The sequence below is a fragment of the Pseudomonas sp. NPDC087029 genome, from assembly GCF_044745345.1.
Classification (GTDB): domain Bacteria; phylum Pseudomonadota; class Gammaproteobacteria; order Pseudomonadales; family Pseudomonadaceae; genus Aquipseudomonas; species Aquipseudomonas faucium.
Window position 1 is genome coordinate 1 of the sequence record NZ_JBIVAB010000019.1, and the last position, 55,526, is coordinate 55,526.

52 protein-coding genes (1 of these 52 running past the window's edge) are annotated in these 55,526 nt (G+C 65.6%); 27 read left to right on the forward strand and 25 right to left on the reverse strand.

The window, feature by feature from the left end:
* Positions 1-267: 267 nt before the first annotated feature.
* Positions 268-1,080, reverse strand: a complete 813-nt coding sequence (gene xthA / locus ACIPG5_RS22630; protein ID WP_236236475.1) for an exodeoxyribonuclease III — start codon at positions 1,078-1,080, stop codon at positions 268-270.
* A gap of 162 nt (positions 1,081-1,242) precedes the next feature.
* Here xthA and ACIPG5_RS22635 point away from each other — a divergent pair, with 162 nt between their 5' ends.
* Genes ACIPG5_RS22635 through ACIPG5_RS22645 form a run of 3 tightly spaced genes read left to right on the forward strand, consistent with a single transcriptional unit; the run spans position 1,243 to position 7,357 of the window.
* Positions 1,243-1,893 carry an N-acetyltransferase gene (locus ACIPG5_RS22635; protein WP_176517978.1) on the forward strand — a complete coding sequence of 217 codons (651 nt, stop codon included), beginning with the start codon at positions 1,243-1,245 and terminating at the stop codon, positions 1,891-1,893.
* 50 nt (positions 1,894-1,943) lie between these two features.
* Positions 1,944-3,686, forward strand: coding sequence for an autotransporter assembly complex family protein (locus tag ACIPG5_RS22640; RefSeq protein WP_314616930.1), 1,743 nt, complete (start codon positions 1,944-1,946; stop codon positions 3,684-3,686).
* Positions 3,683-7,357 (forward strand): translocation/assembly module TamB domain-containing protein, encoded by a 3,675-nt coding sequence (locus ACIPG5_RS22645; protein WP_401378319.1) that lies wholly within the window; start codon positions 3,683-3,685, stop codon positions 7,355-7,357. Before ACIPG5_RS22640 ends, ACIPG5_RS22645 begins: the two co-directional genes overlap by 4 nt.
* Before the next feature lie 6 nt (positions 7,358-7,363).
* On the opposite strand, the gene ACIPG5_RS22650 is transcribed toward ACIPG5_RS22645, so the two are convergent.
* From ACIPG5_RS22650 to ACIPG5_RS22665, 4 genes are all read right to left on the reverse strand, one after another.
* On the reverse strand, positions 7,364-7,897 hold the full coding sequence (locus tag ACIPG5_RS22650; protein WP_401378322.1) for a DUF2589 domain-containing protein: 534 nt from the start codon (positions 7,895-7,897) through the stop codon (positions 7,364-7,366).
* Between the two features lie 84 nt (positions 7,898-7,981).
* Positions 7,982-8,656: a DUF2589 domain-containing protein gene (locus ACIPG5_RS22655; RefSeq protein WP_176518277.1), complete on the reverse strand. Its 675-nt coding sequence runs from the start codon at positions 8,654-8,656 to the stop codon at positions 7,982-7,984.
* 59 nt (positions 8,657-8,715) lie between these two features.
* Positions 8,716-9,096 carry a Mor transcription activator family protein gene (locus ACIPG5_RS22660; protein ID WP_314616924.1) on the reverse strand — a complete coding sequence of 127 codons (381 nt, stop codon included), beginning with the start codon at positions 9,094-9,096 and terminating at the stop codon, positions 8,716-8,718.
* A gap of 281 nt (positions 9,097-9,377) precedes the next feature.
* A complete protein-coding gene (locus ACIPG5_RS22665) occupies positions 9,378-9,836 on the reverse strand; it encodes a hypothetical protein (RefSeq protein ID WP_401378325.1) in 459 nt (152 codons plus the stop codon).
* Between the two features lie 150 nt (positions 9,837-9,986).
* Between ACIPG5_RS22665 and ACIPG5_RS22670 the strand changes: the two genes are divergently transcribed.
* Positions 9,987-10,175 (forward strand): hypothetical protein, encoded by a 189-nt coding sequence (locus tag ACIPG5_RS22670; RefSeq protein ID WP_172229109.1) that lies wholly within the window; start codon positions 9,987-9,989, stop codon positions 10,173-10,175.
* 36 nt (positions 10,176-10,211) lie between these two features.
* On the opposite strand, the gene ACIPG5_RS22675 is transcribed toward ACIPG5_RS22670, so the two are convergent.
* On the reverse strand, positions 10,212-10,586 hold the full coding sequence (locus ACIPG5_RS22675) for a fe2+ zn2+ uptake regulation protein (RefSeq protein WP_176518360.1): 375 nt from the start codon (positions 10,584-10,586) through the stop codon (positions 10,212-10,214).
* A 195-nt stretch (positions 10,587-10,781) separates the two neighbouring features.
* On the opposite strand from ACIPG5_RS22675, the gene ACIPG5_RS22680 reads away from it, so the two are divergent.
* Positions 10,782-13,100, forward strand: coding sequence for an acylase (locus tag ACIPG5_RS22680; protein ID WP_401378328.1), 2,319 nt, complete (start codon positions 10,782-10,784; stop codon positions 13,098-13,100).
* A 108-nt stretch (positions 13,101-13,208) separates the two neighbouring features.
* Here ACIPG5_RS22680 and lpxH read toward each other — a convergent pair whose 3' ends face one another.
* Together lpxH and ACIPG5_RS22690 are read right to left on the reverse strand one after the other, a co-directional pair.
* Positions 13,209-13,931: a UDP-2,3-diacylglucosamine diphosphatase gene (lpxH, locus tag ACIPG5_RS22685; RefSeq protein ID WP_401378330.1), complete on the reverse strand. Its 723-nt coding sequence runs from the start codon at positions 13,929-13,931 to the stop codon at positions 13,209-13,211.
* Positions 13,928-14,428: a peptidylprolyl isomerase gene (locus ACIPG5_RS22690; protein WP_286913972.1), complete on the reverse strand. Its 501-nt coding sequence runs from the start codon at positions 14,426-14,428 to the stop codon at positions 13,928-13,930. The genes lpxH and ACIPG5_RS22690 overlap by 4 nt, the downstream gene beginning before the upstream one ends.
* Before the next feature lie 234 nt (positions 14,429-14,662).
* Between ACIPG5_RS22690 and ACIPG5_RS22695 the strand changes: the two genes are divergently transcribed.
* A complete protein-coding gene (locus ACIPG5_RS22695; protein ID WP_236235803.1) occupies positions 14,663-16,366 on the forward strand; it encodes a glutamine--tRNA ligase/YqeY domain fusion protein in 1,704 nt (567 codons plus the stop codon).
* Between the two features lie 9 nt (positions 16,367-16,375).
* Complete coding sequence (cysS, locus tag ACIPG5_RS22700; protein ID WP_236193276.1) at positions 16,376-17,758, forward strand: cysteine--tRNA ligase; 1,383 nt, start codon at positions 16,376-16,378, stop codon at positions 17,756-17,758.
* A gap of 200 nt (positions 17,759-17,958) precedes the next feature.
* On the opposite strand, the gene ACIPG5_RS22705 is transcribed toward cysS, so the two are convergent.
* The 5 genes from ACIPG5_RS22705 to ACIPG5_RS22725 form a co-directional block, all read right to left on the reverse strand.
* A complete protein-coding gene (locus ACIPG5_RS22705; RefSeq protein WP_236193277.1) occupies positions 17,959-19,350 on the reverse strand; it encodes a HAMP domain-containing sensor histidine kinase in 1,392 nt (463 codons plus the stop codon).
* Positions 19,328-20,008: a response regulator transcription factor gene (locus ACIPG5_RS22710; protein WP_236193278.1), complete on the reverse strand. Its 681-nt coding sequence runs from the start codon at positions 20,006-20,008 to the stop codon at positions 19,328-19,330. Before ACIPG5_RS22710 ends, ACIPG5_RS22705 begins: the two co-directional genes overlap by 23 nt.
* Before the next feature lie 157 nt (positions 20,009-20,165).
* Positions 20,166-21,185 (reverse strand): branched-chain amino acid aminotransferase, encoded by a 1,020-nt coding sequence (locus ACIPG5_RS22715; protein ID WP_110747584.1) that lies wholly within the window; start codon positions 21,183-21,185, stop codon positions 20,166-20,168.
* A gap of 158 nt (positions 21,186-21,343) precedes the next feature.
* A complete protein-coding gene (locus ACIPG5_RS22720) occupies positions 21,344-21,706 on the reverse strand; it encodes a hypothetical protein (protein ID WP_314615488.1) in 363 nt (120 codons plus the stop codon).
* Positions 21,703-22,080: a glyoxalase superfamily protein gene (locus tag ACIPG5_RS22725; protein ID WP_176518163.1), complete on the reverse strand. Its 378-nt coding sequence runs from the start codon at positions 22,078-22,080 to the stop codon at positions 21,703-21,705. The genes ACIPG5_RS22720 and ACIPG5_RS22725 overlap by 4 nt, the downstream gene beginning before the upstream one ends.
* Positions 22,081-22,351: 271 nt before the next feature.
* Between ACIPG5_RS22725 and ACIPG5_RS22730 the strand changes: the two genes are divergently transcribed.
* From ACIPG5_RS22730 to ureG, 8 genes are read left to right on the forward strand one after another with little or no spacing between them, the layout of a single operon-like run.
* Complete coding sequence (locus ACIPG5_RS22730; RefSeq protein WP_401378334.1) at positions 22,352-23,185, forward strand: urease accessory protein UreD; 834 nt, start codon at positions 22,352-22,354, stop codon at positions 23,183-23,185.
* Between the two features lie 9 nt (positions 23,186-23,194).
* Complete coding sequence (locus tag ACIPG5_RS22735; protein WP_286913977.1) at positions 23,195-23,497, forward strand: urease subunit gamma; 303 nt, start codon at positions 23,195-23,197, stop codon at positions 23,495-23,497.
* Between the two features lie 19 nt (positions 23,498-23,516).
* On the forward strand, positions 23,517-23,834 hold the full coding sequence (locus ACIPG5_RS22740) for an urease subunit beta (protein ID WP_286913990.1): 318 nt from the start codon (positions 23,517-23,519) through the stop codon (positions 23,832-23,834).
* The gene (gene ureC, locus ACIPG5_RS22745; RefSeq protein WP_236193284.1) at positions 23,831-25,534 is read left to right on the forward strand and encodes an urease subunit alpha; all 1,704 of its coding nucleotides are present in this window, start codon (positions 23,831-23,833) and stop codon (positions 25,532-25,534) included. Before ACIPG5_RS22740 ends, ureC begins: the two co-directional genes overlap by 4 nt.
* Positions 25,535-25,544: 10 nt before the next feature.
* On the forward strand, positions 25,545-26,042 hold the full coding sequence (gene ureE / locus ACIPG5_RS22750; protein WP_176517960.1) for an urease accessory protein UreE: 498 nt from the start codon (positions 25,545-25,547) through the stop codon (positions 26,040-26,042).
* 20 nt (positions 26,043-26,062) lie between these two features.
* Entirely contained in the window at positions 26,063-26,608 is a 546-nt protein-coding gene (locus ACIPG5_RS22755) for a HupE/UreJ family protein (RefSeq protein ID WP_176517961.1), read from the forward strand.
* Positions 26,608-27,282 carry an urease accessory protein UreF gene (locus ACIPG5_RS22760; protein ID WP_401378338.1) on the forward strand — a complete coding sequence of 225 codons (675 nt, stop codon included), beginning with the start codon at positions 26,608-26,610 and terminating at the stop codon, positions 27,280-27,282. Before ACIPG5_RS22755 ends, ACIPG5_RS22760 begins: the two co-directional genes overlap by 1 nt.
* Before the next feature lie 11 nt (positions 27,283-27,293).
* Positions 27,294-27,917 carry an urease accessory protein UreG gene (gene ureG, locus ACIPG5_RS22765; protein WP_236193286.1) on the forward strand — a complete coding sequence of 208 codons (624 nt, stop codon included), beginning with the start codon at positions 27,294-27,296 and terminating at the stop codon, positions 27,915-27,917.
* Between the two features lie 3 nt (positions 27,918-27,920).
* Here ureG and ACIPG5_RS22770 read toward each other — a convergent pair whose 3' ends face one another.
* On the reverse strand, positions 27,921-28,649 hold the full coding sequence (locus tag ACIPG5_RS22770; protein WP_236193288.1) for a thioredoxin family protein: 729 nt from the start codon (positions 28,647-28,649) through the stop codon (positions 27,921-27,923).
* Between the two features lie 263 nt (positions 28,650-28,912).
* Positions 28,913-29,572: an HAD family hydrolase gene (locus ACIPG5_RS22775; protein ID WP_401378340.1), complete on the reverse strand. Its 660-nt coding sequence runs from the start codon at positions 29,570-29,572 to the stop codon at positions 28,913-28,915.
* A 93-nt stretch (positions 29,573-29,665) separates the two neighbouring features.
* Between ACIPG5_RS22775 and lexA the strand changes: the two genes are divergently transcribed.
* The 4 genes from lexA to ACIPG5_RS22795 are packed head-to-tail and all read left to right on the forward strand — an operon-like array spanning position 29,666 to position 35,396.
* Entirely contained in the window at positions 29,666-30,283 is a 618-nt protein-coding gene (lexA, locus tag ACIPG5_RS22780) for a transcriptional repressor LexA (RefSeq protein ID WP_236193293.1), read from the forward strand.
* Complete coding sequence (gene imuA, locus ACIPG5_RS22785; protein WP_176518357.1) at positions 30,283-30,894, forward strand: translesion DNA synthesis-associated protein ImuA; 612 nt, start codon at positions 30,283-30,285, stop codon at positions 30,892-30,894. Before lexA ends, imuA begins: the two co-directional genes overlap by 1 nt.
* Positions 30,895-30,900: 6 nt before the next feature.
* Positions 30,901-32,319, forward strand: coding sequence for a DNA polymerase Y family protein (locus ACIPG5_RS22790; protein WP_236193295.1), 1,419 nt, complete (start codon positions 30,901-30,903; stop codon positions 32,317-32,319).
* The gene (locus ACIPG5_RS22795; RefSeq protein WP_401378343.1) at positions 32,316-35,396 is read left to right on the forward strand and encodes an error-prone DNA polymerase; all 3,081 of its coding nucleotides are present in this window, start codon (positions 32,316-32,318) and stop codon (positions 35,394-35,396) included. The genes ACIPG5_RS22790 and ACIPG5_RS22795 overlap by 4 nt, the downstream gene beginning before the upstream one ends.
* A 112-nt stretch (positions 35,397-35,508) precedes the next feature.
* On the opposite strand, the gene ACIPG5_RS22800 is transcribed toward ACIPG5_RS22795, so the two are convergent.
* Positions 35,509-36,330 carry an aldo/keto reductase gene (locus tag ACIPG5_RS22800; RefSeq protein ID WP_401378344.1) on the reverse strand — a complete coding sequence of 274 codons (822 nt, stop codon included), beginning with the start codon at positions 36,328-36,330 and terminating at the stop codon, positions 35,509-35,511.
* Positions 36,318-37,223, reverse strand: coding sequence for a LysR family transcriptional regulator (locus ACIPG5_RS22805; RefSeq protein ID WP_401378346.1), 906 nt, complete (start codon positions 37,221-37,223; stop codon positions 36,318-36,320). Before ACIPG5_RS22805 ends, ACIPG5_RS22800 begins: the two co-directional genes overlap by 13 nt.
* Positions 37,224-37,362: 139 nt before the next feature.
* Between ACIPG5_RS22805 and ACIPG5_RS22810 the strand changes: the two genes are divergently transcribed.
* From ACIPG5_RS22810 to ACIPG5_RS22820, 3 genes are all read left to right on the forward strand, one after another.
* Positions 37,363-38,061, forward strand: a complete 699-nt coding sequence (locus tag ACIPG5_RS22810; protein WP_176518303.1) for a CoA transferase subunit A — start codon at positions 37,363-37,365, stop codon at positions 38,059-38,061.
* Between the two features lie 35 nt (positions 38,062-38,096).
* Positions 38,097-38,753: a CoA transferase subunit B gene (locus ACIPG5_RS22815; RefSeq protein ID WP_236193303.1), complete on the forward strand. Its 657-nt coding sequence runs from the start codon at positions 38,097-38,099 to the stop codon at positions 38,751-38,753.
* A gap of 144 nt (positions 38,754-38,897) precedes the next feature.
* Positions 38,898-40,316, forward strand: a complete 1,419-nt coding sequence (locus ACIPG5_RS22820) for a short-chain fatty acid transporter (RefSeq protein ID WP_401378348.1) — start codon at positions 38,898-38,900, stop codon at positions 40,314-40,316.
* A gap of 124 nt (positions 40,317-40,440) precedes the next feature.
* Here ACIPG5_RS22820 and ACIPG5_RS22825 read toward each other — a convergent pair whose 3' ends face one another.
* Complete coding sequence (locus ACIPG5_RS22825) at positions 40,441-41,325, reverse strand: dihydrodipicolinate synthase family protein (RefSeq protein ID WP_286912327.1); 885 nt, start codon at positions 41,323-41,325, stop codon at positions 40,441-40,443.
* Positions 41,326-41,358: 33 nt separating this feature from the next.
* Positions 41,359-42,141, reverse strand: coding sequence for an aldolase (locus ACIPG5_RS22830; RefSeq protein WP_401378350.1), 783 nt, complete (start codon positions 42,139-42,141; stop codon positions 41,359-41,361).
* Positions 42,142-42,295: 154 nt separating this feature from the next.
* Between ACIPG5_RS22830 and ACIPG5_RS22835 the strand changes: the two genes are divergently transcribed.
* Together ACIPG5_RS22835 and ACIPG5_RS22840 are read left to right on the forward strand one after the other, a co-directional pair.
* Complete coding sequence (locus ACIPG5_RS22835) at positions 42,296-42,838, forward strand: helix-turn-helix domain-containing protein (protein WP_401378352.1); 543 nt, start codon at positions 42,296-42,298, stop codon at positions 42,836-42,838.
* Between the two features lie 10 nt (positions 42,839-42,848).
* Positions 42,849-43,631 carry an AraC family transcriptional regulator gene (locus tag ACIPG5_RS22840; RefSeq protein ID WP_401378354.1) on the forward strand — a complete coding sequence of 261 codons (783 nt, stop codon included), beginning with the start codon at positions 42,849-42,851 and terminating at the stop codon, positions 43,629-43,631.
* 136 nt (positions 43,632-43,767) lie between these two features.
* Here ACIPG5_RS22840 and ACIPG5_RS22845 read toward each other — a convergent pair whose 3' ends face one another.
* Positions 43,768-44,349, reverse strand: a complete 582-nt coding sequence (locus tag ACIPG5_RS22845; protein ID WP_401378356.1) for a LysE family translocator — start codon at positions 44,347-44,349, stop codon at positions 43,768-43,770.
* A 260-nt stretch (positions 44,350-44,609) separates the two neighbouring features.
* On the opposite strand from ACIPG5_RS22845, the gene ACIPG5_RS22850 reads away from it, so the two are divergent.
* Positions 44,610-46,181 carry a TerC family protein gene (locus tag ACIPG5_RS22850; RefSeq protein ID WP_236235780.1) on the forward strand — a complete coding sequence of 524 codons (1,572 nt, stop codon included), beginning with the start codon at positions 44,610-44,612 and terminating at the stop codon, positions 46,179-46,181.
* Here the strand turns inward: ACIPG5_RS22850 and rarD are convergent.
* Positions 46,144-47,031, reverse strand: coding sequence for an EamA family transporter RarD (gene rarD, locus ACIPG5_RS22855; RefSeq protein WP_176517859.1), 888 nt, complete (start codon positions 47,029-47,031; stop codon positions 46,144-46,146). The genes ACIPG5_RS22850 and rarD overlap by 38 nt on opposite strands.
* A 34-nt stretch (positions 47,032-47,065) precedes the next feature.
* Entirely contained in the window at positions 47,066-48,652 is a 1,587-nt protein-coding gene (locus tag ACIPG5_RS22860) for an EAL domain-containing protein (RefSeq protein ID WP_236193315.1), read from the reverse strand.
* A 302-nt stretch (positions 48,653-48,954) separates the two neighbouring features.
* On the opposite strand from ACIPG5_RS22860, the gene hppD reads away from it, so the two are divergent.
* Positions 48,955-50,031 (forward strand): 4-hydroxyphenylpyruvate dioxygenase, encoded by a 1,077-nt coding sequence (hppD, locus tag ACIPG5_RS22865; RefSeq protein ID WP_401378359.1) that lies wholly within the window; start codon positions 48,955-48,957, stop codon positions 50,029-50,031.
* 27 nt (positions 50,032-50,058) lie between these two features.
* Here hppD and ACIPG5_RS22870 read toward each other — a convergent pair whose 3' ends face one another.
* Positions 50,059-50,862, reverse strand: a complete 804-nt coding sequence (locus tag ACIPG5_RS22870) for a CSS-motif domain-containing protein (RefSeq protein WP_176518237.1) — start codon at positions 50,860-50,862, stop codon at positions 50,059-50,061.
* Positions 50,863-50,998: 136 nt separating this feature from the next.
* A complete protein-coding gene (locus ACIPG5_RS22875) occupies positions 50,999-51,682 on the reverse strand; it encodes a type 1 glutamine amidotransferase domain-containing protein (protein WP_401378360.1) in 684 nt (227 codons plus the stop codon).
* Positions 51,683-51,967: 285 nt separating this feature from the next.
* Here ACIPG5_RS22875 and ACIPG5_RS22880 point away from each other — a divergent pair, with 285 nt between their 5' ends.
* Positions 51,968-53,956 (forward strand): response regulator, encoded by a 1,989-nt coding sequence (locus tag ACIPG5_RS22880; RefSeq protein WP_401378362.1) that lies wholly within the window; start codon positions 51,968-51,970, stop codon positions 53,954-53,956.
* Between the two features lie 6 nt (positions 53,957-53,962).
* Here the strand turns inward: ACIPG5_RS22880 and ACIPG5_RS22885 are convergent, their stop codons facing one another.
* Positions 53,963-55,526 carry the 3' portion of a response regulator gene (locus ACIPG5_RS22885; RefSeq protein WP_401378364.1) on the reverse strand. It continues 41 nt past the right edge of the window, so the window shows 1,564 of its 1,605 coding nt (coding positions 42-1,605); its start codon lies off the right edge, out of view; its stop codon occupies positions 53,963-53,965.

The following is a 55,526-nucleotide window of genomic DNA, read 5'->3' on the forward strand; positions in this document are numbered from 1 at the left end:
CGAGCGCCGCCCGCGCGGCGCATCGCGGATAAATCCGCTCCCACATTTGTTGCAACGTACCTATGCCTGATAGGCCATGGTTGTCAGCCTTGGTGACACGACGCGATATCTCGGCGAGCGCTAAAAGCGGACGACCATGGCCTGACAGACCGTGGCACGTTGCAACAAATGTAGGAGCGGATTTATCCGCGATGCGCCGCGCGGGCGGCGCTCGATCTCAAAGGCGACATCTACCCAAAGGCAAGCACCCAGCAGCCTCACGCAACCTCAGCTCAACTCCAGCCAGATGGGTGCATGGTCCGAAGGCTTCTCCATCCCCCGCAGTTCATAGTCCACGCCCGCCGCCTTGATCCGCGGCACCAGGTGCTGCGAGGCCATGATCAGGTCGATGCGCAGCCCACGCTTGGGCTCATCCTCAAAACCGCGGCTACGGTAGTCGAACCAGCTGAAGCGGTCGTTCACCTCGGGATACAGATGGCGGAAGCTGTCCACCAGCCCCCAGCCCTTCAGGCGCTCCATCCACTCGCGCTCCTCGGGCAGGAAGCTGCACTTGCCGGTCTTCAGCCAGCGCTTGGCGTTGTCCGGGCCGATGCCGATGTCGCAGTCCTGGGGCGAGATGTTCATGTCGCCCATCACCAGCACTGGCTGGTCCTGCTTGAACTGGCCTTCCAGCAACGCCTGCAGGTCGCTGTAGAAGCGCTGCTTGGCCGGGAACTTGGTGGGGTGGTCGCGGCTTTCGCCCTGGGGGAAGTAGCCGTTCATGATGGTGATCGGGTTGCCGTCGGCGTCGGCGAACGTGCCCCAGATGAAGCGGCGCTGGGCATCTTCCTCATCCGTGGCAAAGCCCTTGTGCAGGCTCAGGGGGGCCTGGCGCGAGAGCAGGGCGACGCCGTAGTGGCCCTTTTGCCCGTGGTAATGCACGTGGTAGCCCAGGGCCTGCACGTCGGCCAGGGGGAACTGATCGTCGCTGACCTTGGTTTCCTGCAGGCCGATCACGTCCGGCTGGTGCTTTTCGATCAGCGCCGCCAGCTGGTGCGGGCGGGCCCGCAGGCCGTTGATGTTGAAACAGACGATCTTCATGGAAAGACAATCCCGGTAAAAGGCCGGATGCTAGCCGACATCGGCCACGATCACCAGCATGGCGGCTTTGCCGAGGCGCTGCTAACGTGCTGTCAGGGGTGAACGAAGCGCCGTGGGGCACCTCCAAGGCACTGTATGCCCATTCCAGGAGGACATCCCGCAATGCCCGAAGCCACAGTTGCCCAGGCCCGCATCTGCACGCTCGACGATGGCTACAGCCGCGAGGCCCGCTCGCTGCTGTATCACGCCTACCGCCACGAACCTACCTTTGCCTACATCTTCGAAGCCCAGCGCCCAGGCTACGAGCGGCGCTTGCGGGTGATGGTGCGCGAGTGGGTGCGCCAGCATTTCTACCTGCAATTGCCCGCCATCGGCCTGCTGCTGGATGACCGCCTGATCGCCCTGGCCCTGATCGTGCCGCCGCAACGGCGCCTGGGCGTGGCCGACAGCTGGGCCTGGCGCCTGCGCATGCTGCTGGGCACCGGCCAGCGCTGTACCCGCCGCTACATGGACTACCAGGCGGCATTGGCCAGCTGCCTGCCCACAGGCCAGGTGCACATGTTGCCGCTGCTGGGCGTGCACCCGCAGTTTCGCGGCGGCCACTACGGCGAGCAATTGTTACAGGCTGTGCACGACTGGTGCGCCGAAGACCCCAACACCCAAGGCGTGGTGCTGGATTCCGGCAACGAGCATTACCTGGCCTTCTACGAGCGCCAGGGCTACGAAGAAATTGGCGAGGTGGCGGTAGGGCCGATCCGCGAGCGGGTGTTCTTCCATCCCAACCCATTGCCTTCCATGCCCACTTCTGCCTGATGCGCGCCAGACGGCTCCCTTGAGCGGCTGGCTCTGGTAGCATGCGCGGCATGACGTATTCAGGAAGACTGACCTGGGGCCTGGTTATCTGGGCCGCCAGTTTCGCAGCATGGGGCCAGAGCGAGTTGCTGGTGCAGGTAAAACCGGCCAACAAGGCGCTCAAGGCCAATGTCGAGGGCTATATCGGCAGCCTTGGAGACCGCGATGAGGAAGCGCTGCTGCGCTTCAGTCGCGGGGCACAGGAGCAGGCGCGCAAGGCCGCGCAGGCACTTGGCTACTATCAGGCGCAGATCGACACCGAGGTCAAGCCGCCGACCAAGGCCGACCAGCCCGCAAAGCTCATCATCCACATCGACCCGGGCGAGCCGGTGCGCCTGCGCAACGTGACCGTGCGCATCGAAGGCCCGGCCAGCGAGATGAAGGCCTTTCGCGTTCCCGACAGCAAGGCCTTGCGCCCAGGCGAGCCGCTCAACCATGGCTTGTACGAGGACGCCAAGCGGCTGATCCAGAACCAGGCATCACGTTACGGCTTCTTCAGCGGGCGTTTCAGCCGCCAGCGCCTTGCGGTCGACCCGCAAGCGGGCGTGGCCGACATCGAACTGGTCTACCAGAGCGGCCCGCGCTATCGCCTGGGCGCGGTCCAGTTCAGCGGCGATTCACCGCTGGACCAGGACCTGCTGCAACGCATGGTTTCCTTCAAGCCCGGCACGCCCTATGACTCGGAGCTGATCGCCGAACTCAACAACGACCTGCAGTCCAGCGGCTATTTCGAAGGCGTGCGGGTAGATGCCGCGCCCACCGCCGCTGTGGACGAACAAATCCCCGTGGATGTGCGCCTGGACATCCGCAAGCCACGGACCATGGGCCTGGGCCTGGGCTTTTCGACCGACGTCGGCCCGCGCGCCAAAGCCAACTGGACGCGCCACTGGGTCAATGCCCAGGGCCACAGCTACGGCTGGGAAACAGAGCTGTCGGCACCCCGGCAGAACGTCGGGCTGTGGTACGACGTGCCGCTGGATCCGCCGTTGACCGACAAGCTGCGCTTCGCCGGCGGCTACCAGAACGAAGAAATTGCCGGCACCGACACCCTCAGCAAGCTGCTCACCGTCGGCCCGGAATGGCACAGCAAGTTGCCCAGCGGCTGGCAGCGGGTCATTTCCCTGAAGTACCAGCGCGAAGAGTACCGGCTGGGCGACGACTCGGGGCTGAGCAACCTGCTGATGCCCGGCGTGAGCTTTTCCTACCTGCGCAGCGACAACCGCATCGACCCGCACAATGGCTATCGCCTGCAGTTCGACACGCAGGTGGCCAAGGAAGGGCTGGTTTCCGACACCAACCTGCTGCACGGCAATGTCCTGCTCAAGGGCCTCACCACCCTGGGCCACAACCACCGGTTCCTGGGCCGTGTGCAGTTCGGTGGCAGTGCCACCAACGGCTACAAGAACAACATCCCGCCCTCGCTGCGCTTCTTCGCCGGTGGCGACCAGAGCGTGCGCGGATACGACTACCAGACGCTGTCGCCGAAGAACAGCGACGGCGACCGCATCGGTGGCCGCTACCTGGTGGCCGGCAGTGTCGAGTACCAGTATTCGCTGAGCGAAAAGTGGCGCGTGGCGACCTTCGTCGACCAGGGCAATTCGTTCAACACCCTGGAGCTGCCCAGCCTCAAGACCGGGGTCGGTTTCGGCGTGCGCTGGGTCTCGCCGGTGGGGCCACTGCGCCTGGACCTGGCCAAGGCGCTCGATGACGACGGCGGTATTCGCCTGCACTTCTCCATGGGGCCTGAGCTGTGATGCGTGTGTTGAAATTCATTCTGCTGGGCGTGCTGGGCAGTGTGCTGCTGGTGCTGCTGGGCGTGGGCCTGTTGCTCGGCACCGAAGGCGGCAGCCGCTGGGTACTGGGCAAGGTGCCGGGCCTTGCGGTCAGCGACTTCAAGGGCCGCCTGGCCGGTACCTGGCAGGCCAGCCAGTTGAGCTGGGTCGATGCAGGCACCCGCGTCGAGCTGCAGGCGCCCCTGTTGAACTGGTCGCCAGGCTGCCTGCTGCGGGCCAAATTGTGCATCGAACAGCTGCACGCCGAACGCATCGACATGGCCTTTGCGCCGAGCGATCAGCCTGCCGCAAGCGGCCCGTTGCAGCTGCCGACGTTGCGCCTGCCACTGGCCATCGAGGTGGGTGAAGTCAAGGTCGGCCAGGTGCGCCTGGATGGCAGCGACCTGCTGGGTGACCTGCACCTGGCAGCGCACTGGACGGCCAGCGGCCTGCGCATCGACAGCCTGCAACTGCAGCGCGACGATTTGCAGGTGAGCCTGCAGGGCGACCTGCAGCCTGAAGGTGACTGGCCCGTGCAACTGCAGGGCCAGGTGCAGTTGCCCAAGGTAGAAGGGCAGGCCTGGCAACTGGCGTTGACCGCCAAGGGCGCGCTGCAAAAGACCCTGGACCTCGATGCCGTCAGCACGGGCTACCTCGATGCGCACCTCACCGGCAACCTGCAGGCACTGGCCGAACACCTGCCGGCCAAGCTGCAGATCCGCTCCGAGGCGTTCAAGCCAAGCGCATCGCTGCCCGACACGCTGCAACTCAACCAGCTCAAGCTCGACGCCGAAGGCGACCTGCTCAAGGGCTATCAGCTGTCCGGCAGTGCCAGCCTGCCCGCCGAGCAGGCGCCGATCGCCCTGGCGTTGACCGGCAAGGTCGATGCCAAGGGCGCGCAACTGCAGGCCCTGGATTTGACGGCCAGCGACAGCCAGCGCGTCAAGTTGCAGGCCAGCGCCGATTGGCAGAACGGCCTGTTGGCCGACGCCCAGCTGGACTGGCAGGACTTCCCGTGGCTGCGCCTGTATCCGCTGGAAACACCGCCCCAGGTCACCCTCAAGCGCTTCAACGCCCAGGTGCAGTACCGCGATGGCAACTACCAGGGCACCTTCACCGGCGACCTCGACGGCCCTGCCGGTGCCTTCAGCGTGGCCAGCCCGTTCGACGGCGACCTGAGCCAGGTGCGCCTGCCGCAACTGGCCCTGGTTGCCGGGCAGGGCAAGGCGGCCGGCAGCGTGGCCGTGCGTTTTGCCGACACCCTGGCCTGGGATGTCGACCTGCAACTGTCGGCACTCGACCCGGCCTACTGGCTCGCCGAGCTGCCCGGTACCCTGGCGGGCCCGTTGCGCAGCAAAGGCCAGATGAAGGGCGAGCAGCTGACCCTGGACGCCCAGCTCGACCTCAAGGGCCGCCTGCGCGGCCAACCGGCGCTGCTTAAAGTCGAGGCCCAGGGCGCCGGGCAAGCCTGGACCCTGGGCGCGTTGTCGGTGCAGTTGGGTGACAACCGCATCAATGGCAGCGGCAGCCTGCAGCAGCGCCTGGCGGGCCGGGTCGACCTCGACCTGCCGCGCCTGGGGCAGCTGTGGCCCCGGCTGCAGGGGCAGGTCAAAGGCCGGCTGGATGTGAGCGGCACGCTGCAGGCGCCGCAAGGCAAGCTGAGCTTGCTTGGCCAGCAACTGGCGCAGGCGGAAAACCGCATCCAGCGCCTGGACCTGGACGCCAACCTGGACAGCGCCCAGCGTGGCCTGATCGAGCTCAAGGCCAGCGGCATCCGCCTGGGCGATACCGTGCTGGGCACCTTGAGCGCCAATGGCAAGGGCGACATCCGCCAGCAGGCACTGACCCTCGCCCTCGATGGCCCGCAGCTGAAACTCGACCTGGGCCTGGATGGCCAGCTGAGCAAGGGCGACTGGCGCGGCCGCCTGGCCAATGGCCGGGTCCAGGCCGGCGGCCAGGACTGGCAATTGCAGGCGCCGGCGCGCCTGCAGCGCCTGGCCAGCGGCCAACTGGACTTCGGCGCCCATTGCTGGCGCTCCGGCCAGGCCAGCCTGTGCGGCGAGGATCAACGCCTGGCGCCTGAACCGCGGCTGCGTTATCACCTCAAGCAGTTCCCGCTGCAGAGCCTGGCCCAGTGGCTGCCCAAGGACTTCGCTTGGCAGGGCCTGCTCAATGCCGACGTCAACTTGGACATCCCCGCCAGTGGCCCGAAAGGCACATTGAGCATCGATGCCAGTGGCGGCACCCTGCAGGTGCGCGACAAAGGCCGCTGGATCGACTTCCCCTACCAGACGTTGCGTATCGACAGCAGCCTGGCGCCACGGCGCATCGATACCCGCCTGGCGTTTCGCGGCGAGCGCCTGGGCGAGCTCAGCCTCAACACCCGGCTCGACCCGCTGGGCAAGAACAAACCGCTGTCGGGCGACTTCCGCCTGGCCGGCCTCGATGTGTCGATTGCCCGGCCATTCGTGCCGATGGTCGAGCGCCTGGCGGGGCAGTTGAATGGCAGTGGCCAGCTGTCCGGCACCTTGCTCAACCCACAGGTCAACGGCAACCTGGTGCTCAGTGGCGGCGAAGTCAGCGGCGCCGAATTGCCGGTCAGCCTGCGAGAGCTGTCACTAAAGGCCGCGATTGCCGGCGAGCAGGTGCAGCTCAATGGCGGTTGGCGCAGTGGCGATGCCGGGCGTGGCCAATTGACCGGCCAGCTGACCTGGGGCCAGGCCCTGGGCATGGACCTGCACCTGCAGGGCGAGCAGTTGCCGGTGACGGTCGAGCCTTACGCAACCCTGGAGGTGGCCCCGGACCTCAAGCTGCAGATGATTGACGACAAGCTGGCGGTGACCGGCAAGGTCCAAGTGCCCAAGGGCAAGATCACCATCCGCGAGTTGCCGCCCTCGACGGTCAAGGTTTCCGACGACACCGTGATCGTCGGCCACCAGACCGAAGAGGGCAAGGCGCCCATGGCCATGGCCATGGACATCGATGTGGAAGTGGGGCGTGACAAGCTGTCCTTCAGTGGCTTTGGTCTTACCGCCAACCTGCTCGGCCACGTGCACATCGGCGACAACATGGACACCCGCGGCGAGCTGAGCCTTGCCGATGGCCGCTACCGGGCCTATGGCCAGCGCCTGACCATCCGCCGCGCACGCCTGTTGTTCGCAGGGCCCATCGACCAGCCTTACCTGGATATCGAGGCGATCCGCCAGGTCGACGATGTGATCGCTGGCATTCGCCTGAGCGGCAGCGCCGAGCAACCGACCACCAAGGTGTTTTCCGAGCCGGCCATGAGCCAGGAGCAGGCCCTGTCCTACCTGGTGCTGGGCCGCCCGCTGGGCACGTCGGGGGAGGATAACAACATGCTTGCCGAGGCCGCGCTTGGCCTGGGCCTGGCCGGCAGCGCGGGGATCACCGGCAGCCTGGCGTCGAGCCTGGGAATCGATGATTTCCAGCTCGACACCGAAGGCTCCGGCAACACCACCAGCGTGGTGGCCAGCGGCAACCTGACGGAGAAGTTGAGCCTGCGCTATGGCGTCGGGGTGTTCGAGCCGGCCAACACCATCGCGCTGCGCTACAAGTTGAGCAAGAAGGTCTACCTGGAGGCGGCCAGCGGCTTGGCGAGCTCGCTGGATATCTTCTACAAGCGCGATTTCTGAGGGCCGTCAGCGACAGGTGGCGGCCTCGATGAACTCGTTGGTTTCCGGTGGCGGGGGTGCGGGCGTGCGGGTGGGGGTGATCAGCTTGGTGTATTCCTCGATCAGGCGGTTGAGCGCCTCCGGCGGTTCGGTGGCCTGGAACTGGATGCGGATCTGCACTTCATCGGGGTCCCGCGCCTCGCCCTGACGGCCCTGGGCACCGATGGTGACCTTGAAGTTGGCGCTGCTGGCGTTTTGCGACTCGGCCTCCAGTTGCTGGCGCGCCTGCGTGCCGTTGACGCGCACCGAGAGGTCGACCTGCATGCGCTCCAGGGCAAGGCCCTTGGGGGCTATCAGGGCGAACAGGGGCACGCGCATCACGTGCTGATCGTCCATCGCCACCTCGACCATCCTGGCTTTCATCGGCGCGCCGAGGGCCTCGCTGTCGCAATCGAAGAACTGGTCGAACAGGTTGATGTACTGCTGGGCGATCAGGCTGTTGGCAGCGGCGGCAGCCTCTTGCAGGCCGCGGGTGATATCGCGCAGGTCAATGGCAGTCATGGGGGCGGCTGGCTGTTCCAATCAACGGGCTCCTGGCTTTTCGGCACCCCGCTGAAACCAGTGGGGTGCGCAAGGGGATGGCTTTTACGCCTGGCTCGGCGCTGGTTCGGGCGCGTTCACGGCGGGCTTGCTGCTTGCCGCCTCATCTTTGAGGGTGTCGGCTGATGAGATCGTGTCCGGGCTCTGCAGGGCCGTACCTTTGACCACGGTGGGCTTGACGGCGGCGTCGGTGAGGAAGTCGATCACCCGCATCATCGCCTCGGGTGGGTCCTGGCGCCGCAAGGTGGTGCGGAAGGCGTAGCGGGCGCGGGTGTCGGTCTTGCGGGTTTGCGTCGATTTATGGCTGATGCTGCCTTTGGCATCCAGCTTGAATGGCCCCCAACCCAGCGAAGCAGCAATCTCGCCGCTCTTGTTCGATTCACTGACGTCTTCGGCCATCTGGCTGATGGTCAGCTCGAACTCGACAGTGCCCTCCTCGATGGTGATGTTGGGGTGGGTGATGGCCGCTACCAGCGGCACTTTCAGGGTCTTGCTGGCAATGCCCTGGTATTCGCCCTGTTCGTTGACGATGGTCTCGTCGTAGTCGAACTGGATGGCGACCGCCTTGCCATCCTGGATGCACACCTGCATGAGGAAGTCTGCATAGGATTTGCTGGCGGTCACCTGGGCCTGGACCATGGCTTGCAGGGGGCCGGCAATCATCCGGTCCATGGGCAGGGCATTGACGACGGAACCGATCAGGCTGGAGTCGATGGACATGGTGGGGGTTCTCTCTGTGAGTGGCTTGGGCACGACTGATAGCGGTCATGGACGGGCGCTCAGCGAACGCAAGGTTCCTGGCGGCGGATATTGCCGATTTGCCGCAGGCTCAGGCCGTACTTGTCGGCCAGCAGGCTGCGGGACAGGCCATCGGCGCTTTCTTTCTGGATCTGCAGGTTGCGCAGCTGGCGCACGAAATGGTCAGCCTTGGGGATTTCCAGGGCCACGCCGGCAAAACGCTTGATCAGCGCGTCCAGCGCTTCGCCTGGCAGCAGTTCGGCGAGCTTGCTGCGCTCTCGGTGCTTGGGGATGTACTTGGGCCTGCCGCCATAGGCGCAGGTCAGCTGGTAGGCGTTCTCGATGCCGATGCATTCGATCAGCGCCTGCAGCGAATGGGGCAGCTGGCTGATGTCGATGGCGGAGAGGTCTGGAAATTCCATGTGAGGCTTCCTCGCGGTGGATGGGGCGCGATTGCTTCGAAGGCCCGTGATGGCGGGTCGGTGGCGCCAGCGGCGGCGTGCCGTTGGCGTGGGGTTGATTCTCAGTGACCGACGAAGGCTGTCGCTAGGCGCCAAGTGGTGCGGTGCTTGTAGCCTTGGTGAGCGCAAGTTGCAGGCAGCGATTTCTCCGCGTGTAGGACATGCCCTCAAAGAGGCGCTGCAAGCCTTGATTTCTCGTGAGGTGCTTTTGCCAAAACCCTCATGGGTACCTGAACCTCTAGTTACCTGCAGGGATAGCTGCCCAGCAGGCGTGCGCTGGGGAGGTAGGCGTGCGGGCGTTCGGCCATCGCGACAGGCAGCGTGCGCCAGTCGACCTCCAGGCAAAGGGCGTAAAGCACCTGTTCACCGCGAAAGCCAATGGGCTGATCGGGGAAGTGGCGTCGGTAGCGTGCCACGCTGTCGCTCAGGGCCTGGACTTGGTCGGCCCGGGCCAGGGTGAGCTGGGCCAGTTTCGGCAACTGCGCCTGCTCAATGACGAAATGCGGCAGCGTGGCCTGCGCCTGGAAGTGGCCGGCCGCGCGGGTGCGCTGCCACATCTGTTGCCACTGGCTGGCGCCCGCGCTGGCCGCCAGTTGCTCGCCCAGCTTGAGCAGTCGCTCGGGCGCGGTGTGTCGGGGGTCGAGGGCGTGAACGGGCAGGGTGGGGAGCAGCAGCAGGATGAACAGCGCCGGTTTGAGCATGGTGGCTCCAGCATGGGTAGGGGGAAACCCATGCTTTCAGCTCGGCCGCGCCACGCTAAGCAGGAAATGCAGCGCCGGTGGCCGTGGCCGTTGTATCATTGCCGCGGCTCGCGGCGAGCCATCTGACTCCGATGTTGCAAGGACCTTTCAATGACACACGTGCAGCGCCTCAAATACTCAGTCCTGATCATCCTGGTGGTGCTGGGCCTCATGCTGGGCCTTTCCCATCTGCAGAAGCAGGGCACGATCAGTGAGCAGACTTTCCAGATGCTGGCCATCGCCATTGCCGTGGTCGTGGTGGTGATCAACGGGATTCTGCGGCGCAAGGTCAAGCCTTGACGCCTACCGGCCGGCCAGCATTGGCCGGCCGTGCCATCAGCGCGCGCAGGGTTGCTCGAGCATGGCCCGCGCCTGGGGGTCGAGGCTGTAGCACTTGTCGCTGCCCAGGCTGATCACTCCTTCCGCGCAAAGGCGCTTGAGCACCTCGCGCACGCTGAGAAACGACAGCGGAATGTCCAGTTGCTCGAGCTGTGCGTGCACCCCGCGTACACCAATGCTGCGGCCGGTGCGGTCGGCGCTGTGCAAGGCATCGATGACCTTCAGGCGGATCAGGCTGGTACGCAGGCCATAGGCACGCAGCAACTCGCGAATCAGCTCGTTGCCGACACGCTCGTCGCCGCCGCTGTCCTTGCCCAGGGCCGCTTTTGCCGGTGCCTGCCCGGTGTGCATCGAGGGTTGCGGGTTGTACATGTGAATGCTCCTTTTCGTGGACTGTCCCGAAACATGGGTGCCTCACTTAGTAGGACGAATGAGATCGGCAAATCTGCAGCCTTGGTGAAAAAAAAGATGCCTTGCCGTCTGCATAAAGACGATTGTCCTGCCTGCCCTGCGTAAAATTTTCATCCAGCCATTCGTCTGATCGGAAATGACCCCTGAATCCGAGGAATGCCCGTGTTGTCGATTTCGCGTCCCTTGACCTGTGCAGGCCTGGCGGCTGCCCTGGTCACCTCCAGCCTTGCCGCTCAAGCGCGGGAAGCCAGCGCTGATGCCAGCGCACAGATCCGCCGCACCAGTTTCGGCGTCCCGCATATCGTGGCCAAGGATGAGCGCGGCCTGGGCTACGGCATCGGCTATGCCTATGGCCAGGACAACCTGTGCCTGCTGGCCAACGAGGTATTGACGGTCAACGGCGAGCGCTCGCGCTTTTTCGGTGCCCAGGCCAAGACCCTCGAGCAGCGTGACAACCTGGCCAGTGACCTGTTCTTCACCTGGCTCAATAGCCCCGTTGCCGTGAACGCCTTCCTCCAGGCGCAGCCGACGCCGGTGCGTGATTTGCTCGAAGGTTATGCCAGCGGCTTCAACCGGGCTTTGGGCGAGCGTCGCAGCCAGGGCCTGCCAGCCGAGTGCGGGACGGGCGAATGGCTGCGGCCCATCACCAGCCTGGACCTGGTGAAACTGACGCGCCGGCTGTTGGCCGAGGGCGGCGTCGGCCAGTTTGCCGAGGCAGTGGCGGCAGCGCAGCCGCCACAGCTGGCCAGCCAGCAGCCAACGGCCAGCTTTGGGGCGGCCTTGGCGCAACAGCAGCGTTTTGCCGCCGAGCGCGGCAGCAACGCCGTGGCAGTCGGTGGGCAACGCTCGGCCAATGGCCGCGGCCTGTTGCTGGCCAACCCGCACTTCCCGTGGATGGGCGGGATGCGTTTCTACCAGATGCAACTGACCATTCCCGGCCAGCTGGACGTGATGGGCGCCGCATTGCCCGGCCTGCCGGTGGTGAACATCGGTTTCAACCGGCACCTGGCGTGGACGCACACGGTCGATACGTCCAAGCACTTCACCCTCTACCGCCTGCAACTGGACCCGAAGGACCCGACCCGCTACCTGCTCGATGGCCAGTCGCTGCCGCTGGCACGCCAGGCCGTCAGCGTGACCGTGAAGGCCGCCGACGGCACCCTCAGTCAGGTACAGCGCCAGGTCTACAGTTCGCAGTTCGGGCCCGTGGTGCTGTGGCCGGGGCGCCTGGACTGGGACACCCAGGCCGCCTACAGCCTGCGCGATGCCAACCTGGACAACACCCGCGTGCTGCAGCAGTGGTACCGCATCAACCGGGCTGACAGCCTCGATGCCTTGAAGGGTTCCATCTCGCAGCTGCAAGGCATCCCCTGGGTCAATACCCTGGCGGTGGATGAGGGCGGCCGGGCGCTGTACCTGAACCAGTCGGTGGTGCCTTACGTCGACCAGCAACTGTTGAGCCAGTGCAGCAACCCGGCCGCGCAAGGGCCGCTGGTGGTGCTCGATGGCTCGCGCAGCGCGTGCCAGTGGAAGGTCGATGCCCAAGCCGCGCAGCCGGGTATCTTCCCGGCGCACATGCTGCCTCAGCTGGAGCGCAGCGACTTCGTGCAGAACTCCAACGACCCCGCGCGCATGGCCAACCCGGCCCAGCCGCTGACCGGTTTTTCGCCGCTGATCAGCCGTGATGACCAGCCGCTGGGCATGCGCGGGCGCTTTGCCCTGCAGCGCCTGCAGGGCAACGCCAAGCTGGGCGTCGACGACCTGCAGCGCATGGTGCTGGATGACGAGGTGTACCTGGCAAGCCTGGTGCTGCCAGACCTGCTGCAGTGGTGCAAGGACGCCCAGGCGGATGTGCAGGCGGTGTGTGCAAGCCTGGCGGCATGGAATGGCAAGGCTGACCTGAACAGCGGCATTGGCCTGGTGCACTTTGGCAACATGGTCGAGGCGCTGGCCAAGCAGCCACAAAGCTGGCGGGTTGCGTTCGACCCGGCCGACCCGCAGCACACCCCGCGCGGCCTGGCGTTCGAACAGGCGGCCGTGGCCAAGTTGCTGCATGAAGCGGCGCTGGCTTCACTGCAGCAGGTGGCCAAATCCGGGGTGGATCAGGGCAGCCAGTGGGGGCAGATCCAGCAGGCGGCCGATGGTACGCCGGTGCCGGGTGGCCCGCAGGGGCTTGGAGTGTATAACGCGATCTTCAGCGTGCCGCAGGGGCCGGGCAAGCGGCTGGTGGTCAGTGGTACCAGCTACTTGCAGCTGGTCAGCTTCACCGATCAGGGGCCGCAGGCGCGAGGCTTGCTGGCGTTCTCGCAGTCCAGCGAAGCGGGTTCGGCGCATGCCAGCGACCAGACCAAGGCCTTCTCGGCCAAGCAACTGGCGCCGATGCCGTTTACCGAGGCGCAGATCAAGGCTGACCCTGAGTACCGCCAGTATGTGATCAGCGAGCGGGACAAGGGGGTTGTGGCGAGCCAGCCTTGAGCTGAGCGCCGTACCGCCTCATCGCCGGCAAGCCGGCTCCCACAGATAGACCGCATGCCTTAAACCTGCGGCGAACCTGTGGGAGCCGGCTTGCCGGCGATGGGGGCTTCAGGAGAACTCGAACGGCTCCAGGGCAAAGCCCTGGCCGTCCACCTGCAGGGTCCAGCCCCGCCGGTCCCAGTCCCCCAGCACGATGCGCCGCGCCGGCTCCCCGTCCACCACCAGCTTGTGGATCGCCGGGCGGTGGGTATGGCCGTGCACCAGCGTGCGCACACCGTGCGTCGCCATCACCTTGGGCACTTCCTCAGGCGTGACGTCGACGATTTCATTGGCCTTCATCTGTACCTTGGCGCGGCTTTCGCTGCGCAGCTTGCGCGCCAGCTTGTGGCGCGTGGCCAGCGGCAAGTGGCGCAGCACCCACAGGGTCAGCGGGTTACGCAGGTAACGGCGCATCTTCATGTAGCCGACATCGCGGGTACACAAGGTGTCGCCATGCATCAGCAGCACCTGCTCGCCGCCCAGGGTGATCACGCTGGGGTCCGCGAGCAGGGTGCAGCCGGCCGCCTTGCAGAAGTCCTGGCCAATCAGGAAATCCCGGTTGCCGTGCATCAGGTAGATGGCCGTGCCGCTGTCGCTGAGCTGGCGCAGGGCCTGGCAGATCGACTGCTGGAAGGGCGTCATGGCATCGTCGCCGATCCAGGCTTCGAAGAAGTCGCCGAGGATGTACAAGGCCGTTGCATGCCGCGCGCGGCCGTCGAGCAGATCAAGAAACGCCCGGGTAATGTCCGGGCGTTCTTCTTGCAGGTGCAGATCAGAGATCAGCAGGATCACTCAATGATCTCGGCTTTCTCGATGATCACGTCGTCTTTTGGTACGTCCTGGTGGCCGGCCTTGGAACCGGTGGCGACTTTTTCGATGGCATCGACGATTTCACGGCCTTCGGTCACTTCGCCGAACACGGCGTAGCCCCAGCCCTGCACGTTCTTGCCGCTGTGGTTGAGGAAGTCGTTGTCGGAGGCGTTGATGAAGAACTGCGCCGAGGCCGAGTGCGGCTCCATGGTGCGGGCCATGGCGATGCTGTACTTGGTGTTCTTCAGGCCGTTGTCGGCTTCGTTCTGGATGCTGGCGCGGGTTTTCTTCTGGTTCATGCCAGCTTCGAAACCGCCGCCCTGGATCATGAAGCCCTTGATCACACGGTGGAACACGGTGCCGTCGTAGTGGCCTTCCTTGACGTACTGAACGAAGTTTTCGGTGGTCAGCGGCGCCTTTTCGGCGTTCAGTTGAATGACGATGTCGCCGTGGTTGGTGGTCAGTTTGACTTTGGACATGCTGAAACTCGCTCTTTCAAGGCAATCGAAATAGGGGGCGCAGTGCGCGGGTTAACACCTGACGCAGGATCCGGCAGCCGCGACACATGGTGCGCATCGGCCATTTTGCACGGCTTGCAAGAAAACGCACCAGTTTGTCGGTGCCCGGCTGTCAGCAGCTTGACTGCTTCGGCTATGATAGGCCCTTTGATTCAATCGGCCTACCCAGGCCGGACACGTGCATTCAAGGATCCTATGAGCAAGCCCACTGCCGACAACGCGCCCAACGCCGCTGCCAAAGGCGCTCCCGCCGTCCCTGCGAACTTCCTGCGGCCGATCATCCAGGCCGACCTGGACTCGGGCAAGCACAGCAGCATCGTCACCCGCTTCCCGCCGGAGCCCAACGGCTACCTGCACATCGGCCACGCCAAGTCGATCTGCGTCAACTTCGGCCTGGCCAAGGAGTTCGGCGGCGTCTGTCACCTGCGCTTCGACGACACCAACCCGGCCAAGGAAGACCAGGAATACATCGACGCCATCCAGAGCGACGTCAAATGGCTGGGCTTCGACTGGGCCGGCGAGGTGCGTTATGCCTCGAACTACTTCGACCAGCTGCACGACTGGGCGGTGGAACTGATCAAGCGTGGCAAGGCCTATGTCTGCGACCTGACCCCTGATCAAGCCAAGGCCTACCGCGGCAGCCTGACCGAGCCTGGCAAGAACAGCCCGTTCCGCGAGCGCAGCGTCGAAGAGAACCTGGACCTGTTCGCACGCATGAAGGCCGGCGAGTTCAAGGACGGCGAGCGCGTGCTGCGCGCCAAGATCGACATGGCCTCGCCGAACATGAACCTGCGCGACCCGATCCTCTACCGCATCCGCCACGCCCACCACCACCAGACCGGTGACAAGTGGTGCATCTACCCCAACTACGATTTCACCCATGGTCAGTCCGATGCCATCGAAGGCATCACCCACTCGATCTGCACCCTGGAGTTCGAAGGCCACCGCCCGCTGTACGACTGGTTCCTCGACAACCTGCCGGTGCCGGCGCACCCGCGCCAGTACGAGTTCAGCCGCCTGAACCTGAACTACACCATCACCTCCAAGCGCAAGCTCAAGCAGCTGGTCGACGAGAAGCACGTCAGCGCCTGGGACGACCCGCGCATGTCGACCCTGTCGGGCTTCCGCCGCCGCGGCTACACCCCGGCCTCGATCCGCAACTTCTGCGAGATGGTCGGTACCAACCGCTCCGACGGCGTGGTCGACATGTCGATGCTCGAGTTCAGCATCCGCGACGACCTGGACCGCACCGCACCGCGCGCCATGTGCGTGCTGCGCCCACTGAAGGTGGTCATCACCAACTACCCTGAGGGCCAGGTCGAGCAGCTCGAACTGCCACGTCACCCGAAAGAAGACATGGGCGTGCGCGTGCTGCCATTCGCCCGTGAAATCTACATCGACCGCGACGACTTCATGGAAGAGCCGCCAAAGGGCTACAAGCGCCTGGAGCCGGCCGGCGAAGTGCGCCTGCGTGGCAGCTACGTGATCCGCGCCGACGAGGCGATCAAGGATGGCGAAGGCAACATCGTCGAGCTGCGCTGCTCCTACGACCCGGACACCCTGGGCAAGAACCCGGAAGGGCGCAAGGTCAAGGGCGTGATCCACTGGGTGCCGGCCGAGGCCAGCGTCGAATGCGAAGTGCGCCTGTACGACCGCCTGTTCCGCTCGCCGAACCCGGAAAAGACCGAGGACGGCGGCAGCTTCCTGGACAACATCAACCCCGATTCGCTGCAAGTGCTGAGCGGCTGCCGCGCCGAGCCATCGCTGGGCCAGGCGCAACCCGAAGACCGCTTCCAGTTCGAGCGCGAAGGCTACTTCTGCGCCGACATCAAGGACAGCCAGCCGGGCCGCCCGGTGTTCAACCGCACCGTCACCCTGCGTGACTCCTGGGGCAGCTAAGGAACCGCCGTGCTTAACATCTACAACACGCTGAGCAAGACCAAGGAAGCCTTCAAGCCGCTCGATGGCAACAAGGTGCGCATGTACGTGTGCGGCATGACCGTGTACGACTACTGCCACCTTGGCCACGGCCGCAGCATGGTGGCCTTCGACCTGGTCACCCGCTGGCTGCGCAAGAGCGGCTACGAGCTGACCTATGTGCGCAACATCACCGACATCGACGACAAGATCATCAACCGGGCCAACGAGAACGGTGAATCGTTCGACGCGCTGACCGCCCGCATGATCGACGCGATGCACGAGGACGAGCGCCGCCTGAACATCCTGCCGCCGGACCAGGAGCCGCGTGCCACCGACCATATCGCCGGCATGCACGCGATGATCCAGACCCTGATCGACAAGGGCTACGCCTACGCGCCGGGCAACGGTGACGTGTACTACCGGGTTGGCAAGTTCGTCGGCTACGGCAAGCTGTCGCGCAAGAAGATCGAAGACCTGCGCATCGGCGCTCGCATCGAAGTCGACGAAGCCAAACAGGACCCGCTGGACTTCGTCCTGTGGAAGGGCGTCAAGCCGGGCGAGCCATACTGGGATTCGCCATGGGGCCCGGGCCGTCCGGGCTGGCACATCGAGTGCTCGGTGATGTCCACCTGCTGCCTGGGCGAGAGCTTCGACATCCACGGTGGCGGCAGTGACCTTGAGTTCCCGCACCACGAGAACGAGATCGCCCAGAGCGAAGCGGCCACTGGCAAGCAGTACGCCAATGCCTGGATGCACTGCGGCATGATCCGTATCAATGGCGAGAAGATGTCCAAGTCGCTGAACAACTTCTTCACCATCCGCGACGTGCTCGACAAGTATCACCCGGAGGTGGTGCGCTACCTGCTGGTGGCCAGCCACTACCGCAGCGCCATCAACTACTCCGAAGACAGCCTGCGCGATGCCAAGGGCGCCCTGGAGCGCTTCTACCATGCCTTGCGTGGCCTGCCGCGGGTTGCCGCCAAGGGTGGCGAGGCGTTCGTCGAGCGCTTCAGCGTGGCGATGAACGACGACTTCGGCACGCCCGAAGCCTGCGCGGTGCTGTTCGACATGGTGCGCGAGATCAACCGCCTGCGCGACAGCGACCTGGACGCCGCTGCCGGCCTGGCTGCTCGCCTGCGTGAGCTGGGTGACGTGCTGGGCGTGCTGCAGCTGGAGGCCGATGACTTCCTGCGTGCAGGTGCCGAAGGCAAAGTCGATGCTGCTGAAGTGGAAGCCTTGATCCAGGCGCGCCTGCAGGCGCGTACGGACAAGAACTGGGCAGAGTCCGACCGCATTCGCGATCAGCTCACCGCCATGGGCGTGGTGCTGGAAGACAGCAAGGGCGCCACTACCTGGCGTCTGGCTGACTGATCGATGCACCAGGGGCCGCTTTGCGGCCCCATCGCCGGCAAGCCGGCTCCCACATCAAGACTTGTGCAGCACCTGCAAGGCTTGTGCTGCACCTGTAGGGCTGGTGCTGTACCTGCAAGGCTTATGCTGTACCTATAAGGCTTGTGCTGTACCTGTGGGAGCCGGCTTGCCGGCGATGGGCTGCAACGCAGCCCCAGTCCTTACTTGGCCAACGCAGCCAATGGGCAATGCAACACCAACTTGGCCCCACCCATCTCGCTTTCCCCCACCTCCAGCCCGAACCCGTGCAGGTCGACGATCGCCGCAACGATCGACAACCCCAGCCCGAAACCCGGGTGCCGATGGCCTTCATCGCTGCGGTAGAAGCGCTTCAACACCGCCGTGCGCTCTTCTTCGGGAATCCCCGGCCCACTGTCCTCGATGGCAATATGCACCCCTCGTTCGTCCTGTGAGGCACGAATGGCCACCTGGCCGCCTTCAGGGGTGAACTTGATGCCATTGCCAACCAGATTGGCCAGTGCCTCGAACAGCAGTTCGCGATCACCGTGCAGGGCAGGCAACTGCTCAGGCTGCTGCAGTTGCAGGCGAATGCCGCCGTCCTCGGCCAGCGGCAGGTAGAAGTCATGCAGCTCTACCAGCAAGTCATGGGGGTCGAGCTCGACGAAGCCGGCACGGCGCTGGCGGTCTTCCAGTTCGCTGATGCGCAGCAGGCCGCGAAAGCGCGCCATCAGGGTGTCGGTCTCGCCGATGGCCTGGTCCAGCGCCTCGGCTTGCGGCGAATCTGCAGCGCTCTGCTGGCGGATGCGATAGAGCTGGGCGCGCAGGCGGGTGAGGGGGGTGCGCAGGTCATGGGCAATGTTGTCGCAGACCCCTTTGACCTCATGCATCAGCCGCTCGATGCGGTCGAGCATGGCGTTGACGATGGCGGCCAGCATGTCCAGCTCGTCCCGCCGTGCCGACAGCGGCAGCCGATGGGTCAGGTCGCCGGCAACGATCAGCTCGGCCTGGGCCTGGATCGCACGGATGCGCTTGAGCGGCCGGCGGCGCAGCAGGTACCAGCCGGCAAAGCCTGGGATCAGGGTCAGGGAAATGCCCCACAGCAGCGCATCGAGGATGATGCGGGTGACCACGAACAGCGAGCCGTTGTCGCGGAACAGCACGAGCCAGCGGCCGTCCTGCACCTTGATCGCCACGGCATCGCAGCTGTCGCGTGGCATGTGCGGGTCGTCGGCGTCCAGGCAGCGCTGCAGCTCGTGCACCTTGCCATCCAGGCCAAGGCCGGGCGGGATGGCGCGGATGCGCCCACCTACCGGGTTGAGCTGGGCATCGAACAGGCCATAGGCATCGAACGCGCGCTCCTCGAACGCCTGGCTGGCGATCAGTGCGTCGTCGAGCTGTTTGCCGCTCATGTGGGCGAACAGGTGCTGGCGCTGCAGCAGGGAGTGGCGGGTGAGCTTGTTCAGGTAGCTGGACACCTCGAAGTACAGCACCCCCATGAGGATGCTGCTCCAGGCCACGAAGAGGAAGCTGTACAGGGCCAGCAGGCGGCTGGTCGAAGAGCTCCAGCCCTTAGACGGGTTCAGCAATGGCATAGCCCGAGCCCCGTACCGTACGGATCAGCGGCGACTGCCCGGGAGAGTCGATCTTCTTGCGCAAGCGGCCGATGTGCACGTCGATCAGGTTGGTGCCGGGGTCGAAGTGGTAGCCCCAGACTTCCTCGAAAATCATCATCCGGGTGATCACCTGGCCGCTGTGGCGCATCAGGTATTCCAGCAGCTTGTATTCGGTCGGCAGCAGGTTGAGGGTCTGCTCGCCGCGGCGGGCCTCATGGCTGATCAGGTCCAGTTGCAGGTCGGCGACCTGCAGGCGGGTCTGGGTCATGGGCACGCTGTTGCGGCGCAGCAGCACCTCCACCCGGGCGGCCATCTCGTCGGAGGCGAATGGCTTGGTCAGGTAGTCGTCACCGCCGGCCCGCAGGCCGCGCACACGTTCGTCGACATCGGAGAGGGCGCTGATCATCAAGATCGGCGTGGCGATCTTGAGGTTGCGCAGGGTAGTGACGATCGTCAGGCCATCGACCTCGGGCAGCATGCGGTCCAGGGTGATCAGGTCGTAACCGCCGGCGATGGCCTTGGCCAGGCCCTCGCGGCCGTTGTCGGCCCACTCCACATCCAGACCGTGGCTGGAGAGTTCGGCGACGATTTCCTGGCCGGTGACGGCGTCGTCTTCGATGGTCAGTACGCGTGGCATGCTCGTTCCTGGGCGTCTAAAAGAGACTTGATTGTGCCAAAGAATAGCCAAACGGCGATTTAAGAAAAATTCATCTGGCGGCTGTTGCCTGCAACGGTGCAAAAAAACGGGGCATGCCAGCGACTGGCATGCCCCGTGTTCAACGTGACGCGACGGCTCAGGCGACCTTGACGATCCAGCCTGCTGGCGCTTCGACGTCACCGCTCTGGATGCCGGTCAGCTCGTTGTAGAGCTTCTGGGTAACCGGGCCGACCTTTTCCAGGTCGTGGAACACGTGCAGCTTGCCGTTGTACTCGATGCCACCGATCGGGGTGATCACGGCAGCGGTGCCGCACGCACCCGCTTCGATGAAGCGGTCGAGCTTGCTGATCTCGACATCGCCTTCGATCACGGTCAGGCCCAGGCGCGATTGCGCCAGTTCCATCAGCGACAGGCGGGTGATGCCTGGCAGTACCGAGGCCGATTTCGGGGTGACGAACTCGTTGTTGGCGGTAATGCCGAAGAAGTTGGCCGAGCCGACTTCCTCGATCTTGGTGTGGGTCAGCGGGTCGAGGTAGATGGCGTCGGCGAAGTTGGCCTTCTTGGCTTCGGCGCCCGGTTGCAGGCTGGCCGCGTAGTTACCGCCGACCTTGGCTGCACCGGTGCCCTGCGGGGCTGCGCGGTCGAAGCTGGAGATCTGGAAGTTGTGCGGCTTCATGCCGCCCTTGAAGTACGAGCCAACCGGGATGGCGAAGACCGAGAAGATGAACTCGGGGGCGGTGCGCACGCCGATGTTGTCGCCGGTACCGATCACGAACGGGCGCAGGTACAGGGCACCTTTGCCGTGTGGCGGCACGAACTTCTCGTTGGCCTTGACCACTTGCTTGCAGGCTTCGATGAACACATCGGTCGGCACCTGCGGCATCAACAGGCGCGCGCAGCTGCGCTGCATGCGGGCAGCGTTCTGGTCCGGGCGGAACAGGTTGATCGAGCCGTCCTTGCAACGGTAGGCCTTCAGGCCTTCGAAGCACTGCTGGCCATAGTGCAGGGCGGTGGAGCCTTCACTGATGTGCAGCACGTTGTCTTCGGTCAGGGTGCCTTTGTCCCACTCGCCATTGCGCCAGACGGACAGGTAGCGCTTGTCGGTCTTGATGTAGTCGAAACCCAGCTTGTCCCAGTTAATGCTCTCGTTACTCATGACACCCTCGATTGTCTTGCAGATGCCCGATCGCTCGGGCTGCTGTTATATGCGCACCACGCCACGATAATACATCCGCCGCGGATCGGGAACGGCCAGTCACGAATTGGCGGGGCGCAGGGTGCATATCGGCGATAGACGCCCCGGGCACGGCCATGCTACCGGCTGGCATCCAGCCGCCTGCTCCAGTCACCGCCGTGGCTGCGCGCGCAGGCCTCTTCGCTGTCGAAGCGCACGTGCCAGGCGGGGTGGTCGAGCTGCACGCCGGCCTCGTCGAGCGCCTGGGCGGTGAGCTTGAGCATGCACGCCTTGGCATCGCTCGCCAGGGCCGCCGCCTTGTCGGCCTCGCGTTCGAACACCCAGGTGATGCGCAGGCTGGCCGGGAATTGGTCAGGGTCCAGGCGGTGGGTGAGCCAAGTGAAGCCGACGATCTGCGCCTTGGCCGTTTCGCAGGCGTCGGTCAGGCAGGCCACCAGCTCACGCTCCAGGCGCGCCAGTTCGCGTTTGCCCAGGGCTTTCATGGCGCGGCCTCATCGCCAATCTGCTGGCAGAAGCGCAGCAGGTTGCCAAAAGGATCGCGGACCTGCATCTGCAAGCCCCAATCCACCCGTTCGGCCTCAGGGCGGGCGTAGCCGTACTGTTTAGCCAGCAGCTCGCGCTCCAGGGCCAGAAGATCGTCGGTGCGGGCGAACACGGTCGAGCCCGGGCAGGCGTCGCCATGGTGCTCGCTCAGGTGCAGGATCAAACCCTCACGGTGAATCTGCGCATACAACGGCAGGTCCGGGCTGAAGCGGTGCTCCCAATCCAGGCTGAAGCCGAGGAAGTCGAGGTAGAACTCCTTGGCCTTGTCGACCGAGAAGATGCGCAACACGGGGATGGCGGGGGCGAGGGGCATGGCGGTTCCTTGGCCGTAGGCGATCGCTGACTGTAGCGCAGCACCGAAACGGGGCCAAGCGGCGCGTTCGCAGCGTGCACGGGCGGCGTGCATGCCCCACGCCAGAGCCATCGCCGCGAAGATTTCATCTGCCTTCACCTGCGTAGTTGGCCCGCTACCTGCTATATCCCAGCCATCGAAATTGATCGAGTGGTCAGGCCCGGTGCGTTTTCAGCGCACGGGCCTGATCCCTCCAAAGCGCCGAAAGGCCAAGAAATTCGGGGGCTGTAGGATGTCGCTCGCCGTACAAGTAGATAAATCTGAAAGGGATGCAGGATGGAGCGCTCACTTGCACTTGCGCTTCATCGAACGCGACGGCGTGACCCGCCTTGGTGCGCGCCGTCATTTCGGACCCCTTTTGGTGCAGCGCCCGTTCTATCCGGAGGGCGCGCCTTGCCACGTCTATGTGCTGCACCCACCCGGCGGCATCGTCGCCGGTGACCGGCTGGAGCTGGACATTCACCTGGAGCCCGGCAGCCACGCGCTGCTGACCATGCCCGGCGCCAGCAAGTTCTACCGCAGCATCGGCCCCACCGCGTACCTGGCTCAGCACTTTCACCTGCAAGCCGGCAGCACGCTGGAATGGCTGCCCCAGGACAGCATCTTGTTTTCCGGTGCGCGCGCAAGCCTGGACAGCCGCTTCACCCTCGAGCCCGGTGCCCGCCTGCTGGCCTGGGAAACCCTGTGCCTGGGCCGCCCGGTGATGAACGAGCGCTTCGACCAGGGCGCGCTGGACAGCCACCTGCGCATCGAACTGCCAGGCGAACCCGGCTTGCACGAGCGCCTGCGCATCAGCGGCGGGCAACTGGCCAAGCTCGGCGGCCATCCGCTGACGGCCACCTTCTGCGCAGCCCCGGCAACCCCCGCGGTGCTGGAGCAGGCCCGAGCCTTGCTCGACCAACTGGGCACCCCGGCGGGCGCGACCTTGCTCGGCTCGCTGCTGGTGATCCGCCTGCTCGACCACGACAACCAACACCTGCAATGCACCCTGCAACGCTTATGGCACGTCTTGCGCCCGGCCGTTCTCGGCCTGCCCGCGTGCCCGCCGCGCATCTGGGCCACTTGAGAGAGCGCCATGGAGCTGACCCCAAGAGAGAAAGACAAACTGCTGCTGTTCACCGCCGCGCTGCTGGCAGAGCGGCGCCTGGCCCGTGGCCTGAGGCTCAACTACCCCGAAGCGGTGGCGCTGATCAGCGCCGCGGTGCTCGAGGGCGCCCGCGATGGCCGCACGGTGGCCGAGCTGATGAGCCTGGGCCGCGAGGTGATCGGCCGCGAGCAGGTCATGGACGGCGTTGCCCAGATGCTCCATGACGTGCAGGTCGAGGCCACCTTTCCCGACGGCACCAAGTTGGTGACCGTGCATGACCCCATCGTCTGACCTGGCGCAGGAGCCCCGCATGATCCCAGGTGAAATTCAGGTCGCCCCCGGCGACATCGAGCTCAACGTCGGCCGTGCCACGGTCAGCGTCAGCGTGGCCAATCACGGTGACCGGCCGGTGCAGGTCGGCTCGCACTACCACTTCTACGAGGTCAATGACGCACTGGTGTTCGAGCGCGAAGCGACCCGCGGCTTTCGCCTCGACATCCCGGCCGGCACCGCCGTGCGCTTCGAGCCGGGGCAGTCGCGTACCGTGCAGCTGGTGGCCTATGCCGGCAAGCGCGAGGTCTATGGCTTCCAGGGCAAGGTGATGGGCGCGCTGGAGGGCAGGGCATGAGCCGCCTCTCGCGCAGGGCCTACGCCGACATGTTCGGCCCCACCGTCGGCGACCGCGTGCGCCTGGCCGACACCGCGTTGTGGGTGGAGGTGGAGAAGGACTTCACGATCTATGGCGAAGAGGTCAAGTTCGGCGGCGGCAAGGTCATCCGCGACGGCATGGGCCAGGGCCAGATGCTGGCCGCCCAGGCCATGGACCTGGTGCTGACCAACGCCCTGATCATCGACCACTGGGGCATCGTCAAGGCCGATATCGGCGTCAAGCACGGGCGTATCGCCGCCATCGGCAAGGCCGGCAACCCCGACGTGCAGCCGGGCGTGACCGTGCCGGTGGGCCCGGGCACCGAAGTGATTGCCGCCGAAGGCAAGATCGTGACCGCCGGGGGGATCGATTCGCACATCCACTTCATCTGCCCGCAGCAGGTCGAGGAAGCCCTGACCAGCGGCGTGACCACCTTCATCGGTGGCGGCACCGGGCCTGCCACCGGCACCAACGCCACCACCTGCACCCCGGGGCCGTGGTACCTGGCGCGCATGCTGCAGGCCGCCGATTGCCTGCCGATCAACATCGGCCTGCTGGGCAAGGGCAATGCCTCGCGTCCTGCGGCCCTGCGCGAGCAGATCGCTGCCGGCGCGGTGGGCCTGAAGCTGCACGAGGACTGGGGCTCGACCCCGGCCGCCATTGACTGTTGCCTGGGCGTGGCCGAGGAAATGGACATCCAGGTGGCGATCCACACCGACACCCTCAACGAGTCCGGCTGCATCGAAGACACCCTGGCCGCCATCGGCGAGCGCACCATCCACACCTTCCACACCGAAGGTGCCGGCGGCGGCCATGCGCCAGACATCATCCGCGCCGCAGGGCAGGCCAACGTGCTGCCGTCCTCGACCAACCCGACCTTGCCGTACACGGTCAACACGGTCGATGAGCACCTGGACATGCTCATGGTCTGCCACCACCTGGACCCGAGCATCGCCGAGGACGTGGCGTTCGCCGAGTCGCGCATCCGCCGCGAAACCATCGCCGCCGAGGACATCCTGCACGACATGGGCGCCTTCGCCATGACTTCGTCCGACTCCCAGGCCATGGGCCGGGTCGGCGAAGTGGTGCTGCGCACCTGGCAGGTCGCGCACCAGATGAAGCTGCGCCGCGGGCCACTGGCGCCAGACAGCAGCTACAGCGACAACTTCCGCGTCAAGCGCTACATCGCCAAGTACACCATCAACCCGGCGCTGACCCATGGCATCGCCCATGAAGTCGGGTCGGTGGAGGTGGGCAAGCTGGCCGACCTGGTGCTGTGGGCGCCGGCCTTCTTCGCGGTCAAGCCCGCGCTGGTGATCAAGGGCGGGATGATCGCCACCGCGCCCATGGGCGACATCAATGGCTCGATCCCGACCCCGCAGCCGGTGCACTACCGGCCGATGTTCGGCGCCCTCGGCGCGGCCCGCCATGCCACGCGCATGACGTTCCTGCCCCAGGCCGCCATGGACCGCGGCCTGGCCCAGGAGCTTGGCCTGCACAGCCTGATTGGCGTGGCCCATGGCTGCCGGCGGGTGCGCAAGGCCGACATGCTGCACAACACCTTGCAACCGCTGATCGAAGTCGACGCGCAGACCTACCAGGTGCGCGCCGATGGCGAGCTGCTGGTGTGCGAGCCCGCCCGCGAACTGCCGCTGGCCCAGCGTTATTTCCTGTTCTGAAGGAGCGAAGATGATTGTCCTGACCCACCGCATCGCGGCCGCCGGCACTGTCACCGGCACCCTGACCCTGGACGTCGACAGCCGCATCAAGAGCCGGCTGCGCGTGACCCTCGACGACGGCCGCGAAGCGGGCCTGATGCTCGAACGCGGCCACCTGCTGCGCGGCGGCGAGCTGCTCGCCGATGCCGAGGGCAAGCAGGTGGTGCGCGTGCTTGCCGCGGCCGAACGGGTGTCGACGGTGCGTTGCCAAGACCCGCACCTGCTGGCCCGCGCGGCCTACCACCTGGGCAACCGCCACGTGCCGCTGCAGATCGAGCCCGGCCTGCTGCGCTACCAGCACGACCATGTGCTCGACGACATGCTGCGCGGCCTGGGCCTGACGGTGCACACCGAGCAGGCGCCGTTCGAGCCGGAAGCCGGTGCCTACCAGAGCGCGGCACACAGCCACAGCCACAGCCACAGCCACGGTAACGATCACCCGTTCGTGCGCCTGCCCGCCCATTCCTGACCTCGCCAATGGAGTAACCCATGAAAAAGACTTTCGCCCTTGTTCTGCTGCTGGTCGCGCTGCCGGCCTTCGCCCACCCCGGTCACGACAGCAACCCGCTGCACGATGGCCTGCTGCACCCGCTCACCGGGCTGGACCACCTGCTGATGCTGTTGGGGACCGGCGTGCTGGCCGCGCTGACCCGGCGCAACCTGAGCCTGCCGCTGGCGACCCTGGCGGCGATGTTCGCGGGCGCTGTGTGCGGCCACCTGTTCGGCGATGTGCTCGGCATGGAAACCTTGATCGCGGTGTCGGTGCTGGTCGCCGCTGCCGCCGTGCTGTTGCCCAGCCGCCAGTTGCTGCTGGCGCTGGCGATGCCGGTGTTCGCCCTGTTCCATGGCTGGGCGCATGGCGTCGAGGCCACGCCCAGCGCGTTCTGGCTGTTCAGCGCAGGCTTTGTGACCGTCAGCGGCCTGTTGCTGCTGGCGGGCTTTGCGCTCGGTTGCCTGCTGCGCCGCCACAGCGGCCTGCAGAAAGCCTTCGGCGGCGGCATGCTGGCCGGTGCAGCCCTGGTGCTGGCCGGTTGATGGACAGCGACCTGGCATTGCTGCGCCTGCTGCAGCTGGCCAGCCCCGGCCTGCCGGTCGGTGGCTTCACCTACTCGCAGGGCCTGGAGTGGGCCGTGGAAGCGGGCTGGGTGGCAGATGCTGCCGGCTTCAGCGCCTGGCAGCACGAACAGCTGCACGACACCCTGGCCTGCCTGGACTGGCCGGTACTGGCGCGCCTGTACCGCGCCTGCCAGGCCGATGATGCCGAGGCGTTCGCCCACTGGAGCCGTTTTCTGCTGGCCAACCGCGAAACCGCCGAGCTGCGCCTTGAAGAGCAGCAACGCGGTTCGGCCTTCGCCCGGTTGCTCGATGGCTGGCAACTGGGCCAGGCCCCGGCCTGGCGCCCCAGCCTGGAACTCAGCCAGCTGGGCGGCATGGCCTGGCTGGCCGTGCACTGGTCGATCCCGCTGCGCCAGCTTGCCCTGGGGCATGCCTTCGCCTGGCTGGAAGGCGCGGTGATGGCCGGCGTCAAGCTGGTGCCGTTCGGCCAGCAGGCAGCGCAGACGCTGCTGCGTGAGCTGAGCGGCGCCTTGCCCGCGCTGCTCGACCAGGCCCTGGCCCTGGAAGATGACCAGCTCGGCGGCGGCCTGCCGCTGCTGGCGATTGCCTCATCGCGTCACGAAACCCAATACACCCGTTTGTTCCGTTCCTGAGGACTGCCTACATGCAAAGCTATCAGCAACCCCTGCGCGTCGGTGTCGGCGGCCCCGTCGGCTCTGGCAAGACCGCGCTGCTCGAATGCCTGTGCAAGGCCATGCGCGAGCATTACCAGATCGCCGTGGTGACCAACGACATCTACACCAAGGAAGACCAGCGCATCCTCACCGAGGCCGGCGCGCTGGAGCCCGAGCGTATCGTTGGCGTGGAAACCGGTGGCTGCCCGCACACGGCGATCCGCGAGGATGCCTCGATGAACCTGGCGGCCGTCGAGGCGTTGGCGCGCAAGTTCGGCAACCTGGAAGTGATCTTCGTGGAAAGTGGCGGCGACAACCTCAGCGCCACCTTCAGCCCGGAGCTGGCCGACCTGACCATCTACGTCATCGACGTGGCCGAGGGCGAGAAGATCCCGCGCAAGGGCGGCCCGGGCATCACCAAGTCGGACTTTCTGGTGATCAACAAGACCGACCTTGCGCCCTACGTGGGCGCCTCGCTGGAGGTGATGGAGCGCGACACCCGGCGCATGCGCCCAGAGCGCCCGTGGACCTTCAGCAACCTGAAGAAAGGCGACGGCCTGCAGGCGGTGATCGACTTCATCGTCGAGCGCGGCATGCTCGGGGTGCGTGGCTGACCCTCACTCATGGCAGCAGTGCGGCTTCGCGGGTTGCCCCTCGTAGCGATCGTGATGCCGCACCCAGTCCATGGTCCCGGCCTCGTTGCGCCCCAGCGGCGCGATGTCGAGGAAGTTGTAGGTGTTGACCAGGATGTCCAGCCCGCGGGCGTAGGTGGAGTAGGTGTGGTACACCGCGCCGTCCGGCTCACGGTAGAAGGCGCTCAGGCCCGGTAGCTCGGCCTCGTTGCCGGTATAGGGCTCATAGTTGTACTGGCGCTCGCCCTGGCTGCCTACACTGACCCCGAAGTCTTCATTGAAGCCGCTGCCCTGCGAGGAGTACCAGGGGAAGCGCCAGCCCATGCGCTGGCGGAACGCCTGGAACTCGGCGTAAGGCGCGCGCGACACGGCAACCAGCGACACATCGTGATGCGCCAGGTGCAGGTTGGCGCCGTCGAAGTGGTCGGCGAGGAACGAGCAGCCGGGGCAGCCTTCGCTCCAGCCTTCGACGAACATGAAGTGGTAGAGCAGCAACTGGCTGCGCCCGGCGAACAGGTCGGCAAGGCTCAGCTCGCCGTCCGGCCCCTGGAAGCGGTAGTCGTGCTCGACCTTGACCCAGGGCAGGGCGCGGCGGGCGGCGGCCAGTTCGTCGCGCTGGTGGGTGAAGGCTTTTTCGTGCAGCCAGAGTTGCCGGCGCGCAGCCAGCCATTGGCTGCGTGAGACGACCTCGTGACCGTTTTCTGGATGGCTCATGGCGGTGACTCCGCGCGTTGGGATTCACTCATGGTCGTAGGAGCGGGGCCTGATTCGACAGGCAAGCGAGAAGGGCGACGAACGGGCGCCAATGGCCGGTACGGTGAAAGGCCCTTGTGGGAGCCGGCTTGCCGGCGATAGGGCCCGACAGAGCAATCAAGGCGACAATCTATTTGCCTGCACCGGCCTCATCGCCGGCAAGCCGGCTCCCACAAGGGATCGCATCAACTTTGCAGGCATTCCACACAGGGCGATAAAAGGACCTACCCCTGCATCGCTTCGATCAACGCCCACAAGCGCGGGTCATTGAAATCATCCACCACCAGCTTCGCCCCGGCAGCCATCAGCCGCTCGGCCGTCTGGGTCGTCGCCAGCCCCACGGTGAAGATGCCGGCAGCACTGGCCGCCTTGACCCCCGGCAACGAATCCTCGAACGCCAGCGCTTGCCCGGCCCGCGCCTGCAACCGCTCGAGCCCGGTCAGGTAGGGCAGTGGATCGGGCTTGGCCCGTGCCAGCTCCTCGGCCACCAGCACATGCTCGAAACGCTCGCCCAGGCCCATGGCCGCCAGCATGTGCTCGGCATTGAGCCGCGGTGCGTTGGTCACCACGCACATGCCAACCCTGTGCTCCTGGGCATGGGCCAGCAAGCGCAACAAACCCGGCATCGGTTGCAATGCCGGGGCCATTTCGCGGAACAGCGCCTCCTTGCGCTCGGCCAAGGCCTGGCATTGCGCTGCACTGGCCTGCGGAAACAGCTCGGCGAACAACTCGCCATTGGCCCGGCCACTGACCTGGGCATCGAACTGCGCCTGGGTCAGCTCGCGCCCGTCGTAGTCATGCAGCAACTGGCGAAACGCCTGCAAATGCAGGGTGTCGGTGTCGGTCAGGGTTCCGTCGAGGTCGAACAGCAGGGCAGTCAGCATCAGGTATCCAGATAGTTAAAAACACACGCCCGGGGATGATAACCAAAGCCGACGACGAAGGGGGCTGTTCAGTGTGTCGGGAAAAGAGTACAAATGTACTCCATGGACAATCTCACCCCAAAACGCCGGGCAATCCTCGACTTCATCCGCGAGCGCATTGCCGACCACGGCCAGCCCCCGAGCCTGGCCGACATCGCCAGCCGCTTCGGCTTCGCCTCGCGCAGCGTGGCGCGCAAGCACATCACCGCCTTGTGCCAGGCTGGCTACATCGACGTCACCCCCAACCAGGCGCGCGGCATCCGCCTGGCCGAGCCGCTGCGCCGCCCGGAAATCCTCGAAGTGCCGGTACTGGGCCAGGTGGCGGCAGGTGCCCCGATCGGCCCCGACCTGGGCATCCACGAACAACTGCTGCTCGACCCCAGCCTGTTCCGCCGCACCCCGGACTACCTGCTCAAGGTGCGCGGCGACTCGATGGTCGACGACGGCATCTTCGACGGCGACCTGGTGGGTATCCGCCAGCAGGGCGATGCCCGTGACGGCCAGATCGTGGTCGCCCGCCTGGACGGCGAAGTCACCATCAAGCGCCTGCAGCGCCAACCGGGCGGCTACCGGCTGTTGCCACGCAACCCGGCGTATGCGCCGATCGATGTCGGGCCGGAGCGCGACTTCTTCATCGAAGGCGTGTTCTGCGGCCTGTTGAGGCGCGACTGATGGGCGCGGTGGTCGATCTCGATCGGCTGCTGGATCAGCGCCAGGTCTGGCGTGGGCGGCAGGTACAAACGCGCCCCGTCGGCCTGCAGCCCACCGGCCACGCCACGCTCGACGAGCGCCTGCCCGAGGGCGGCTGGCCGGCGGCGGCATTGAGCGAACTGCTGCTGGCCAGCCCCGGTTGTGGTGAGCTGCAGCTGCTGTGGCCTTCGTTGGCCCGGCTCACGGGCGAGGGGGGCAGGGTGGTGCTGGTGGCGCCGCCCTTCATACCTTACGCGCCGGCCTGGCAGTCGGCGGGTGTGGACCTGCGCTGGCTGGTGCAGGTCGACGCCGAGGCGCAGGACGCGCTCTGGGCCGCTGAACAATGCCTGCGTTCGGGCAGTTGCGCTGCCGTGCTGTGCTGGCCGCAGCGGGCCGACGACCGCGCCTTGCGGCGCTTGCAGGTTGCCGCTGAAACCGGCCAGGCACTGGCCATTGCCTGCCGGCCGCAACAGGCGGCGCACAACCCTTCGCCCGCAGCGCTGCGCATTGCCATCGACACCCAGCCTGCCCAGTGGCGCGTGCTCAAGTGCCGCGGCGGCCTGCCCCCGGCTGTGCCGATCGGGCGAGGCTGATGCGCCATGCTCTGGGCCTGTATCCTTTTGCCGCAGTTGGCGCTGGACTCGATCCTGCGCGAACGTGACGACACCGCTTCGCCCCTGGCCCTGATCGGCGGCCCGAGCCAGCGCCGCATCCTGCAAGCCGTCAACCCGGCCGCTGCGGCGCTGGGCTTGCGCGCCGGGCAGAGCCTGACCGCCGCGCGGGCCATGGCCGACGGCTTCCAGTGCGTCGAAGCCGATGCGGCGCGCATCGAGCAACTGCAGCAGTTGCTGGCCGCCTGGGCCTACCGTTTCAGTGCCCAGGTCAGCCTGCATTACCCGCGGGCGCTGTTGCTGGAAGTGGGTTCGAGCCTGCAGCTGTTCGGCCCCTGGCCTGTCTTCGAGGCACGCTTGCGAGAGGAGCTGGCCGCGCTGGGGCTGCGCCAGCGGATCGTGCTGGCGACCAACCCGGTGGCGGCGCGCATGCTTGCCAACGGCCATGACGGCCTGGCGCTGACCTGCCCGCAAGCCACCCGAGCCGCACTGGCAGCCATGCCCATCACCCGCGTGGGCCTGCCCCAGGACGCCGCCGAAGCCTTTGGCCGCATGGGCTTGCGCCAGCTCGGGCAAGTACTGGCATTGCCGCGCGATGGCTTGGCCAAGCGCTTTTCGGCGCAGGTGCAGCTGCACCTGGACCAATTGCTTGGCCTGCGCAGCCTGGGCCTGGATTTCTACCAGCCACCCGACCGCTTCGAAACGCGGCTGGAACTCAACTTCGACGTCGAGTCGCACCAGGCCCTGCTGTTCCCGCTGCGGCGCATGCTCAACGACCTGGCGGCGTTTCTCGCCGGGCGCGATTGCGGCGTGCAGCGCTTCTGCCTGTACCTGGAGCACGCCGAGGGGCCGGATACGCAACTGCAGGTTGGCCTGCTGGCTGCTGAGCGCGATGCAGCAATGCTCTTCGAGCTGGCCCGCGGGCGCCTGGAACCGCTGCGCATTCCGGCGCCGGTGCGCAACCTGCGCCTGGTTGCCACCGACCTGCCGCCTTTCGTGCCCCAGCACCAGGCCCTGTTCGACCCGCGGGCGCAACAGGCCCAGCCCTGGGAGCAACTGCGCGAGCGCTTGCGCGCCCGCTTGGGCGATGACGCGGTCAAGGGCCTGCGCGCCGAGGCCGACCACCGCCCGGAATGCGCCTGGCAAGGCGCCGAACAAGGCGCGCCCGCCAGCCTGCAGGCCCTGCCGGGCAGCCGCCCGGGCTGGTTGCTGGCGCAGCCCGTGCCCCTGGAAACCCATGGCCACACCTTGCTGAGCCAGGCCGAGCGCATCGAGTCGGGCTGGTGGGACGGCGGCGATGTGCGCCGCGACTATTACCGCATCGAAACCCGCGAGGGCCTGCGCGGCTGGGCCTATCGCGACCTGGCGCAACCCGGCCCGCTGTGGCTGCAGGGCTGGTTCGCATGAGCTGCGAGGGTTACGCCGAACTGCATTGCCTGTCCAATTTCAGCTTCCAGCGCGGGGCTTCCAGCGCCGAAGAACTGTTTCGCCGCGCCCGCGAGCAGGGCTACCAGGCGCTGGCAATCACCGACGAGTGCACCCTGGCCGGCATCGTGCGGGCCTGGCAGGCGGCCAAGGCGCAGCAGCTGCGCTTGATCGTCGGCAGCGAAGTGCGCCTGCGGGACGGCCCGAAACTGGTGCTGCTGGTGGAGAACCTGGCCGGCTACCAGAACCTCTGTGCCCTGATCACCCGTGCGCGGCGGCGGGCAGAGAAGGGCGACTACCAGTTGTTGCGCGACGACTTGCTTGAGCACCATGCGGGGCTGTTGGCCATCTGGCTGGCCGATGACCCGAGCGACCCGGCGCCCGGCCAGTGGCTGCACGCGCTGTTCGCCGAGCGCCTGTGGCTGGGCGTGCACCTGCACCGGGGCAGCGATGACCAGGCCCGGCTGGCCAGCTTGCGCAACCTGGCGGCGCAGCTGGGCATCCGCGCCGTGGCCTGTGGCGACGTGCACATGCACGTGCGCGGTCGGCGCGCCTTGCAAGACTGCATGACCGCCATCCGCCAGCACTGCAGCGTGGCCGAGGCCGGGCGCTACCTGTACGCCAATGGCGAGCGCCACCTGCGCAGCCTCGAGCAAATGGCCGAGTTGTACCCGGCTGATCTGCTGGCCGAAACCCTGCGCATCGCCGAGCGCTGCCGCTTCGACCTCGGCGAGCTGAAGTACCAGTACCCGCGCGAACTGGTGCCCGAGGGCCATACCCCGGCGAGCTGGCTGGGCGAGCTGTGCGAACGCGGCTTGCCCCTGCGCTGGCCGGCAGGGCCCAGCGAACGGGTTCGCGAGGTGCTGTACAAGGAACTCGCGCTGATCGAAGAGCTCGGTTACGAGAGCTACTTCCTCACCGTGCACGACATCGTCGCCTTCGCCCGCAGCCAGCATATCCTCTGCCAGGGGCGGGGTTCGGCAGCCAACTCGGTGGTGTGCTTCGTGCTCGGCATCACCGAACTGGACCCGATGGAACACCGCCTGCTGTTCGAACGCTTCCTGTCTCGCGAGCGCAACGAGCCCCCCGATATCGACGTGGACTTCGAGCACGACCGGCGCGAGGAAGTGATCCAGTACGTGTTCCGCCGCTATGGCCGGCACCGCGCCGCACTCACGGCGGTGGTCAATACCTACCATGGCGCCGGGGCAGTGCGTGATGTCGCCCGGGTGCTGGGCCTGCCGGCCGACCAGGTGGATGCCCTGGCCAAGTGCTGCGGCCGCTGGAGCGACCGCATCCCCGATGAACAACGCCTGGCCGAGGCCGGCTTCGAGCCGTCCAGCCCGTCGTTGCAGCGCATCCTGCGCCTGGCTGCGCAGTTGATCGGCTTCCCGCGGCATTTGTCCCAGCACCCCGGCGGCTTCGTGATTTCCGAACAGCCCCTGGACCACCTGGTGCCGGTGGAGAACGCGGCCATGGCCGAGCGCACGGTGATCCAGTGGGACAAGGACGACCTGGACATGGTCGGCCTACTCAAGGTCGACGTGCTCGCCCTGGGTATGCTCAGTGCCTTGCGCCGCTGTTTCGACCTGCTGCAACGCCACCGTGGCCGGCATTTGACCCTGGCGACCATCCCCAGCGAAGACCCGGCCACCTACGCCATGATCAGCCGCGCCGAAACCATGGGCGTGTTCCAGATCGAGTCGCGGGCGCAAATGGCCATGCTGCCGCGGCTCAAGCCCAACACCTTCTACGACCTGGTGATCGAGGTGGCCATCGTGCGACCCGGGCCGATTCAAGGTGACATGGTGCACCCCTACCTGCGCCGGCGCATGAAGCTGGAACCGGTCACCTACCCATCGCCCAAGCTCAAGGAAGTGTTCGGGCGCACCCTGGGCGTGCCGCTGTTCCAGGAGCAGGTCATGGAACTGGCCATGGTCGCTGCCGACTACAGCCCCGGCGAGGCCGACCAGCTGCGCCGCAGCATGGCCGCCTGGAAGCGCCACGGCGGCCTTGAACCCCACCGCGTGCGGCTGATCGAGGGGATGCTGCGCAATGGCTACGACCTGGCCTTTGCCGAGCGCATCTTCGAGCAGATCAAAGGCTTTGGCAGCTACGGCTTTCCCGAGTCGCACGCGGCCAGCTTCGCCTTGCTGTGCTATGCCAGCAGTTGGCTCAAGTGCCACGAGCCGGCGATCTTCACCTGTGCGCTGGTCAACAGCTGGCCGATGGGCTTCTACAGCCCTGACCAGCTGTTGCAGGAGGCGCGGCGCCAGGGCATCGAGGTTCGCCCGGTGGATGTGCTGCACAGCGAATGGGACTGCACGCTGGAGCCTGTCGCCCAGGGCGCCCTGGCCATTCGCCTGGGGTTGCGGCAGATTCGCGGGTTTGCCGAGGCCGATGCCCGGCGGCTTGAGCAGGCGAGGGCGCAACGGCCCTGGCGCGATGTCGAGGACCTGTGCCTGCGCTCGGGCCTCGACAGCCGCGCCCGTGCCCGGTTGGCCGATGCGGGGGCGTTGCGGGCCTTGGCAAGCGATCGGCATCAGGCGCGCTGGCAGGTGGCGGCGGTGCAGCCGCAGTTGCCGCTGTTCGCCGAGCTTGAAGCGTCACCCGAGGCCGCGGTAGCCCTGCCTGCGCCGACCGAGGGTGAAGACCTGGTGGCCGATTACGACACCTTGGGCACGACTTTGGGGCCGCATCCGCTGTGCTTGTTGCGCCCGCGCTTGCGCGCCCTGGGGTGCCGCAGTTCGGCGCAGCTTGCGGGGGTGGAGCATGGCGATGCGATTGCCGTGGCGGGGCTGGTGGTGGGGCGCCAGCGCCCGCAGACGGCCAGTGGCGTGACCTTCGTGACGCTGGAGGATGAGTTCGGCATGGTCAATGTGGTGGTCTGGCGTGAGCTGGCCGAGCGGCAGCGGCGGGCGCTGGTGGGGTCGCAATTGCTCAAGGTGAGCGGGCGGCTGGAGCAGGAGAATGGCGTGCGCCACCTGATTGCGCGGCGGCTCGAGGATATCAGCGTGTTGCTGCAGGGGCTGGATGTACGCAGCCGGGATTTTCATTGATAGCAGTGGCCTCATCGCCGGCAAGCCGGCTCCCACAGTAAAGCTGCGCAACAGGCCTGTAGGAGCTGGCTTGCCAGCGATTGGGCTGCAAGGCAGCCCCATTGCAATGCGATCAGACCATCGCCAAATGCTGCTTGCGCGTCGGCGCCGGGAATACACGATCGATCGCCCGCAGGTCCTCGCTGCTCAACACCAATTCTCCAGCCGCCGCATTAAGTCTCACATGTTCCGGCGCCACCGCCTTGGGAATGGCCACGACCCCGTCTTCGCGAGTCACCCAGGCCAGGCTGACCTGGGCCGGCGTCGCCCCATGGCGCTCGGCAATCTCGGCCAGCAGCGGGTGCTGCAACAGCCGCCCGGCCTGGGCCAGCGGGCAGTAGGCCATGGTCGGCAGGCCCCGCTGCCGGCTCCAGGGCAGCAGGTCGAATTCGATGCCACGCTGCACCGGGTTGTACAGCACCTGGTTGGTGGCGCAGTCAGGGTCGTGCAGTTCGCGCAGGTCATCGACATCGAAGTTGGACACCCCCCAGCGGCGAATCTTGCCTTGCTCGCGCAAGCGCTCGAACGCCTCGACGGTCTCTTCCAGCGGGTACTGGCCACGCCAGTGCAGCAGGTAGAGGTCGATCACGTCGGTGCCCAGGCGTTTCAGGCTGCGCTCGCAGGCTTCGGGCACGCCGCGCCGGCTGGCATTGTGCGGGTACACCTTGCTGACCAGAAACACCTGGTCACGGCGCCCGGCGATGGCCTGGCCGACCACCTCCTCGGCGCCGCCTTCGGCGTACATTTCGGCCGTGTCGATCAGGTTCATGCCCAGCTCGATACCTTGCTGCAGCGCGGCCACTTCAGCCGCGCGCTGGGCCGAGTCTTCGCCCATGTACCAGGTACCCTGGCCTATGGCCGGTACGTTGCAACCTGCCAGTTTCACGTAGCGCATGTCACCTCCGGAGCGTGGGTGTGGGAAAGCAGCACTTCAAGCAGCGCTTGCGCTGCGGTGGAAAGCTTGTGGTCACTCAGGGCAATCACGCCGATGCGCCGCTCCACGGCGGGCTCGACCAGCGTCACGCAGCGCGCGCCCAGTTCCTGCATCTGGTTGATGCACAGCGCCGGCACCGCGCTCACGCCCAGGCCACTGGCGACCATGCGGCCAATGGTCGACAGCTGGTGGCTTTCGAACGCCACCGCCAGCTTGCCGTGCAACGCCGCAACATTCTGCTCCAGCAGCAGCCGCACGGCCGACGGGCGTTGCAGGGCGATGAAATCCTCCGCCAGCAATTGTGTCCAGGCCACTTGCTGTTGCAAGGCCAACGGCGAGTCGGCAGGCACCACGGCAACGAAACGGTCCAGGTACAGCGGATGGAAGTCCAGGCCATCGCAATTGTCCGGCTCAAAGCCAATGCCCAGTTCGACGCGGCGATGGCGCACCAGTTCCAGCACTTGCTCGTTGATCACATCGTGCACGGTGACGTTGACCTTGGGGTAGCGCTGGCGAAACACCTTGAGGCTGTGGGGCAGCAGGTTGCCGGCAAAGGCCGGAATGGCCGCCACCGATACCCGGCCCAGTTGCAGGGTGAAGCGCTGGCGCAGCATTTCTTCGGTGTCGTCCCAGTCTGCCAGCAGGCGCCGGGCCAGCGGCAGCAGCACTTCGCCTTCGGCGGTCAGGCTGACGCTGCGCGTGGTGCGGGCGAGCAGGGCGCCGCCGAGCTTGTCCTCCAGCGCCTTGATGGTCAGGCTCAAGGCCGGCTGGGAAACGTGCAGGTGCTCGCCAGCCTGGGCAAAACTCTGGTACTTGGCGACGGCGACGAAGGCGCGCAGTTGCTTGACGTTCATGGCAGGCTCACGTTTATTTTGGAAACATTATCAATCGATGATGAAAACAAAATTAACAAATCAGTCGCCAGCGGTGAAGATGCAGGTACACGCTCACCGACAGCCTCGTCGGTTCAACAACTACAAAAGGCGGATCAACATGGCCGGACTGGACAAGCGCGTAGCAACCTATGAAGAGGCCCTCGACGGCCTGACCGACAACATGACGGTGCTGGCGGGTGGCTTCGGCCTGTGCGGCATCCCGGAAAACCTCATCAACGAAATCCGCCGCCGTGGCGTCAAGGGCCTGACCGTGGTTTCCAACAACTGCGGCGTCGACGGCTTTGGCCTGGGCGTGCTGCTCGAAGACCGGCAGATCCGCAAGATGATCGCCTCCTACGTGGGCGAAAACGCCGAGTTCGAGCGCCAGCTGCTCAGCGGCGAGCTGGAAGTGGAACTCACCCCCCAAGGCACCCTGGCCGAGAAAATGCGCGCCGGCGGCGCCGGCATCCCGGCGTTCTACACCGCCACCGGCTACGGCACCCCAGTGGCCGACGGCAAGGAAGTGCGCGAGTTCAAGGGCCGCAAGTACATCCTCGAAGAATCCATCACCGGCGACTTCGCCATCGTCAAGGGCTGGAAGGCCGACCACTACGGCAACGTGGTGTACCGCAACACCGCGCAAAACTTCAACCCGCTGGCCGCCACCGCCGGCAAGATCACCGTGGTCGAAGTGGAAGAGATCGTCGAGCCCGGCGTGCTGTTGCCCAGCGAAATCCATACCCCGGGCATCTACGTTGACCGGGTCATCGTCGGCAGCTTCGAAAAGCGCATCGAAAAGCGCACCGTCAAGGCCTGAGCGCCGTCCATCAGAACAACAAAGAGATCCTGACCATGGCACTGACCCGCGAACAGATGGCGCAACGCGTCGCCCGTGAACTGAAGGACGGCTACTACGTCAACCTGGGCATCGGTATCCCGACCCTGGTGGCCAACTACGTACCCGCCGACATGGATGTGATGCTGCAATCGGAAAACGGCCTGCTCGGCATGGGCGAGTTTCCGACCGAAAGCACCCTCGATGCCGACATGATCAACGCCGGCAAACAGACCGTCACCGCCCGCCGCGGCGCCTCGATCTTCGACTCGGCGCAATCCTTCGCCATGATCCGTGGCGGCCACGTCGACCTCACCGTGCTGGGCGCCTTCGAGGTGGACGTGCAGGGCAACATCGCCTCGTGGATGATCCCGGGCAAACTGGTCAAGGGCATGGGCGGCGCCATGGACCTGGTGGCCGGTGCCGACAACATCATCGTCACCATGACCCACGCCTCCAAGGACGGCGAGTCCAAGCTGCTGCCCCAGTGCAGCCTGCCGCTGACCGGTGCCGGCTGCATCCGCAAGGTGCTGACTGACCTTGCGTACCTTGAGATCGAAAACGGCGCCTTCATCCTGCGCGAAACCGCGCCTGGGGTGAGCGTCGAGGAGATCATCGAGAAGACTGCCGGCAAACTGATCGTGCCGGATGATGTGAAAGAAATGACCTTCTAAGCCATTTCTCTCCCAACCCTGTGGGAGCGGGCCTGCCCGCGAATGCCCTGGCGAAGTTGCCAGCGCATTCGCGGGCAAACCTGCTGCCATGGGGTTTTTGCGTTGTGTTCGTTATTCGATAAAACCAATAAAAGGAAAGTACCCGTGGCCGCTGAAATTCAAGACAGCCGCTCCGCCCGCTTTGCCCTGCGCTGCTCCAACTGGGCCGAACGCTGGTTCCCCGACTCCTGGGTCTTCGCAGCCCTGGCCGTGATGCTGGTGTGCATCGGCGCCCTGGCCATGGGCGCCAAGCCCACCGACACGGCCAAGGCCTTTGGCGATGGCTTCTGGAGCCTGATCCCGTTCACCATGCAGATGGCTTTCGTGGTCATCGGCGGTTACGTGGTGGCCAGCTCGCCACCGGCCGCACGGCTGATCGACCGCCTGGCGCGGCTGCCGAAGAACGGCCGCTCCGCCGTCTGCTGGGTGGCGTTGATCTCGATGCTCGCTTCGCTGCTCAACTGGGGCCTGTCGCTGGTGTTCGGCGGGCTCCTGGTGCGGGCGCTGGCGCGCCGCACGGAGCTGAAGATGGACTACCGCGCCGCAGGCGCCGCCGCCTACCTGGGCCTGGGCGCCGTGTGGGCGCTGGGCCTGTCGTCGTCGGCGGCGCAGTTGCAGGCCAACCCGGCCAGCCTGCCGCCATCGATTCTGTCGATCACCGGGGTGATCCCGTTCACCGAAACCATCTTCCTCTGGCAGTCCGGGGTGATGCTGGCGGTGCTGGTCGTGGTGTCGCTGGTGATCGCCTATGCCACCGCGCCTGGCGCGGGTAGCGCGCGCAGCGCCGAAGACTGCGGCGTGGACCCAAGCTTCACGGCGCCACCCGCGCCGCAACGCACCCGCCCGGGCGAATGGCTGGAATACAGCCCGATCCTGATCCTGCTGCTGGTGGCCCTGGCCGGCGGCTGGCTGTACCAGGAGTTCGCCACCAAGCCTGCGATTACCGCGATTTCCGGGCTCAACACCTACAACCTGCTGTTCATCATGCTCGGCGCCTTGCTCCACTGGCGCCCGCGCAGCTTCCTCGACGCCGTGGCCCGCGCCGTGCCGACCACCACCGGGGTGCTGATCCAGTTCCCGCTGTATGGCTCGATCGCGGCCATCCTTACCCAGGTCAAGGGCCTGGATGAGCAGACCCTGGCGCACCACATTTCGCTGTTCTTCACCCAGATCGCCACCCACGACACCTATGCGCTGCTGATGGGCGTGTATTCGGCGGTGCTGGGCTTCTTCATCCCTTCGGGCGGCGGCAAGTGGATCATCGAAGCCCCCTACGTGATGATGGTGGCCAATGACCTGCAGTACCACCTGGGCTGGGCGGTGCAGATCTACAACGCGGCAGAAGCGCTGCCGAACCTGATCAACCCGTTCTACATGCTGCCGTTGCTGGGGGTGCTGGGGCTCAAGGCGCGCGATTTGATCGGCTTCTCGTTCGTGCAGCTGCTGGTGCATATACCGTTGGTGCTGGTGCTGCTTTGGGCGCTGGGCACGACCTTGCAGTACGTGCCGCCGGTGATGCCTTGAATTAAATAGACTGGCAGCGAACCTGTGGGAGCCGGCTTGCCGGCGATGAGGCCTATGCAGCCGAAAAACGGCTTGGCCCTTATCGCCGGCAAGCCGGCTCCCACAGGTGCTGTGTCGATTACCGCTATTGCAGGGCGTTGAGCAACGCCGCCAACTTCGCCCGGCCTTGCTCATCCAACCCGAACACCGGCCGACGCGGCTCACCCACCGCTAGCCCGGTCAGTGCCAGCCCTGCCTTGATGGTCGCTGGCAGCCCGCCTTTGAGAATGAACTCGAGCAACGGCAACTGCCGGTAGAACAGCGCCCGGGCCTGCTCCAGCTCACCGGCCAGCACCGCCTGGTAGAGCTGCTGGTTGAGCGCCGGGATCAGGTTCGGCGCCGCCGTGCACCAGCCTTTGGCCCCGGCCACGAACGCCTCCAGTGCCAAGGGGTTGCAGCCGTTGTAGAAAGGCACCTGGCCTTCGCCGAGCAGCTGCAGCTTGTGCATGCGCTGGATGTCGCCGGTGCTCTCCTTGACCATGGTCACGTTGGCGACTTCCCGCACGATCCGCAGGATCAGCTCCACCGGCATGTCGGTGCCGCTGGTGGCGGGGTTGTTGTAGAGCATGATCGGCAGGTCGACGGCCTCGCCGATGGCCCGGTAGTGCTGGAGGATTTCTGCTTCGCTGAGCTTCCAGTAGGCCGCAGGCAGCACCATCAGCGCATCGGCGCCGTGGGCCTGGGCGAAGCGGGCGCGGCGCACGGCGCCGGCGGTGGTCAGGTCGGAGACGCTGACGATGGTGGGCACGCGTCGGGCCACCTGGGCCAGGCTGTACTCGGCCACTTGTTGCCATTCGCTGTCGCTCAGGTATGCGCCTTCTCCAGTACTGCCCAGCGGCGCGATGGCCTGCACGCCGCCGTGCACAAGGCGCTCGATGGACTGGCCGAGGGCCGGCAGGTCGAGCTGTTCGCCGTCGGCGCTGAACGGGGTGATGGTGTAGCCGATGATGCCGTTGAATTCTGTGGTCATGATTGTGGGCTCCGCAAGCAAGGCATTCAGGGGTCAGTTCAGGCAGTCGGCGTGGGCGCGCAGGCTTTGCCGGGCAAAGTAGTTGAAGGCGGCCGCATGGCGCTTGGGCCGGTCGATCCAGTCGTGCGCCTCGCGGCCCAGCGCCGGGGCGATGGGTTTCACGGTGCCGGCGGCCATGGCCAGCAGTTGCAGGCGCGCGGCGCGCTCGATCAGCTGGGCGTAGACGCAGGCCTGTTCGATGCTGGTGCCGGTGGACAGCTGGCCGTGGTGCGAGAGCAGGATGGCGCGCTTGTCGCCCAGGGCGGCGCTGATGATTTCACCTTCTTCGTTGCCCACCGGCACGCCGGGCCAGGCTTCGAGGAAGGCGCAATCGTCGTAGAGCGGGCACAGGTCCATGTGCGACACCATCAGCGGCACTTCGAGCATGGACAGGGCGGCGACGTGGGTGGGGTGGGTGTGGATGATGCAGTTCACGTCCGGGCGGGCGCGGTACACCCAGCTGTGGAAGCGGTTGGCCGGGTTGGGCATGCCCTGGCCTTCGAGTACTTCAAGGTCCTCGTTGACCAGCAGCAGGTTGCTGGCGCTGATTTCGTCGAAACCCAGGCCCAGTTGCTGGGTGTAGAAGGTGCCCGGCTGCGGGCCGCGGGCGCTGATCTGCCCGGCAAGGCCGGAATCGTGGCCGTGCTCGAAGAGAATTCGGCAGGTCAGGGCCAGCTTTTCCCGTACAGTCCACGTATTATCGGCAAGCGAGCCTTGCATCTGCGTCAGGGCTTTTTGCACCAGCTGGTCTTTGCTGTGTGTGAGGGTCTTGGCCATGGGGGTGTGTCCTCGGTGGCGTGATGGTGGATGTCGGTGCTTGCCCGCCTCGATACTTTGGTCGGTGGAGGGGCGGTCAATCACATGACACAAATTATCCTATATGACACAAAGTGTCATGAGCAAGTGCGTTCGTTTGGGAAAACCGCTGCACATGTCTATCCGATTGAAATTGCTGAGAAAAAAACTAGGGATCACGCTTGAGGTGCTGGCCGACAAGGCAGGCATGACCAAGAGCTACCTGTCCAAGGTCGAACGGGGTTTGAACACGCCGTCGATTGCCGCTGCGCTGAAGCTGGCGCGGGCACTGAACATCAATGTCGAGGAGCTGTTCGCCGAAGAGCAAGCCGGGCAGGGCCGCTATAGCCTGGTGCGCCAGGGCGAGCGCCAGGCGCTGGTGGGTGACGGCCAGGGGCCGGGGTATGCGGCGCTGACCAGCCAGGTCGGCCAGCGCAGCCTGTTGCCGTTTCTGATCCAGCCGCCAACCGAGTTCAGCGACCCGACCTTCAAGGAGCACCAGGGCGAAGAGTTTCTGTTCGTGCACGAGGGGCAGGTGGAGGTGGACTTCATGAACGAGCGGGTGTTGCTGGCGCAAGGCGATGCGCTGCATTTCAATGCCCAGACCCCGCACCGCCTGCGTTCGGTCGGCCCGCGCCCGGCGCAGTTGCTGGTGGTGGTGCACGACAGCGGCGAGTGAGGGCTGTGCGATGATCGAGGTGTCGCGGTTCTGGCGCGATCCGGCGTTGCCCTTTGTCGAGGCCCGGCGCGTGGGGGATGGGCGCAAGGTGTGCTATGCGGCCCATTCCCATGAGAGCTTTTCCATCGGCGTGATCACCGGCGGGCGTAGCACCTACCTGAGTGCCGGCAGCCAGCGCGAGGTGAGCGCCGGCGCCACGGTATTGATGAACCCGGGCGTGGTGCACACCTGCAACCCGATTGCCGGGCAGGGCTGGTCGTACCTGATGCTGTTCGTCGATATGCCGTGGTTGCGGGCGCAGGGCTTCGCGCTGCCGGCCCAGGCCTGTAGCACCTCGCCCGGGTTGTACCAGCGGCTGCTGCAGCTGTTTGCCGATTTGTTCGATGGCGAGAACGACGACCGGGAGGCGCGGTTGGCGTGTTTTTTCGATGACCTGCCCGGTTATCTGCAGGCCGTGGCGCAAGAGCAGCGCGATGCGCACCCGCGCCTGGACACTGCGGCAGCGTTCATTCGGGCACACCGCCTCGACCCGTTGAGCCTGGCGGATATCTGTGCGGCCAGCGGGCTGTCCCGGTCCTATCTGATTCGCGCCTTTGCCCAGCGCTTTGGCCTGACGCCCCATGGTTACCTGCTGGACCAGCGGGTGCAGCATGCACGGGCGCAATTGCGCAGGGGCAGGGCGATTGCCGAGGTGGCGCTGGAGGCGGGGTTTGCCGACCAGGCGCACCTGCAGCGGGCGTTCAAGCAGCATCTGGCGGCGACGCCTGGGCATTATCGCGATGCCGAGCATTGAGGTTTGTCTGTCATGGCCCTTTCGCGGGGCAAGCCCGCTCTTACAGTGTGGACTGCACCACCAATCCAACCCTTGGGGCAGTCCAGTGTGCCTGTGGGAGCGGGCTTGCCCCGCGAAAGGGCCGGCAAAGCCAGCATCAAAAGACCAGATACCCCGCACTGCCCACGAGCAACACTGCCAATCCGCGGTTGAGCAGCCGCAAGTAGCGCGCCTCGTTCAAGTAGTGGCGAATCACACTCCCGGCCCACGCCCAGCAGGCCACCGAGACGAAACAGATCGGCCCGTAGATCCAGCTGAACAACCACAGCAATTGTTGCTCCCCCCCGGTATAGGCCCCAACACCCGCCACCGCCGCTAGCCAGGCCTTGGGGTTCAGCCACTGCATCGCCGCGCCTTGCCAGGCCGTAGGTGGATGCTGGCGCTGCTCGCCCGTCAACTGGCCGCTATCGCAAGCCAGCCTCCAGGCCATGTACAACAAGAACGCCACGCCGCCCCAGCGCAGCACCTCGCCCAGCAACGGCCAGCGCAGCAGCAGCTCGTGCAGCCCCAGCCCCACCAGCACCAGCAGCAGGCAGAACCCCAGCGTGGCACCGGCCACATGCCCCAGGCTGGCGCGCAGCCCGTGGCGTGCACCGCTGCCCAGGGCAACGATATTGACCGGGCCGGGCGATATGGACGCGGCCAAGGCGAAGGCGGCCATGGAAAGGGACAGGCTCATCGGTTGACTCCGTGCAGGGGATGGATGGCCGTCATCCTGCCGCGCGGGCTGCCAGGGGTATTGAAGAAAAGTCCCCCAATGACCTGTTACAGGTTTTGTAATAGTTTTGCGCTGTCAGAAAAACCTGCTGTGCTTGTAGCATCGACGTCCCTAATTGCTATCAAGGTCCCCATGAGCACCTTCGCGGAGCCCCCCAGTTCCTGGCCGTCCCGGCCATCCTTCCTTCGTCCCCGTGACGCTTCCTTCGTGAGTACCCGCTAATGGAATGGCTAGCCGACCCCACGGCCTGGCTAGGCCTGTTGACGCTTATCGTCCTCGAGCTGGTGCTGGGTATCGACAACCTGGTGTTCATCGCCATCCTGGCCGACAAGCTGCCGCCGCATCAGCGCGACCGCGCGCGGGTGATCGGCCTGAGCCTGGCATTGATCATGCGCCTGGGCCTGCTGGCGAGCATCTCGTGGATGGTCACCCTGACCGCGCCGCTGTTCGAGGTGTTCGGCAAGAGTTTCTCTGGCCGCGACCTGATCATGCTGTTCGGTGGTGTGTTCCTGCTGTTCAAGGCCACCATGGAGCTGCACGAACGCCTCGAAGGCCACGTCACGCAGAACAGCGGCGGTTTGCGCCATGCCGCGTTCTGGCCGATCGTCGCGCAGATCGTGGTGCTGGACGCGGTGTTCTCGCTCGATGCGGTGATTACCGCGGTGGGCATGGTCGAGCACCTGTCGGTGATGATGATCGCGGTGATCTTCTCGATCGGCATCATGATCGTCGCCAGCAAGCCGCTGACCCGCTTCGTCAACGCCCACCCGACGGTGATCATGCTGTGCCTGGGCTTCTTGATGATGATCGGTTTCAGCCTGACCGCCGAAGGCCTGGGCTTCCACATCCCGAAAGGCTACCTGTACGCGGCGATCGGCTTCTCGATCCTCATCGAGCTGTTCAACCAACTGGCCCGTGCCCGCCGCAAGCGCAGCCTGCAGCAGCACCGGCCGCTGCGTGAGCGCACCGCCCATGCCGTGCTGCGCCTGCTGGGCGGGCGGCGGGTGGAAGCCGACGAGGTGGGTGAGGAAATTGCCGACCTGGTCGAGGGTGGCGAAGAGCAGGTGCTGTTCGACCGCCGCGAGCGGGTGATGATCAGCGGCGTGCTGAACCTGGCCGAGCGGCCGATCCGTACCGTCATGACTGCCCGTGCCGAGGTCGATGTGCTCGACCTGGCGCAGCCGGCGGCGGCGATCACCGAGGCGCTGGCCCATTCGCCTTACTCGCGCCTGCCGCTGATTCGCGAGGGCCGCATCGACGAGCCGCTGGGCTTCGTGCACAAGAAGGAGTTGCTCAAGGAGTACCTGTCGGGCAATGCCCCTGACCTTGAACGCATGGCCCGCGCGCCGTTGAACCTGCTGGAGAGCTTCAGCATCCTCAATGCCCTGGAGCAGATGCGCAGCCAGTCGACGCACATTGCCTTCGTGGTCAACGAGTTCGGTGACTTCACCGGCCTGCTGACCATGACCGACATCCTCGAGTCGATCGCCGGTGAGCTGCCCGACGCCAGTGAAGTGGAAGGCCCGGAGATTGTCGAGGAGGGCGGCAGCTTTGTCGTCAGCGGTGCCCTGAACCTCAGCCAGGTCCAGGCCCGTACCGGTTTCGTCGCCCGCGCCACCGAGGACTACCAGACCCTCGCGGGCCTGGTGATGAGCCTGCTCGACCGGCTGCCGGTGGTCGGCGACCACCTGGCCTGGAACGGCTGGAGCATGACCGTGGTGGCGGTGGAGGAGCGCCGGGTGCGCCAGGTGCGCCTTACACCGAACGCCGGCGCTGACGCATCAGGTGCTTGAAGCCTTCGGCCACCAGCACCAGCACCGCGGCCCAGATCGGCAGGTAGGTCAGCCATTGATCCGGGCCGATGGTTTCGCCCAGCAGCAGCGCCACGCCGACCAGCAGCACCGGTTCGACGTAGCTGAGCAGGCCGAACAGGCTGAACGGCAGCATGCGGCTGGCCAGCACGTAGGCGATCAGGGCCGACGCACTGATCGCCCCAAGCAGCGGGATCAGGCCGTACAGGCCGGGGTGCGCCAGCAGGTCGGCGCTGCTCAGCGGGCCCTGGCTGACGAAGTACAGGGCCCAAGGCAGTAGCAGGCACATGTCGCACCACAGCCCGCCCAGGTGGTCGGTGCGGCAACGCCGCCGCAGCACGAAGTAGATCGGGTAGCCGATCGTCACCAACAGGGTTTCCCAGGCGAAGCTGCCGTTCTGGTACAGCTCGTGCCCCACACCCAGCGCAGCGCAGCTCACCGCCACTTTCTGCAGGCGCGACAGGCGCTCGCCGTACACCAGCCGGCCGGTGAGCACCATCGCCAGCGGCAGCAGGAAGTAACCCATCGACACTTCCAGGCTGCGCCCGTGCAGCGGCGCCCAGAGAAACAGCCACAGCTGCACACCCATCAACCACGAGGTGCCGACCATGCCCAGCAGCAGGACGGGCGTGCGGCGCACGCGGGCGAGCAGCTCGCCGACGCGTTTGAAGTCCTTGCTCACCAGCATGAACAGGGTCAGGCAAGGCAGGGTCAGCAGGGTGCGCCAGCCGAAGATTTCTTCGCCATCGAGCGGTGACAGCAGGGAGGTATAGAAGTACATCACGGCGAACAGGCAGGACGCCGTGACCGAACAGAAAATGCCTTTTGACACGAATGCCTCGGATAGGGGGGAGTGAGCGGGTGAATCAGCCGCGCATGATCTCAGGGGGCGCGCCCTGCGGCAACCGCGCGGCACCCGGCTGGCTGGCCAGCGCCTGGAGAAACTCGGCCGCCGGCATGGGCCGGCCGAACAGGTAGCCTTGCTGGAAGTCGACGCCATGGCGGGCCAGGTAGTCACGCTGGACTTCGCTTTCCACGCCTTCTGCCACCAGGCCCAGGTGCAGCTTGCCCGACAGCTCGATGATGCTGTCCAGAATGTGCTGCGACAGCGCATCGCCCCCGATCATGGCCACGAAGCTCTGGTCGATCTTCAGGTAGTCGACCTGGAACTGGCGCAGGTAGTTGAGGCTCGACTGGCCGGTGCCGAAGTCGTCCAGGGCGATCATCACGCCCATTTCATGCAGTTTCTCGAACAACTCCAGGGTGATCGGCGTGGCCTCGATCAGCTTGCGTTCGGTCAGCTCCAGGGTCAGCACCACCCGCCCCGGCGGGAAGTGCTGCAGGAAGGTGCGGCAATCGTCGAGCAGGTTCAGGTCGCGGCAATGGTCGGCGGTGATGTTGATCGCGATGTGAAAGCCATCCTCCATCAGCGCGGCGTAAGGGGCGAGGCTGTGCGCGGTGTGCAGCATCAGCGCCCGGGTCATCTCGACGATCTGGCCGCTGTGCTCGGCATAGGGAATGAACAGATCCGGGCGCACCAGGCCTTCGTGGGGGTGGTTCCAGCGCATCAATACCTCGGCGCCGGCCCAGCGGTAGTCGTCCTTGCGCACCACGGGCTGGAAGTAAGGCAGAAACTCGTCGGCTTCAAGGGCCCGGCGCAGTTCGGCGCGCGGCGAGTTGGCGCGGCGGATCTGCCAGCGGCAGGCGGTGCCGGCCACCGCACCCAGAAGCAGCAGCAGGCTCAGCAGCGCCGGGTAGTGGCTGCGCAGCAGCTCGCCCGGGGTTGCCGCGCTGTAGCCGCCGTGAACGCTGAACGGGTAGCGGGTGGAGCTTTGCGTCACCTCGGCGACCGGCGCGCTGGGCAACGGGCCCTGGTGCACCACGCCGTCCTGGCCCATCCAGTCGTCGCCCACCCGCAGCTGCAACTGCTGGTCGGGGCCGATCAGGCGCAGTGCGGTCACCAGGTGCTCGCCATCGACGGTCGCGATGGCGCCACGTTCGCCTTCACTGGCGCGATACACCAGCAGGGCGTGGCCTGGGGTGACCGAATTGCCGTCCATCAGCCACAACCTGCCGTCGGTGTAGTCGCGGGGGTCGACCGGCTCGTCGAACTCGCCGAACAACGATGTGCAATAGAGGTTGTTGTGCTGGAACAGGTTGGTCGAGCGCACGTAGGCGTTGCGGGTGACTTGGCCACGCAGCGACAGCTGGGTCTGCTCGCAGGGGCTGCCGGCCAGTGGCAGCAGGGCCTGGGCGGTGCTGGAGAGGGTATCGAGGATGTGCTCGACCTGTTCCACCACCTGGCGCGTGGTGGCCTGGCTGTTGGCCTCGAGCTCGCGCTCCACCTGCCAGTGCATCACGATCAGGCCGAACGCCAGCGGCAATGCGCCGACCACCCAGGGGAGGAGGGTGCGCCAACTCCACCGGGCAGGGCGTTTTACGGTAAGGGGCATGCTGGCCTAATCTTCATGGAAGGTAACGTGCTGAGGATAGCCGTTTGTCGGTGAAGGTGGCGAACAAATGCGCGACAAAGGAATTTACGCACTGTAGAATCGATTTACGAATACAACAATAAGGTCCTTCCCTGTTGAAGGATCGATCCCGCCGAGAATGGGTCCCTATGACGAATCCTGGGTTCAAGCTGACCATTGGTGACTTCCTCGCCCGCAGCGTGCGCGGTATCCCGTGCTCACCGCCATCGCCGTTCCACATCCCACGCAATCAATAATCTTTAGCTGCAGATGAGGACACGAACATGGCTGATATCTTTGAAAATCCAATGGGCCTGATGGGCTTCGAATTCATCGAACTGGCGTCGCCTGCGCCGGGCGTTCTGGAGCCAGTGTTCCAGATACTCGGTTTCACCAAGGTGGCCACCCACCGCTCCAAGGATGTGCACCTGTACCGTCAGGGCGGCATCAACCTGATCCTCAACAACGAACCCAAGAGCATCGCTTCGTACTTTGCCGCCGAGCACGGTCCGTCGGTGTGTGGCATGGCGTTCCGTGTGCGCAACGCCCATGAAGCCTATGCCCGTGCCCTGGAGCTCGGTGCCCAGCCGGTGGAAATCGAAACCGGCCCGATGGAGTTGCGCCTGCCGGCCATCAAAGGCATCGGTGGTGCCCCTCTGTACTTGATCGACCGCTTCGAAGAGGGCAGCTCGATCTACGACATCGATTTCAATTTCATCGAAGGTGTCGACCGCAACCCGGTGGGTGCTGGGCTGAAAATCATCGACCACCTGACCCACAACGTGTACCGCGGACGCATGGCGTACTGGGCCGGGTTCTACGAGAAACTGTTCAACTTCCGCGAAATCCGCTACTTCGACATCAAGGGCGAATACACCGGCCTGACCTCCAAGGCCATGACCGCGCCGGACGGGATGATCCGCATTCCGCTGAACGAAGAGTCGTCCAAGGGCGCCGGGCAGATCGAAGAGTTCCTCATGCAGTTCAACGGCGAAGGCATCCAGCACGTGGCCTTCCTTACCGACGACCTGCTCAAGACCTGGGATGCGCTCAAAGGCTTCGGCATGCGCTTCATGACTGCGCCGCCGCAGACTTACTACGAGATGCTCGAAGAGCGCCTGCCAGGGCACGGTGAGCCGGTCGACCAACTGCAGGCCCGTGGCATTCTGCTGGATGGGGCTTCCGAGGCCGGCGACAAGCGCCTGCTGCTGCAGATCTTCTCCGAAACCCTGCTGGGGCCGGTGTTCTTCGAGTTCATCCAGCGCAAGGGTGACGATGGCTTTGGTGAGGGCAACTTCAAGGCCCTGTTCGAGTCCATCGAGCGCGACCAGGTTCGCCGTGGCGTGCTGAACGCCGAGTAAGGTTAGAACAAGGTTGGAGCAACGCCGTCAACGCGAGTTGGCGGCGTTTTCATTGCGCGGGCCGCGCCTGAACAAGGCCCAATAGATCACTGAGCCGGTGACCACGCCGATCAACACCAGAGAAGGCAGCACCAGGATCATCGACTGGCGAGCTTCGTTGGCGGAAAAGCCCTCTGCATAGCCAGCCTCGACCGTGTAGCCATACTTTTCCGATACCCCCCTATGAAAGTATTCGGCTTGCGAAGGCCGTGACAGGCCGCGTGAGTCCCCGTCAGCCCAGATATAGCCATCACCAAACTGCAGCAGCAAGGTCAGCCCATCCTGGAAGGCACGAAGTTCATTGCGCAGCTGATCGGCATAGGCGGTTGCGATGGCGCTGAATGCCTCGTGCTCGACTTGGTGCAACAACAAGGCGCCTTCTGGCGCCAAGGTGGAGATGAACGCCAGTTGCACCGGCATCGACAGGTCGGCCTGGCTCATTTGCGCGTCGGCAAAACCTGCCATCGAGCTGCAGTAGGCTTCGCCGCCCTCGGCCAGCGTGAGCGAACGCAAGTACTGGGTTTCGGTGACCTGCTTGATCAGGCTGCCTTTGGCTTGTGCACAGGGCTTGCCTGCCAGAGCCAGGGCGTTGTTGGCAATGGCATGCAACCTGTCCAGCGACATGTCGACGGAAAAGATCGCTTCCTGCACGGAGACGCGGGCGTTCTCCTCGAGTTTGCGGTCCTGCTGGTAGACCATCACCGCCAGCCCCGAGGCGACAGGTATCAAGCTGATAGACAAGATCAACAGCAGCTCCAGCATGGAGCGGCCGATCGTGGTGGTTCTCGACATAGGCCGGCGGCCCTCCGCTTCGACGCCGCCCGTGGTGGGCAGTTGAGGAAGAAGAGCCTAGGAAAACCGCAGTAGGCCTACTGTAAGTTGCGGCTGTATCTGGCAGCGGAAGCGCGGCATCGTCGTGTAAGACGCATCATCGCTTGAGCTGCTCCAGCACCTTTTCTGCCAGCAATGCCGTGGACTTTGGATTTTGCCCCGTGATCAAACGCCCGTCGGCGACCACGAAAGGCGCCCAGGGGTCATCATGCTTGCTGTAGGCACCGCCGCGGGCACCCAGCTCGTTTTCGGTCAGAAACGGCACCACCTTGTCCAGTTCGGCGAGTTTCTCCTCGGTGTTGGAAAACCCAGTGACTTGCCGGTCCTTGAGCAACAGCGTGTTGTCGCTGAGCTTGATGTTCAGAAGCCCGACCACGCCGTGGCACACCGCCGCGACGATGCCGTTCTTTTCGTAGACCTTGCGCGCCAGCTCCTGCAGCGCCTGGTTGTCCGGGAAGTCGTACATCACCCCGTGCCCGCCGGTGTAATAGATGACCTCGTAGTCCTCGGCCTTGACCTTGCCCGGCGACAGCGAAGCGCCCAGGCGGTTCATGAAGTGCTTGTCGTCGTACCACTGCCAATCCAGTTCCGGCGCCATCTGCAGGCTGTGCGGGTCAACGGGTACATAGCCGCCTTCAGGGCTCACATAATCAACGCTGTAGCCGGCCTTCTGCACCACATCGACGAAGTGCACGGCCTCACCGAGCCACAGGCCGGTGGCCCGGTTCAGGCCTGGGTACTTGGCGGTGTTGGTCAGCACCACGAGAATTTTCTTGCTCATCACCACCCTCCGGTCTGTAGTCATAGGGGAAGACGCGCCATGACGCGGGAAAACCTAATGAGCATAGCTTGCGGTTTCAACCCCGCACGCCGGCAATGGCGCTGTGCTACCTTTGCTCAGGACCGATTTGCATCCCGGGCATTGCAGCCCTGAAATGGGCAAGCCGCAGATCGCTTGTTAATCCTCAGCCACGGTGGAATCACGACATTGGTCGCTAAAGGCATTGAGCGCAAAGGTTCGGCGTCAGGCATTCAATTACCTCCGGTGGCGACCTCGGCCCTCGGCATGGACGAGCTGATCGCCGCGCATGACTGGGGGCAAACCGCCCTGGGGCCTTTGCCGCGCTGGCAGGCGCCGCTGCGCCTGGCGGTCGATGCGATGCTCTTGTCGCCGTTTCCCAGTGCGGTGGTCTGGGGCCCCGACCTCACGGTGATCCACAACACGGCCTACCTGAGGTTGCTGCATGGCCCGGGCCATGCGTTGGGCAAGGGCTTCGACGCGTTGTGGAGCAGCCACTGGAATGACGTCGGGCCCTGGGTGTTCAAGGCGCTGCAAGGCCAGGGCAGCTTCGTCGAGGACCAGCCGCTGTGGGTCACCTGCGCCAACACCGGCGCCCAGGCGCTGTACGCCTTCAGTTACACGCCCATCTGCGACGAACACCGAGAAGTGGCGGGGTTCCTGCACACCGTCATCGAGACCACCGCCAGCGTCGAGGCGTTGGGCAAGTGGCGCGAGCAGGCGCAGGCCTTCGAAGAGCAGATCCAGCGCTACCTGGTGGACCGCGAGTCCATGTGGCAGCTGTCGCGCGATGCCATGATCAGCGTCACCCGCGACCTGCGCCTGCAGGCGGCCAACCCCGCGTGGCTGCGCATACTTGGCTGGACCCAGGCCGAGGTGCACGACATCCCGATCCTGCAGCTCGTGCACCCGGCGGATCGCGCCGAAGTGGAAGTGGCGGTGATCGACTTCGTGCGCGACCAGGGCGCCGAGCAGCTGGAAACCCGCCTACGCCATCGGGATGGGCATTACCGCTCGTTCCGCTGGACGGCCAAATTCGATGGCACGATGCTCACCGCCGTGGGGCGCGACATCACCGATGACCGCGAGGAGGCGATGCGCCAGTCCCAGGCGCTGCTGCGCGGCAACCAGCAACTGGAGGTGGTGAGCCACATGGCCGGCGGCATGGCCCACGAGATGAACAACCTGTTGTCGGGGATCGGCGGCAGCCTTGAAATGCTGCAGCGGCGCTTGAGCCAGGGGCGCCTGGAGCGGATCGACACCTACGTGGAGCTGGCGCGCGATTCGGTCCAGCGCGCCATGACCCTCACCCACCGCCTGCTGGCGTTTTCCCGCCACCAGCCGCTTTCGCCGAAACCGCTGGATATCAACCGCCAGCTATCCGCCATGGAGCCTTTGCTGCACCAGGTGCTGGGTGCGGAAATGCACTTGCAGTGGCAACTGGAAGTCGAGCCCTGGCCGGTGTGCCTGGACATCACGCAACTGGAAAGCACCCTGGTCAACCTGTGTGCCAACGCCCGCGAAGCCTGCCTGCAGCGCGGCAATGTGACGGTGCGTACCACCAACATGCGCCTGGCCACCGCCTTCCCGGACCCGGCCGGCCTGGCGCCGGGCGACTATGTCGCCGTGCATGTCTGCGACGACGGGCATGGCATGAGCGCCCAGGATGTGGCCAGGGCGTTCGAGCCGTTTTTCACCAGCAAGCCGGTGGGGCGTGGGGCAGGGCTGGGGTTGCCGATGGTGCATGGCTTCGTTGGCCAGTCCGGGGGCTACATCTGGATCGAATCCGCGCTGGATGCCGGCACCACCGTTTCCATGCTGTTTCCGCGCTGCAGCCAGAGCATTCCCCAAGAGCCTCCCCAGCGCGTGCCTTCGGCGCGGCTGGCCGAGGGGCAGCGCCTGCTGCTGGTGGACGATGAGAACAACCTGCGCATGCTGATGCGCGAATACCTGCGTGAACGCGGGTTCGAGGTCTGTGATGTGACCGATGCCAATTCGGCACTGGAGCGGTTCCGCCACGCGGGGCCTTTCGACCTGGTCATCACCGATATTGGCCTGCCCGGTGGCTTCAGCGGCCGCCAGGTGGCCCGGGCGATGCGCATGATCAATCCGGAGCAGAAGATCCTGTTCATCACCGGCTACACCCAGACCACGCTGGAGCCCCAGCTGCTCGATGCGCCCGGTACGGCGTTGTTGCTCAAGCCTTTCCCGCTTGAGGAGCTGGCTGATCAGGCGCTGCTCATGCTCACCGCATGACGCGGCTCAACGGCGGCCAAGCATTTGCGCCACCTGCAGCTGCAACTGCCTGAGTTCGAACGGTTTGCAGATCAGTTGCATGCCAGGGGCGAGAAACCCTTCACGGGCCGTGGCCGTTTCGGCGTAGCCGGTGATGAACAGCACCGGCAAGCGTGGCCGCAAGGTGCGGGCGATTTCAGCCAGCTGCCGGCCGTTCATGCCCGGCAAGCCCACGTCGCTGACCAGCAGGTCGATCGTTTCGCTGGAGCGCAGTACCTGCAGCGCTTCGCTGGCATTGCTGGCGCTGTGGCAAGGGAAACCGTCCTCCTGCAGGGTCTGGCAGAGCAATTGGCGCACGTGGGGGTCGTCTTCGACCAACAGCACGTTGCGCCCCTTGGTCTGCATTGCCGGAGCAGGCGGGGCTTTTTCGACCGGCGCCTGGCCATGATGGCGCGGCATGAACAGATCGACCCGGGTCCCTTGGCCGATCTGGCTGTGCAGCATCACATGGCCATGGGACTGCTTGCTGAAGCCATACACCATCGACAGGCCCAGGCCAATGCCCTGGCCAACCGGCTTGGTGCTGAAAAACGGCTCGAAGGCCCGCTCCAGGGTGCTTTGCGACATGCCCTGGCCTTCGTCGATGATGCTCAGGCAAGCGTAATCGCCGCTGGCTAGGGCGCTGCCGGGCAACTGCTGCGCGGTGATGTGGCGGTTGCGCGCCTCGATACGCAGCACGCCACCACTGGGCATGGCTTCACAGGCGTTCTGCAGCAAGTTGTCGATGGCCTCCTGCAATTGCACCTGGTCGGCCTGCACCGGCCAGAGATCGCGTGCCAGCTTCAATTGCAGGGTCGCCTTGCCCGCCAGCACTGCCTCCAGGTGCGGCGTCTGCAGCAGTTCAGGCAGATCGATGCATTGGCTGTTCAACGACTGGCGGGCAGAAAACGCCAGCAGCCGGTGGGTGAGCCGGGCGGCGCGTGACACCGCCTGCTGGCCCATGCCCAGCACGCCTTCCAGGCCCTCGCTGCGCCCCTGTTTCAAGCGCCGGTCGATCAGCTCGAAACTGCCGCCAATACTGGTGAGCAGGTTGTTGAAATCGTGCGCCACGCCGCCTGCCAACTGGCCGATTGCATCCATCTTGCGTGCCTGATGCCGTGCCTGGGTTTCGCGTTGCTCGGCATCGTCGTGCTGGTCCAGGCGCTGCTGCAGGTCAGCCAGCTGGTCGCGTGCCAGGTACTGGCGCCGGCGCATGCGCAGGGCGGTCTGGGCCAGTTGCAGCAGTTGCGCTTCGGCGAACGGCATGACCAGCAAGGTGAGGTTGCCCAGCGGGTGGTTGGCGGGCGTGGTAGCAGTGGTGGCGGTGGCGGTGAGCATCACGATCGGCAGGTCCGACCATTTGGGCTGCTGCTCGATGAACCGCTGCAGCAGCGCGCCGGGGCCGTCGCCCAGCGTGTTTTCCGCGATGATTGCCAGCCCCGCACCTTCAGCCAGGCAGCTCTGCAGGTTGGCCATGTCCTGTGCGCACTGGCTCTGCACGCCGGCGGCCGCCAGCAGCCGCGAGGTATCCGTGGCGAGCTGCGTGGGCGCC

Coding starts and splice junctions, on each gene's coding strand:
- xthA (WP_236236475.1), bottom strand. CDS start 1,080: ATGAAGATCGTCTGTTTCAACATCAACGGCCTGCGGGCCCGCCCGCAC.
- ACIPG5_RS22635 (WP_176517978.1), top strand. CDS start 1,243: ATGCCCGAAGCCACAGTTGCCCAGGCCCGCATCTGCACGCTCGACGAT.
- ACIPG5_RS22640 (WP_314616930.1), top strand. CDS start 1,944: ATGACGTATTCAGGAAGACTGACCTGGGGCCTGGTTATCTGGGCCGCC.
- ACIPG5_RS22650 (WP_401378322.1), bottom strand. CDS start 7,897: ATGACTGCCATTGACCTGCGCGATATCACCCGCGGCCTGCAAGAGGCT.
- ACIPG5_RS22655 (WP_176518277.1), bottom strand. CDS start 8,656: ATGTCCATCGACTCCAGCCTGATCGGTTCCGTCGTCAATGCCCTGCCC.
- ACIPG5_RS22660 (WP_314616924.1), bottom strand. CDS start 9,096: ATGGAATTTCCAGACCTCTCCGCCATCGACATCAGCCAGCTGCCCCAT.
- ACIPG5_RS22665 (WP_401378325.1), bottom strand. CDS start 9,836: ATGCTCAAACCGGCGCTGTTCATCCTGCTGCTGCTCCCCACCCTGCCC.
- ACIPG5_RS22670 (WP_172229109.1), top strand. CDS start 9,987: ATGACACACGTGCAGCGCCTCAAATACTCAGTCCTGATCATCCTGGTG.
- ACIPG5_RS22675 (WP_176518360.1), bottom strand. CDS start 10,586: ATGTACAACCCGCAACCCTCGATGCACACCGGGCAGGCACCGGCAAAA.
- ACIPG5_RS22680 (WP_401378328.1), top strand. CDS start 10,782: ATGCCCGTGTTGTCGATTTCGCGTCCCTTGACCTGTGCAGGCCTGGCG.
- ACIPG5_RS22690 (WP_286913972.1), bottom strand. CDS start 14,428: ATGTCCAAAGTCAAACTGACCACCAACCACGGCGACATCGTCATTCAA.
- ACIPG5_RS22695 (WP_236235803.1), top strand. CDS start 14,663: ATGAGCAAGCCCACTGCCGACAACGCGCCCAACGCCGCTGCCAAAGGC.
- ACIPG5_RS22705 (WP_236193277.1), bottom strand. CDS start 19,350: ATGCCATTGCTGAACCCGTCTAAGGGCTGGAGCTCTTCGACCAGCCGC.
- ACIPG5_RS22710 (WP_236193278.1), bottom strand. CDS start 20,008: ATGCCACGCGTACTGACCATCGAAGACGACGCCGTCACCGGCCAGGAA.
- ACIPG5_RS22715 (WP_110747584.1), bottom strand. CDS start 21,185: ATGAGTAACGAGAGCATTAACTGGGACAAGCTGGGTTTCGACTACATC.
- ACIPG5_RS22720 (WP_314615488.1), bottom strand. CDS start 21,706: ATGAAAGCCCTGGGCAAACGCGAACTGGCGCGCCTGGAGCGTGAGCTG.
- ACIPG5_RS22725 (WP_176518163.1), bottom strand. CDS start 22,080: ATGCCCCTCGCCCCCGCCATCCCCGTGTTGCGCATCTTCTCGGTCGAC.
- ACIPG5_RS22730 (WP_401378334.1), top strand. CDS start 22,352: ATGTCGCTCGCCGTACAAGTAGATAAATCTGAAAGGGATGCAGGATGG.
- ACIPG5_RS22735 (WP_286913977.1), top strand. CDS start 23,195: ATGGAGCTGACCCCAAGAGAGAAAGACAAACTGCTGCTGTTCACCGCC.
- ACIPG5_RS22740 (WP_286913990.1), top strand. CDS start 23,517: ATGATCCCAGGTGAAATTCAGGTCGCCCCCGGCGACATCGAGCTCAAC.
- ureC (WP_236193284.1), top strand. CDS start 23,831: ATGAGCCGCCTCTCGCGCAGGGCCTACGCCGACATGTTCGGCCCCACC.
- ureE (WP_176517960.1), top strand. CDS start 25,545: ATGATTGTCCTGACCCACCGCATCGCGGCCGCCGGCACTGTCACCGGC.
- ACIPG5_RS22755 (WP_176517961.1), top strand. CDS start 26,063: ATGAAAAAGACTTTCGCCCTTGTTCTGCTGCTGGTCGCGCTGCCGGCC.
- ACIPG5_RS22760 (WP_401378338.1), top strand. CDS start 26,608: ATGGACAGCGACCTGGCATTGCTGCGCCTGCTGCAGCTGGCCAGCCCC.
- ureG (WP_236193286.1), top strand. CDS start 27,294: ATGCAAAGCTATCAGCAACCCCTGCGCGTCGGTGTCGGCGGCCCCGTC.
- ACIPG5_RS22770 (WP_236193288.1), bottom strand. CDS start 28,649: ATGAGCCATCCAGAAAACGGTCACGAGGTCGTCTCACGCAGCCAATGG.
- ACIPG5_RS22775 (WP_401378340.1), bottom strand. CDS start 29,572: ATGCTGACTGCCCTGCTGTTCGACCTCGACGGAACCCTGACCGACACC.
- lexA (WP_236193293.1), top strand. CDS start 29,666: ATGTACTCCATGGACAATCTCACCCCAAAACGCCGGGCAATCCTCGAC.
- imuA (WP_176518357.1), top strand. CDS start 30,283: ATGGGCGCGGTGGTCGATCTCGATCGGCTGCTGGATCAGCGCCAGGTC.
- ACIPG5_RS22790 (WP_236193295.1), top strand. CDS start 30,901: ATGCTCTGGGCCTGTATCCTTTTGCCGCAGTTGGCGCTGGACTCGATC.
- ACIPG5_RS22795 (WP_401378343.1), top strand. CDS start 32,316: ATGAGCTGCGAGGGTTACGCCGAACTGCATTGCCTGTCCAATTTCAGC.
- ACIPG5_RS22800 (WP_401378344.1), bottom strand. CDS start 36,330: ATGCGCTACGTGAAACTGGCAGGTTGCAACGTACCGGCCATAGGCCAG.
- ACIPG5_RS22805 (WP_401378346.1), bottom strand. CDS start 37,223: ATGAACGTCAAGCAACTGCGCGCCTTCGTCGCCGTCGCCAAGTACCAG.
- ACIPG5_RS22810 (WP_176518303.1), top strand. CDS start 37,363: ATGGCCGGACTGGACAAGCGCGTAGCAACCTATGAAGAGGCCCTCGAC.
- ACIPG5_RS22815 (WP_236193303.1), top strand. CDS start 38,097: ATGGCACTGACCCGCGAACAGATGGCGCAACGCGTCGCCCGTGAACTG.
- ACIPG5_RS22825 (WP_286912327.1), bottom strand. CDS start 41,325: ATGACCACAGAATTCAACGGCATCATCGGCTACACCATCACCCCGTTC.
- ACIPG5_RS22830 (WP_401378350.1), bottom strand. CDS start 42,141: ATGGCCAAGACCCTCACACACAGCAAAGACCAGCTGGTGCAAAAAGCC.
- ACIPG5_RS22835 (WP_401378352.1), top strand. CDS start 42,296: ATGTCTATCCGATTGAAATTGCTGAGAAAAAAACTAGGGATCACGCTT.
- ACIPG5_RS22840 (WP_401378354.1), top strand. CDS start 42,849: ATGATCGAGGTGTCGCGGTTCTGGCGCGATCCGGCGTTGCCCTTTGTC.
- ACIPG5_RS22845 (WP_401378356.1), bottom strand. CDS start 44,349: ATGAGCCTGTCCCTTTCCATGGCCGCCTTCGCCTTGGCCGCGTCCATA.
- ACIPG5_RS22850 (WP_236235780.1), top strand. CDS start 44,610: ATGGAATGGCTAGCCGACCCCACGGCCTGGCTAGGCCTGTTGACGCTT.
- ACIPG5_RS22860 (WP_236193315.1), bottom strand. CDS start 48,652: ATGCCCCTTACCGTAAAACGCCCTGCCCGGTGGAGTTGGCGCACCCTC.
- hppD (WP_401378359.1), top strand. CDS start 48,955: ATGGCTGATATCTTTGAAAATCCAATGGGCCTGATGGGCTTCGAATTC.
- ACIPG5_RS22870 (WP_176518237.1), bottom strand. CDS start 50,862: ATGTCGAGAACCACCACGATCGGCCGCTCCATGCTGGAGCTGCTGTTG.
- ACIPG5_RS22875 (WP_401378360.1), bottom strand. CDS start 51,682: ATGAGCAAGAAAATTCTCGTGGTGCTGACCAACACCGCCAAGTACCCA.
- ACIPG5_RS22880 (WP_401378362.1), top strand. CDS start 51,968: ATGGACGAGCTGATCGCCGCGCATGACTGGGGGCAAACCGCCCTGGGG.